Origin of the sequence: Selenomonas sp. WCT3 (assembly GCA_900100835.1) — a bacterium.
GTDB classification, from domain to species: Bacteria; Bacillota; Negativicutes; order Selenomonadales; family Selenomonadaceae; genus Selenomonas_A; species Selenomonas_A ruminantium_E.
The window spans coordinates 1-57671 of the sequence record FNCM01000009.1; the positions used below are offsets into that span (position 1 = coordinate 1).

Here is a 57671-nt window from a genome sequence, read left to right on the forward strand (position 1 = left end):
ATGCCTGTATGGTTCCACCTGTTCCCATACCGAACACAGTAGTTAAGCATACAGAGGCCGAAAGTACTTGTCTGGAGACGGACTGGGAGGATAGGTAATTGCCGGTTTTGATTCCTCGATAGCTCAGTCGGTAGAGCACCTGACTGTTAATCAGGCTGTCGCAGGTTCGAATCCTGCTCGAGGAGCCAATTTTGTTCATACCCTGGGGTGATTGGGGTATAGCCAAGTCGGTTAAGGCACGGGACTTTGACTCCCGCATCCGCTGGTTCGAGTCCAGCTACCCCAGCCAGATATGGTTCACTAGCTCAGTTGGTAGAGCACCTGACTTTTAATCAGGGTGTCCCGGGTTCGAATCCCGGGTGAGCCACCATTTTTTAACAATATCCACTTGATTGTTTTTGGCGCGTTGGTCAAGCGGTTAAGACACCGCCCTTTCACGGCGGCTTCATGGGTTCGAATCCCATACGCGTCACCATTTATCATGACTCACTAGCTCAACTGGCAGAGCAACTGACTCTTAATCAGTAGGTTCACGGTTCGATTCCGTGGTGGGTCACCATTTTATGGGCGATTAGCTCAGCTGGGAGAGCGCCTGCCTTACAAGCAGGATGTCAGCAGTTCGATCCTGTTATCGCCCACCATATTATGGCCCGGTAGTTTAGTTGGTTAGAATGCCGCCCTGTCACGGCGGAGGTCAGGGGTTCAAGTCCCCTTCGGGTCGCCATTTTGATTTTTAACGCCTTATGGCGTTATAAATATATATACAACTTGTTAAAATGCCTCTGTAGCTCAGTTGGTAGAGCAGGGGACTGAAAATCCCCGTGTCAGTGGTTCGATTCCGCTCGGAGGCACCATTTTATCAAGCTGGTGTAGCTCAATTGGTAGAGCAGCTGACTTGTAATCAGCAGGTTGGGGGTTCAATTCCTCTCGCCAGCTCCACTTGTTTTATTTGCGGGTGTAGCTCAATGGTAGAGCTCCAGCCTTCCAAGCTGATCACGTGGGTTCGATTCCCATCACCCGCTCCATTATTGATATGTTACTGCCGGGGTGGCGGAACTGGCAGACGCAACGGACTTAAAATCCGTCGGTTGGAAACAACCGTACCGGTTCGATTCCGGTCCTCGGCACCACCTTTTATGAAGGCGGTTAATTAAATAGTTATTATGCGGACGTGGCGGAATCGGCAGACGCGCTAGTTTCAGGTACTAGTGGTGGTGACATCGTGGAGGTTCAAGTCCTCTCGTCCGCACCATATATTTTTTTTGCTAAAATGCGGTTGTGGCGGAATTGGCAGACGCGCTACTTTGAGGGGGTAGTGTTCACAAGACGTATGGGTTCAAGTCCCATCAACCGCACCATATATTGAAATGCAGCCATCTGATAGATTTGTCAGGTGGTTTTTTAGTATCCTGAAGCAAAAAAGCTAAAAAATTTTGGCGAAAAGTGTTGACAATAAAATATATTTCCCTTATAATATTTTATGTTGATTCGGTACTTTTACCGAGTGACAATTGAATAGGCGGATGTGGCGGAATCGGCAGACGCGCTAGTTTCAGGTACTAGTGGTGGTGACATCGTGGAGGTTCAAGTCCTCTCATCCGCACCATGTTCTTGCGGTCGTGGCGGAATTGGCAGACGCGCTACTTTGAGGGGGTAGTGTTCACAAGACGTATGGGTTCAAGTCCCATCGACCGCACCATTGAAATTTTAGCTCAGACTTTTGTCTGGGCTTTTCTTGTATCGTAAGATCATACAAGGAGGTATCCATGAAATTTTTGCAGATGATAGGCATTTGCGGCTGCCTTCTGTTCGGGGAATTACTCCTGCCGCTTCGCGGTTTTGCTGCGGCGATAACACCGCAGGAGGCGGAGCTTTATTTTACCTCAAGTCTGGTGTCTATGGCGGCTTATAGCGAAGGGTTAAATATCATGACACGAGAATGGCTGCAGCAGAGCGGCTGGTACTTTGATTCACGGGAGAATCTTAATCGGGTGGCAGATGGCCGCTTCCATTTGGTGTCGCGGAATCTTAGGGGAAATCAGTCGGTATATTTTCTGGCGTTCCCCGGAACCGAACGCTTGAAAGATGCCGAAATTGATTTCCGGGTGAAGCGGGTGGTTTTTGGTGGAAAAACGCCTCAGGAATTTAAAGCTATGGCGGCCTTGGGAGACCATAATGGCGCGCAACCGTTGGTGCATCAAGGCTTTAATGACTACATCCAGGTAGCTCTTTTCCAGCAGCCGTTGGATGAATTTGGCAATCGCACGGCGGGGGAATTCCTGGCTCAGGAGCTGCGGCAAAATCCCAATGAAATCCTCTATTTGACCGGACATAGCCTAGGCGGTGCTTCTGCAACGCTGGCAGCTGCCCGTTTTGCTGATTTGGGCGTTCGCCCAGAACAATTGCAGGTAGTTACCTTCGGGGCACCAGCTGTGGGTAATGAGACCTTTGCCCGTTTGTATGAGCATAAGATGAATCTCACGCGTATTACCATGGCTGCCGACCCCGTCAAAAGTGTGCTGCAGTCGTTGACTGGTGGATTTGTCCAATTCGGGAAAAAGATAGTCTGGAAGAACAATAAGTTCGAGCGGTTTGCTCATGATATGGTTCTGTATCTTGACCAAAGCCTGCGGGCCTATCAGGACACCCATCCCGAGAATGAGTTGACTCCGGCAATGCTGCAGGGAACACCGGTGAAGCTCAGCGGTGGTGTTTATGTTGCGCCGTTTGAATTTAAGTTGGATAAGAAACTTCAACCAGATTTGCCCTATATGCGGCGTACCCTGCGGGAATCGTTGAAGCAGGATTACGCGCCGGTGATTCTGTCGGAGTCGAAGGAGAAGAAAAGCCTGGCTGAGCTTTGTGCGGAGCAGAAGCAGGCGGGCTGCCGTTATGTTTTGCTGGAACGATTTACCGGCAGCCGCATTCGCAAGGAGCACAATAATTTCCATATGATAATGGAGGAAGAGCTCTATGATACCGATGGAAATTTGCTGACCATGCAGACTACCAGTGCTTCAACGAAAAATCTCACCCCTATTGAAGCTATGGTGTATTTGCAGTTCCAGGCGAAAGAACAGCGGGATCAATTCTTGCAGTGAGGATGGAGTGCATCGAAATCCTTTGGTGATTTTTTTGTGGGTTATTTAACTGTGTACAGAATACATAAAAAACTCTGAAAACTTATTGACAATTTGCGATACTTCAGGTATAGTAAAGGTAAGCTAAGGGAAAGAAGTTCAGAGCTTTCCCAAAAGCAGCCGGCATGTCAATAAGCAAGGGGAGGAGATTCCGATGGGCTGGTAAGAACCCCATGGGAAAAAGTACATGGAAAAGATAACAAAACACAGGAAATAACCGCCAACTGGTGACGAGAAAGCCATTGGCGGTTGTTTTCTGTTATAGATTTCCTGTGTTGTATTTGAGAGGAGTTCCTAATGGAGAAAGCTAACGTTTATTTTACCGATTTTCGCGTGCAGGTAGGCACGAGCCTGCTGCAAAAGCTTAAAACGCTGTGCATTGCTGCCGGCATCAAAAAGATTGACATGGAGGGCAAATTCGTAGCCATCAAAATGCATTTTGGTGAGCTGGGGAATATGGCCTTCCTTCGCCCTCAGTATGCTAAGGTCATTGCTGACATCGTCAAGGAGCAGGGCGGTGTTCCCTTTCTGACCGATTGTAATACGCTTTATCCGGGCAGTCGCAAACATGCCTTGGAGCACTTGGATTGTGCGAATTTTAACGGATTTAATCCCACGACTACAGGCTGTCAAATCATTATCGGCGATGGCTTGAAGGGTACCGATGATATCGAAGTACCCGTTAAGAATGGTGAGTATGTGAAAGCCGCCAAAATTGGCCGTGCGATTATGGATGCGGATATTGTAATCAGCTTGTCCCATTTTAAAGGGCATGAGATGACAGGCTTTGGCGGTGCAATCAAGAATATTGGTATGGGCTGTGGAAGCCGGGCTGGCAAAATGGAACAGCACTCTTCGGGAAAATGTGTAGTGAATGAAGACCGCTGCCGTGGCTGCCGTAAGTGTGCGAAGGAATGCGGTTCCAATGCCATTACCTATGAAAACAATAAAGCTGTGATTCACGCGGATCTCTGCAAAGGCTGCGGCCGCTGCATTGGTGCCTGTGGCTTTTCGGCAATCCGCAACGAACAGTGGGATGCTGGCGACTTGTTGGATAAGAAGATGGCCGAGTATGCCCAGGCGGTGGTTCAGGACCGTCCTTGCTTCCATGTGAGCCTGGCTATGGATATTTCGCCCAATTGCGACTGCCATGGCGAGAATGATGCGCCGATTCTGCCAAACATTGGCATGTTTGCTTCCCTAGACCCGGTGGCCATTGACCAGGCCTGTGTGGATGCTTGCCAGAAAATGACAGCGATTGAAAACAGCCAGCTGGGGGATAATCTGAAAAAGCCGGATTGGCATCACCATCATGATGTGTTTATGGACAACAATCCGAATGTTCATTGGAAAGAAACCCTCGAGCACGCAGAGAAAATTGGCATGGGTACTCGGGAGTATGAGCTGGTAAAACTGAAATAAGCAAGCTGTGGGGAAACCGGCAGGATTTTAGTGGAAGTAGCGCGAATGGTATATAGGACAAACTAGAAAACGAAGGAATGTGTTGACATGATTGTACTATCGGAATTACTGGCAATCCTGCCGGAAAAACAGCAGGTCGAAATCAAAGATTATCAGGGCGAAATCGCCGCTGTACCGGAGAAGTATATGTGTCTGCCAGTAGGTGAGATGCATGCGCAGGATTCGGTGCTGGTGATTGAGATTGCCGATGTGGATAAGCTCTCGATTGAAGAAATGTGCGCCCTGTTATTCAAGGGCAAGGGAAAGGAATCCGAACTTTTCCGCCGCCGCTTTTCCGATGAAGAGTGAGGAAAAAGATTAAAACTGCATGAAATATGCCGCCTTTGTTAAGGCGGCATTATTTTTGCCTTAAAGTTTACATAAATCCCATTAATTTCTAATATTGCTGCTGGATAATGTAACAAAAGATAGATTCATTATTACAGCAAAGGAGGAATATATATGGGGATTAACGCAATCAGCGGAATCGGCGCGATGCAGTATGATAATCAATATTCGGATTCCTCCACGGGGAATAAAAGCAAGGAGTCACCTGGCGATTTCCGTGAAATTCTCGCGAAGGCAACGGCGCGGAATGAATCCGAGGAAAAGCAGGTGTCTGGCACGATTACCGTTACGAAGCTGCTCCCGGATGGCACCTTAGTTGTCCGGAGGATGCAGGGCGAGCGCATCCTTTCGGAACGAAAACTGAGTGGTGCAACGGTTCAGCAGCAGCAAAATTGGCAGGTGGCGGGAAATTCCTTTGCTCAGGCCTATCTGGCGGGCAATCGCGTTGCCGCTGGTTCCTTGTTTAGTGCAACGGTTTGATGAGTGGATTTGTCACGTTGGGAATGTAACCCAAGGGAACAAAAAAATATTTACGAGTGGTTAAAAGTGTACGAGTCTAGTAAGTTACTGGCTAGTGCACTTTTTTTTATGTGTAAATTTGTCTGTTTGAAGGTTACAGATTTACATAATGTCCTTGAAATTAAGACAATTTTAGAATAAAATAAGAAAATACTTATGATTTAAGGAGGAAAGGAAATGGGTATTAGACAAAAGTTTTTTGCACTGGCAGGTGTGGCCGGTGTAATCATGGCAATAGTATCTGGTGTGGGATACTATTTTGCCAGCAGTCATCTCAGCAGCAGCGTAGAACGGGAAATTGCATTTACCATGCAAGGTTCTGCGAACAAACTGGATGGTTGGCTGTTAGCCAAAAAGCAGGTGGCGGTTTCGGCAGCTGACCTGATGGCCAAACAGGATGATGGAACGAAATCCCCAGAACAGCTGCGGTCGTTGTTGGCCGTGGCTGGTGAAGATGCCAATGCCGTTTCGGATTTGGTGGTGGGCAACAGCGATGGTACTATTGTGGGGTATCGCGCTGGTAATCTGGCACCGAAACTCAATCCACTTACCATGCGGTTTTATAAGCTGCCTAAGGCGTCGGACCAGGTGGAATTTATGGATACTTATGTGGATCGGATTACGGGGAAATTGGTGGTTTCCATTGCCGCACCGTATCACAATGCCGCTGGCGAATATCGAGGGGCGATTTGTGAAGATATCTTCCTGGACATCCTCAGTGAAGAGGTTAAGGAGCTCAAGTTTCAGGGAGAAGGCACGGGTTACATCTTCGATAATGCGGGCAATGTCATAGCGACGGAAGACCAGGACGCTTTGAATAAGAATGCGGCTGATTTGCCGGAGTTCCAGCAGGAATATGAGCGTATGACGCAACAGGATACTGGATTTACTACGGTCAAGAAAAATGGGGTAGATATGGTCCTGGCTTACGCGAAAATTCCTAGCACCAATTGGATTGTGGGAATTCTCGTACCAGAGGATGTAATTTATAGCCAGCTTACGGCCTTGAAATGGACTTATGGCATTTTGACGCTGGTGGGCATTTTGCTGATTGTTTTTGCCTGCCTGCAGTTTGCAACGGGCATTACCCGCCGGATTTTAGAGCTCAAGGAACATGCCGCCGAATTAGCCGAAGGCAATTTGAGTGGCAAAGACCTTATGAATCTTGATGCCGATGAATTAGGCGACCTTGGCCGCGGGTTCAATGCCATGAAGGCCCACATCAAGAAGCTCATAACCCAGATGAGTGCAACTTCTGAGCAGGTGGCAGCTTCGAGTGAGGAACTGACGGCAAGTGCCCAGCAATCGGCAGATGCCTCGACCAATGTGGCGCAGACCGTATCGGAGGTTGCGGCTGGTGTATCCAAACAGACTGGTCATGTGGATAAAGCGGCTAAGAATGTTCAGGAAGTCGTCCTTCAGTTGGGCGGCGTTGTGGAACAGATCCAGCAGATTACGGAGATGACGGTGGCGGCGGCAAATGCTGCCAGCAATGGCCAGATTTTGATGGAGAAGGCTATAAGCCGCATGGAGCAGATAGAGTCGAGTGTGGGCGATTCAGCAGGAGTCGTGGCAAAGCTTGGCAAACATTCCCAGGAGATTGGTGCTATCATCGATACGATTTCCGGCATTGCGGAGCAGACGAATCTGTTGGCGCTTAATGCGGCTATTGAGGCAGCCCGGGCCGGCGAACAGGGCCGTGGGTTCTCGGTAGTGGCGGATGAAGTCCGCAAACTGGCAGAGCAGTCCCAGGCAGCTACAGAGGAAATCCGCCAGCGAATCGGCGCCGTTCAGAGCGGTACTGGCGAGGCGGTAAGCAGTATGCAGGCCGGTACCGATGAGGTTCAAGACGGGGTTCAAGCAATCCGCGCCGTCGGCGAGGAGTTCCATAGCATCATGCAGCGGGTTACGGCAATCAAGGAACGCATGGCAAAGATTGACGAGGCGGTACAGGTGGTATCGGCTGGTGGTTCGCAGATTGAAAGTGCTGTAAACAGCATCGATGAGGTAAGCCGCAAGACGGCAGAACAGACAGAGTCGATTTCGGCAGCTACTGAGGAACAGTCGGCTTCGACGCAGGAGATTGCAGCAGCTTCGCAGTCCCTGGCCAAGATGGCTTCTGAGCTTCAGGATATGGCAGCCAAATTCCGGGTATAATTCGGAATAAGGTAACGCGGTTCAGCTGTTGGGACGTGAATATTCATCCAGAAATGAGAAAGAGGTTTGCTTTTGCGGCAAACCTCTTTTGTGATATGATAGGGATAAAAACGAGCAGGAGGACGCAGAAATGAAAATAGCAGCAACGGATTATGATGGAACCCTATGCCCCATTGGAGAGTCTATTCCAGAGGAGAATATCCAGGCGATAAAAGCCTGGCAGGCGGCAGGCAACAAATTTGGCATTGCCACGGGACGAGGTCTTTCCCTTATTCGTGAGGCGGTGGAAAAATACGAGGATTTGAAGCTGGATTTCCTTGTCTGCAATAATGGTGCGGTATCGCTGGATGCCCAAGGGAATATGATGCACTGCCAGCCAATTGCGCCCGAGGTTTTGCGGGGCCTCTTTGGGATGGAGGTGGTGCAGGATGAGCGCTATTCCCTGTTGGTATTCACGGCCCATGAGGTGTATAGCATCCGTCCGAATCCGTTGATTCCCCTTGAACTGATTCCGCCGATTTCGGTAGAAGGGGCCCTGCAGCTTTCTGATGTGGTGCAAATCAGCATGAAGTTCACCACGCCGGAAGAAGCCCAGCAGGTATCGGAGGATATCCAGGCGAAGTACCCGACACTAGGGGGCAATATCAACCGCAGCTATCTCGATATCAACTATGTGGAGAGCGACAAGGGCTGGGGCTTGCAGAAGATGCTCGATTCCGGCGATTGGAAGGGAAAGGAACTGCTGGTTATTGGCGATGACAAGAATGATTTGCCGATGATTGAACGTTTTCATGGATTTACGGTGGCTACGGCAAAACCGTTTATGCAGGAAGCAGCAGCGAAGGTATACGATACCGTTGGGGCGATGTTGTTAGATAATATGTGAATCGCGGCAAAAAATTACAGTTTGCAGGGGAGTAGTACCGAGTTCGTGTTCGAGACAAATCGCCGGCGGCGGGGGCCCCAGTACCAACGCTCCACCGGTGACAACCCGCTACAAGAAATTTTTGCCTTTTAATTAAGAGTTGGAAAACAGTAAAACGCGCTTCGCTTGAACAAAACTGCTTTTCCAACGAGAACGCAGGCAAAAATTTCTTGCTTCACGCGGAACGTCAAGGCTACGCTTATGGTACTGGGGCCCCCGCCGCCTCGGTTAGAGTTGGCACTGCCCCTAGCGGCGGCGAAGAGCTGCTTCGAATGAGGCTCCGCTAACCTGCAAACTGTAATTTAAAAGGTCCGATGACTCTTGGAGGGGAGTCATCGGACCTTTTGTGTATGGGAAAGAGTTACTTAGGCTTCTTTTTTTTCACCGGGGATATCTTTGATGGCATCGGCACCGCGCTGGCCGGTACGGATGCGAACGGCATCGGAAAGTTCTGTAACGAAAATCTTGCCATCGCCAAAGCTGCCCGTGCGCAGGACTTTCTGAGCTGTATCGAGAACTTTCTCGACGGGAACTTCGCAGATTACGGTCTCAATCTTGATCTTTGGTACGAGATTGATATCGTATTTTTTGCCACGGTAAACTTCCTCGTGGCCTTTCTGCAAGCCACAGCCAAATACCTGGCTTACGGTCATGCCGAGTACGCCGATTTCGTTGAGGGCGCGCATGAGGTCATCGAGTTTACTGGAACGGGTGATGATTTCAATTTTTGTGATTTTCATGCGACCACCTTATCCTTTCTGCGCATTGATATTCATGACCGTGTTAGCAAGCATCTCGCTGGAGTCTTCAAAACTGCCCAGCATCGGGCTGCCAGCCAGTACGGAACGGGCATAGCCTCGTTCGCCATGTTCGACGATGTCGAGACCCGTGAGTTCTTCGGCTTCGGAAGCGCGGGTCTCCATCATAGCGCTGACAATCTTATAGAGCACGTAGGTGCCGGCAATCGCCAGTGCGTAAGCGACAACAATCGAAACAAGCTGAGCGGTGAAAAGATGGGTTTCGCCAAATAGCAGGCCGTTGGCACCGTCGGGATTGATTTCCGTGGTAGCCCAAAGCCCCGTGGCAACAGCACCCCAGGTGCCGCCGATGCCATGAACACCGAAGGCGTCAAGGGCATCATCATAACCGAGTTTTTCTTTGAGAACGGCAACGGCGAAGAAGCAAACAACGCCACCGACAAGACCGATGATAACCGAGGGAAGCGGTGCGACAAAGCCAGCTGCTGGCGTGATGGCAACGAGACCGGCGACACAGCCGGAAGCTGCACCGAGGATGGTGGGTTTGCCATTGAATTTCCATTCAGCCAGTACCCAGGAAACCGTAGCAGCGGCAGCAGCAGCCTGGGAGGTTACAAAGGCATTGGCAGCCAAAGCATTGGCGCCGAGAGCACTGCCGGCATTGAAGCCGAACCAGCCAAACCAGAGAAGGGTAGCACCAAGAACCGTCATCGGCAGGTTGTGGGGAATCATAGCCGTGTGGCCGTAGCCTTTACGTTTGCCCAGCAGGATGCAGAGGGTAAGTCCGGAAACACCAGAGAGGATGTGGATGACGAGACCGCCGGCAAAATCCAGCGCACCGAGTTCAGCCAGGAAGCCGCCGCCCCATACCCAATGAGCCATGGGGTTGTAAATGAAGATAGCCCAGAGCAGGATAAAGACAGCAAAAGCAGCGAATTTCATGCGCTCTGCAAAGGCACCGGTGATGAGGGCCGGGGTAATGACGGCAAACATGCACTGGAAAGCCACAAAGGCGAGCTCTGGAATTGTGCCGTTTTCGAGTACATTCAAGCCGACACCGGCCAAGCCGAGTTTATCGAGACTGCCGATGAAACCATTGATATCAGCGCCGAAGGTCAGGGTATAACCAATCAGCACCCATTCAACCGAAATCATGGCAACGATAAAGAAGCTCTGCATGATGGTGGTCAGTACATTCTTACTGCGAACCATGCCGCCGTAAAAGAATGCAAGTCCGGGAGTCATAATGAAGACCAGGGCCGCACTGATGAGGACCCAAGCCGTATCGCCCGTATCAATCATGGAAATCAAATCCTTTCGTTCAATAGATGGATAATAGCAGGAATAAAAAAAGCGTCCCACAGATTCTACGGGAATCCATGAGACGCCATTGTCTCTTTGCGGCATGTCAATCGGGAAATTGGCATGCCTATGATACTTGACAGACAATCAACCCTTCGGAGGACAGAAAAGCCCCAGAGAATCCGGTACCTGATTCTCTGGGGCTTCATTGCCTCTTGTTTGTTGATGGCTTTATTATAATCAGCAAATTTGGTCCTGTCAATAACGTGTGCTAATGTATACAAGAATACAGGGGAAGGAAAAAGCTGCTGGGGGAGCGAAGTATTCTAGGTGATTATAGGGAGACTGGTGCTAAGGGGGAGCGATAGTATGACAAAAGATGAGGCTGTATTTCGCATGACGGATATCCTGGCAAAGTTTGTCGCCTTTACAGGGAAGCGGCTGCCAGATGATGTTCGGGAAAAGATTGCCGAACTGGCTGGACAGGAAGAAGAGCCGCTGGCAAAAGCAATCTATCAGACCATGCTGAAGAATCAGGAACTGGCCCAGGAGCTCAACCGTCCCAGCTGCCAGGATACGGGAGCCATTCAATTCTTTCTAAAATGCGGAGCAAATTTTCCCTATATGGGGGAGCTGCCAAGTATCTTGCGGAAAAGCGTAATTCAGGCTACCAAGGATGCGCCGCTTCGCCATAATGCCGTGGAAACCTTTGACGAGTACAACACGGGGAAAAATGTGGCCCTGGGGATTCCTTCCTTGTTTTGGGATGTGCTTCCGGAGCGGGATGATTGCGAAATTTACACCTATATGGCTGGGGGCGGCTGCTCCCTGCCAGGACATGCCAAAGTATTGATGCCTGGGGAAGGGTACGAAGGAGTTACGCGGTTCGTTCTTGATGTCATGACCAGCTATGGGTTAAATGCCTGTCCACCGCTCTTGGTGGGCGTGGGGATCGGCACTTCGGTGGAGGTGGCAGCCCTGCATTCCAAGAAGGCCCTCATGCGTCCCATTGGTTCCCATAATCCCAATCCCCGGGCGGCGAAAATGGAACAGCTGCTGGAAGCTGGCATCAATAAGATTGGCCTTGGTCCCCAAGGCCTCAAGGGGAAGAATTCGGTGTTAGGGGTTCATATCGAAAACAGTGCCCGCCATCCGTCGGTCATCGGCGTAGCGGTCAATGTGGGCTGCTGGTCTCATCGCCGTGGACATATCGTATTCGATAGGGATTTGAACTATACTATTGATTCCCATTCGGAGGTGGATTTCTGATGGCAAAAAAAATACTTACGACGCCTATCAAAGCTGAGGATTTAGAAGATATCCAGGTGGGGGATGTCATTTATCTGACGGGGAAGCTCACCACCTGCCGGGATGTAGCCCATCGCCGTGTTATTGAAGAGAAGCGTCCACTGCCTGTGGATATTAAGGACGGCGCCATTTTGCATGCCGGCCCGATTATTCGCCCGCTAGGCGAGGATAAATATGAGATGGTCACGGTGGGGCCTACCACATCCATGCGAATGGAAAAATTTGAGGAAGCCTTCATCAAAGAGACCGGTGTCCGGCTGATTATCGGTAAAGGCGGCATGGGGGATGGAACGATGCGGGGCTGCCGGGATTACAAGGCGATCCATTGCGTATTCCCTGCCGGCTGTGCCGTGGTGGCGGCAACCTGTGTGGAAGAGATTATCGATGCCCAGTGGAAGGACTTGGGCATGCCGGAAACCCTGTGGACCAGTCAGGTAAAAGAGTTTGGGCCCCTCATTGTATCGATTGATACCCATGGCCGCAATATTTTTGAAGAGAACAAGGTTCTTTTCAACGAGCGGAAAGAAGAAGTCTATGAGGAAATCTGTAAGGAAGTCAAATTCATCAAATAGTTACGGGCGGATGACTTCGCCCCATTTGGCGGCCAGCATTTCCAGGCGCCAGCGGGCATTGGCCGGGCTGGTAGAGGGCAGGGCATAAAAGGCGATATCCCTGCGGGACAGCAGAGCTTTGTTATAGCGCTTAAAGGCCTGGGCCGATTTGCCGCCATTGAAGCAGATGGTTTTGATTTTTGGATACTTTGCCAGCAGGGCAGTGAAGTCATTGCACTGCTCATTTTTTATGGCGGAATCGAGACTGCCGTCGCGGTCACAGGTATCAAGGGAATCCCAAAGGGCAATGTGATGGCGCAATAGCATTTGCAACCGCTCTTCGTAGACCAGGGGGACGGCAGGTTCTTCTAGCAGCCGTGCCATCAGGGGCCAAAAGCGGTTTTGGGGATGGGCATAATATTGCTGCTGCTCTAGGGAGGTGACACCGGGCATAGAGCCAAGAATCAGGGTATGACAGGTATCATCGATGCTGGGGGGAAAGCCAATACAATTCATAAAATACCTCCTAGGTTTTTTCTTTATTTTAGCATATTGCAAAAAATAATCTTGACTGGTGGTTATTTTTTGCTATAATTAATTCAACAAATGAATTGTTGTTCATATATTGAAGGAAGATATGAGGTGAGACGGATGGATAAAAGGAAGCGCAATTTGGTGCGGATTATTGTGGCCACGGTGCTGCTAGTGGCGTTAGCCTATGCGCCCTTAGCCGGGAGCTGGCGATTTGCTGCCTATCTGGTGCCATATCTGGTGGTGGGCTATGATGTTCTGCTGAAAGCCGCCAAAGGCGTGAAGAACCGCAAGGCCTTTGATGAAAGCCTCTTGATGGCCATCGCTACTATTGGTGCAATGGCACTGGCTGTTTATGAGGATGGCGATTATACGGAAGGAATTGCCGTCATGCTGTTCTATCAGGTGGGCGAGTGGTTCCAAAGCTATGCGGTGGGCAGAAGCCGCCGGGATATCAGCAATCTCATGGATATCCGTCCGGATTATGCCAATATTGAGCAGCCCAACGGCCAGCTGGAACAAGTGCCGCCGGAGGAAGTGGCTGTAGGGACGGAAATCGTTGTACAACCTGGAGAAAAAATTCCCCTTGATGGAATCGTAACTGAGGGAAAATCGAGCCTGGATACTATTGCGCTGACTGGCGAAAGCCTGCCGCGGGAGGTGGACCCGGGAGACGAAGTGCTTAGCGGCTGCATCAATACGAATGGCCTGCTGCGGATTCGTACCACGAAGGAGTTCGAGGAATCTACGGCATCAAAAATCCTCGAATTGGTGGAAGATGCCAGCTCCAATAAGTCAAGGTCGGAGGCCTTTATTACGCGGTTTGCCCGGGTCTATACGCCGTTGGTGGTCTATGCGGCCATCGCCTTGGCCTTGGTGCCTCCTCTGTGGCAGCTCGTATGGGCCGGTGCGGAGCCACAGTGGGGCGTGTGGTTTTACCGTGCTTTGACCTTCCTGGTCATTAGCTGCCCCTGTGCTTTGGTTATCAGCATTCCTTTAAGCTTTTTTGCCGGCCTTGGCGGAGCCAGCCGACAGGGCGTACTGATTAAGGGGTCAAATTATTTGGAAGCCCTGGCGTCGGTGGATACGGTGGTATTTGATAAGACCGGCACCTTGACGAAAGGTGTCTTTGAAGTCACGGCGATTCATCCGGAAAAATTGGATGAACGGCAGCTGCTCCATCTGGCGGCTCATGTGGAACGTTTTTCCAACCATCCCATTGCGGCCTCCCTTAAGGCTGCTTATCGGGAGGAAGCCGATGATTGCGTGGTGGAAGATATGGAGGAGCTGGCCGGCTTTGGTGTTCGGGCCAAGGTCAATGGACATTCCCTTAGCGTTGGCAACAGCCGTCTGATGGAAGCGGAAGGTATCGCGTGGCGTGACTGCCAGCATAGCGGCACCATCCTTCATGTGGCTATGGATGGGGAATATGTTGGTCACATCGTGATTTCCGATGTGGTGAAAGAAACTTCCCAGCAGGCGGTGGCGGCTCTGCATGGCAACGGTGTGGCAAAAGTCTTTATGCTGACTGGTGATGTTTCCAAGGTGGCCGAGGAAGTGGCTGCGCAGCTGGGGATTGATGGTGTGTACAGCGAATTGCTGCCAGCGGATAAAGTGACCAAAGTGGAAGAGCTGTTGGCAGCCAAACAGCAGGCGGGAAGTCATGGTAAGCTAGCCTTTGTGGGAGATGGAATCAACGATGCACCGGTAATATCCCGGGCCGATGTGGGCATTGCCATGGGGGCTATGGGTTCAGATGCCGCCATTGAAGCTGCCGATGTGGTGCTAATGGATGACAATCCACTGCAATTAGCCAAGGCACAGCGCATTGCCCGCAAGACGATGGGGATTGTTCAGCAGAATATTTGGGGTTCAATCGGTGTCAAAGTCGTCGTGCTTATGCTTGGTGCCGTGGGCCTGGCCAATATGTGGGCGGCCATCTTTGCCGATGTGGGCGTTATGGTGCTGGCAGTGCTCAACGCCATGCGGGCGATGATGGTGCCGGGAGGAAAGTTGGATGAAGCCAATGGTAGAAAGGAAACTGAGATGAAAAAGTCATACAAAATCGATGTGGATTGCCCTAATTGTGCAAGTCTTATGGAGGAAGCGGCCAACAAGACCACCGGGGTTAAATCGGCAACCGTCAACTTCATGATGTTGAAGATGAAAGTCGAATTTGAAGAGGGCTATGACGCCGCTGCCGTCATGGAACAGGTTCGGCAAAATTGCAAACAGGTTGAAGATGATTGCGAAATATATCTTTAAGGCGGAGACAAGCGGGAATGGCAGCATTCCCGCTTTTTGTGTATAAGGAAGATTTTGTTTTTGGCAAAAAAGGAACAATGGCGTTATAATATAGAAGATTATATGGCAAGGGAAGTGCTGAGCAGATGAAGCGGAACAATCCCATAACGAAAATCCAGCAGCATATTGTTGAATTCTATCATAAAAATCCATTCCTCGAATATATTCATGCCGAGGCAGTGCCAATGGCAGACGGCGGAGTTCAGCTGGAACTGAAAGTGGAGGCTGAACACACCAATCTCTATGGCATCATTCATGGCGGGGCGTTGATGACCCTGGCGGATACTGCCATGGGGGCGGCTGCACTGGCGCGAAACAAAAAAGTCGTAACGATGAATCTCAGCATGGACTTCATGCATTCCGTACCGATGACCACCCGGATTATCGCTACGGGAACAGTCCTTCACGACGGCCGTCATACCATGACGCTGGAAAGTGAAATCCGTGATGAGGCGGGAAAACTGTTTGCCAAAGCCCATGGTACCTTTTATGTATTGGGGCGCTTTGTTGACGATTTTGCAGAATAACGCGTATAATTATTTACATAATTGCAGATTTGAACGTCTTTTTACTGGGAGGTTGTACAATGAGTGAGTTAACCTTAGCCAAGGCAAAAGAAATACTGGCCAAACATACGACGGAGGCCCATCTTTTCACCCATGCGGCAGCTGTCAGTGCAGCCATGGGGGCAATGGCCGATCATTTTGGTGCCGATAAAGAATATTGGGAAGCAATTGGGTATCTCCACGATGTGGATTATGAAGAATTCCCCGATGAACACTGCCATCATGTGCGTGAATTGCTGGCACCGGAAGGCGTGGACGAAGAAGTAATCCAGGCGATTATTTCCCATGGATGGGGCATTACCACCGATGAGAAAGAGCCCGTGACGGATATGGAAAAGAGCCTCTATACGGTGGATGAGCTCACGGGAATTGTCCAGGCCTATGCACTCATGCGCCCGGAAAAAATGGATGGGATGGAATTGAAATCCTTCAAGAAAAAATTCAAGGACAAGAAATTTGCCGCTAAATGCAGCCGGGATACCATCAAAAAAGGAATGGATATGCTTGGTATGGAACCGTCAGCGGTGATGCAATGCTGCATCGACGGCATGCAGGCACACAAGGAGGAGTTAGGCTTTTGATCGATGAACATGAATGGCGAAGCGTATTGCAGGTGGCAGAGGATGGGACATTTTCTGCCGCTGCCAAACACCTTTATGTTTCGCAGCCATCGCTGTCACAGTGCATAAAGAAAATAGAAGGGGAATTGGGCGAGGCCCTTTTTGATCGGAGCCAGACGCCTTTGCAGCTTACGCCTGCCGGGGAGATTTACGTGGAAAAGGCACGGCAGATTCAGCGGCTAAAGCAGGAATTGGTCAAGGGCACCGCGGATCTTTCGGAGCTTCGGACGGGAAATCTCTGCATCGGCAGCTCCCGGACGCGATCCTCTTGTTATTTGACCCAGCCACTTATCGATTTTCACCGGAATTATCCCGGGATTCGTTTGACGGTCCGTGAGCACAGCTTGCGGGAGCTCAAGGAAGATGTGTTGGCGGGGGCTGTGGATTTTGCACTGCTCTATGATCCGTTGCCCGATAAAAATTTTGCCTCGATACCGCTGTTGAGGGAAAGAACTCTGTTGGCGGTGCCGATGGACCACCCTTTGGCAGCCCGGTTTGGTGGCCGCCAGGTAACGCCTTATCCGACGATTTCCTTTGCCCGCCTGCACAAACAGCCCTTTATCAAATTGCAGGAAAGCCGGCGGATGGCTCATATCTATCGGCAACTTTGCCAGGAAACCCAGTGTGAACCCGATGTGGTCTTTGAAGCCAACAGCATCATCGATGCCGCCGAGCTTTGCATGGCAGGACTGGGCATTACCCTGGTTACGGATATGCTGGTGCGCGGCTGGCACTGGAAAGAATCCCCGTTCTTCTTTGAATTGGAAGAAAATGTGGAAGAACGTCAGCTGGTGGCAGCCTACGGCCGGGGACAGCATCTTTCCCAGGCGGCCAAGACTTTTATTTCCCTGTTGAAACGATAATAATAGGATGGAACGTAGGTGGAAAAACATTCCATGTACCCTAGAAAAAAGCGAGGATAATCGTATTCCAACGATTATCCTCGCTTTTTTCTAGGTATTTTGAAGGCCATTTTTGGTATTTGTCCTAATCGGTAGGTCAAGTATTTGTTTGATATTCGATTGGCAGATGGACAAGAATTAAGGGAAATGCTAATATAAGCAAAGTGTGTTATATAGGGAAATAAAATAGCCTTCCAGGAAGGAATGTGTGAAAAATGAATAAGAAAATGATTATGGGCGCAGTATGTGCGCTTGCTTGTGTTACGAATTTGGCTTTTTCTCAGCCTGCCGAAGCAGGCTTTTTATGGTTCGGAAATAGTGGTGTTATGTCCGCGTCTGAACAAGAACATTGGTCAAGAAGACTAAACAAACAAGAAACTGGCAAGGAAAAGCCTGAAATATCCGCAGAAGAGGATGAATATGGGTTATTACCTTATATTCAAAAAGCCCAGAAACGTGTTTGTGATGTAAATGGAATCCAAATTGTGACAAATAATTTTACAGATAGGGACGACTATAAGACGAAAGTTCACCCTGTCGGTTTGGTTGAGAATCAGATAGACGCATATGCTTCGGGGGGCGGTCATTATTATATTGGACTTGAAGGGTTGAGGGCAAGGAATTTATTGTCCTTTCATAATCAGTATGATTATATGGCTATTGAGCAAACGATTGCTCATGAAACGTCGCATTGCATTGATGGACATATGTTGAGAAGTGGTAAAGAATATCAAGATGAAGTCTTGGCTGAAGAAGGTAGTATTAAATACACCGACAATCTTCCTGAAGGTGGATGGGGGGGGTTAGTGGCCCATAACAACAATAATTGCTATCCTGAGATTGCCAAGAAGATACGTTGCTCTTTCGAAGCTCAGACAAAAAACAGAGTTGTTATCAAAAGCGCCGCAGATGTTCTTTATCGAGGAAAGGACAATGTTCTGTACCCGATTATCGAAGAACGCCGTGGAAATGAATCTCCCGCCAATGCTTATTTCGGTGGACAAATGGCATATTGCATGAGCAAGGACGCCTTATCCATGGGCAACATTCGTATTATCCGAAACCACCTGAAGAATGAAATCAATTACAAAGGAGACTATCTTCTGGTATGTGAGGACAGCAATCTTCCTAATGGATACCGTATTTTGACGGAATTGTACGGCGATGAGGCTACTCTTCAGGATAATTTAGATACCTTAAAAAGCAAGGTACGTAGTGGTATTCTCCCCTTGAAAAAAACAGGTATTCCAACATGGGTGTTGTGTGGATAAATAAGAACAACTCTGTTTGGAAGATGTGGCTTGCCTGCGCCATCGCCTATGATTTCGAAACAAATTGTGCCCAGAATATGGAAAAATAATTTTTTGTGACTACTAATCTTAGAAAGAGGTGTTGATAATGGCTGTTGTTCACCAAAAAGGTTCGCCGTTATTTGGCCAGGCCATAAATTATGGGCTGGGAGGCGTTGCTTGTCTCGTGACTAGCTTCTTTATGGTTTATTCTTCTATGGATTTCCTTCATGTTATTGGTATCGGAGTTTTTTTACTTAGTGGATATTTGTTTAGCCAGTGTTCCAGAAGATGCTCTGGTTCATGGGGCGAGCATAAGGCGTTATCCGCATTGTCCAAAGAGCTGCCTGACCAATACCATCTTTTCGTAAATGTAAGCGTTCATGAGAAAATGGAAAGCGATATGGTGGTCGTGGGCCCGAATGGTGTATTTCTTGTAGAGGTAAAGAGCTTCAATGGTACGCTGGAGGGCGGTGTAAACGATGGAAAATGGGTCCTTCATAAGGTGGGACGTAGGGGGGGCCGATATACCAAAACCATCAAGAATCCACTCGGACAGCTAAAACGAAACATCGCGATTCTGTCACAATATCTAAAGCTGGAACGGTGTTCTGCCTGGATTGATGGAGTAGTGTTATTTCCTAATGATGATACGGATTGGTTCGACGGAGTTCCCGACAAATGCTTCTGGGAAGCGAAGAGCGTGGCCAAACATATTCTTTGTTTTGAGCCACGTCGCCTGCTGTCGGAAAATCTTATGGGGAAAATCATCACCAGTCTGGAGAAATGCCAGAGCGGCTCTGCGATGACACTGGATGAATTTACGGATAAAAAGCAGGCATTACAAAAGGGGCGTGCGTAATGTTAAAAAAGTTGATGATTATGGTTCTATTTGGCTTATGGACTGTATCCTTAACAACACCTGTTGATGCTGGTGGTTTTATCAGTGGAAGAGATGGGAAAATGCTGACGCACCAGTTCAATTGGTATATCACAGTTTATAAGCTGAAGGATTCCCAGAAGGAAAAAATATACGAAGAAGTTTTGGAAGTACCTGTAATACAAGAGGATGGCAGTTATTTGTCCAGCTCCGATAAGATTAAGGTGTTGGAGCAGAGAACGAAAGACAATACCAACTTAATTACCCTGAGTCTCAAGGATATTGATGTGGATGGAAAATCCTATTCGGAGACATTTACTTTTGAAGACAAAGGGCAGTTTTTTCATAGAAAGGAAAACGAGGCGGGCAATATGCGGGTCAGTATGACGCGTGTTGTGAAAACCGTTAATAATCCCAGCACTTTATACTAAAAAGTTAATTGCGATTGAAAACCAATACCCCAAAAAGAAGCGTATCGTACTCCTTTTTTTGGGGTATTGGTTTTTTGAATAGGCGATATAAGCAACATGTATTTCCTCGATAGCTTTTTTTTATGTAAAATAACTCTAGTTAATAATTTGAGCAATTGTTGTGTATTGGGAAGTGTTTAGGAGGGAATACTATGTCGAAGGAGATTTCACGTCGTACCTTCATAAAGGGCGCGGCAGCAGCCGGTGTCGTTGTGGCTGCAGGTTCTTACTTCACCTGGAATGGTAACAATATTCCAGAAAAAGTCAAAAAGGGAGACGTTACCTATGATGTCCTGATCATTGGCAGCGGTGGCGCTGGTATGCGTGCAGCACTGGCAGCAGCTGAGAACAAGAATCTTAAGGTTGCTGTTATGACGAAGCTCGTACCGACGCGTTCGGCTTCGACGATGGCACAGGGCGGCATGAATGGTGTCACGGCCGTTACTGACACGGCAGATACGGTGGAGTCCCATGTGTTCGATACCATCAAGGGCGGCGACTATCTCTGCGACCAGGATGCGGTTGAATACTTCGCTGAGCGTGCAGGTGCCAACATCTATGAGATGGATTATATGGGGTATCCGTATAACCGTCAGAAGGATGGACACTTCCATCAGCGCAAGATGGGCGGCCATTCTCATGCGCGTGCTTCCTACTTCGAGGACCGTGCTGGCCATGCAATGGTTCACACGCTGTTTGAGCAGTGCCTGGACAAGGGCATTGATTTCATCTCGGAGTGCCAGATGCTTGAGATCAGCATGGGCGGTGAGAAGAATGACCAGCTCAACGGCGTTATCGCTATGGATATGCGTTCGGGGAATCTCATCGGTGTTCCGGCTAAGGCTGTTGTCATTGCGACGGGCGGTTATGGCCGTGTCTATTGGATCCGTACGTCTAATCCGTACAGCTCCACGGGCGATGGTATCGTTGCTGGCATGAATGCTGGTATCCCGTTCAAAGATCCGGAGATGGTACAGTTCCATCCGACGGGCCTTTCGGCTAACGGCGTCCTGCTGTCCGAGTCCAGCCGTGCCGAGGGTGCACAGCTCAAGAATAAGAATGGCGAGCGTTTTATGGCGAAATATGCACCGGAGAAGATGGAGCTGGCAACGCGTGATATTGTAGCGCGTGCTATTGCAACGGAGATCGAGGAAGGCCGTGGTATTGGCGAAGGCATCCATGCCGGCGTCTACATGGATTTCACGGTTATTCCGGCTGAGCGTATCCGCGAGCGTCTGGGTCAGGTTGCTGACCTTTCCAAACGCTTTGCTGGTGTCGATATCACGAAAGAGCCAGTTCCTATTGCACCGACCTGCCATTATTCCATGGGCGGTCTCGAGATGGCTGACTTCCATACGGGTGAGTCGCGCGTACCGGGCATCTATGTTGCCGGTGAGTGCAGCTGTGTATCCGTACATGGTGCCAACCGTCTGGGGGCAAACTCCCTGTCGGAGGTACTCGTCTTTGGTCATACGGCTGGCGATGGTGCAGCCGCTTACGCAAAAGAGCATAATTACGCTGGCAGCCAGGACAAACTTGCTCAGGATTGCCAGAAATGGAAAGATAAATTCGAAGAAGTCACGAACCGTCCGGAAGGCTGCGGCAAGACCGTACCGGAGATTCGTGATGCCATGGTCAATACGATGTGGTACAAGGCTGGCGTATACCGTCAGGAGGACCAGCTGAACCAGGCTACCCAGGAGCTCAAGGCTCTCGAGGAAGAGTACAAACACTGCTATGTCGGTGACTCCTCCCATGTCTACAACACGGCCTTTGAGCAGTATGTGGAGCTCGGCAACCTGCTGCAGATTTCCCATGCTATCGTACAGGGCGCATTGGCTCGTAAAGAGAGCCGCGGTGGTCATTCCCGTCGTGATTATCCGAAACGTGACGACAAGAACTTCCTCAAGCATACGCTTATCTTCAAAGACCAGAAGACGGGCGAATATCGTGCCGAGTATAAAGATGTCGTTATTACGAAATATCAGCCGAAAGAAAGGAAGTATTGATCATGGACGTAAAGCTTAGAATCCATCGCTTCGTTGAAGATAAAAAATGGGTGCAGGATTACACGCTCCCGGTTACGGTTGGCATGACGGTACTTGAGGCCCTGACGCAGATCAAAGAGCATCAGGATCCGACCCTTTCGTTTACCTGCTCCTGCCGTTCTTCCATCTGCGGCGCTTGTGCTGTCCGCGTAAATGGCAATGCCGAGCTCGCTTGTGAGATCCTCGTTGAGAACCTCATGAAACGCTATGATACGGATGAGCTCACCATTGAGCCGCTGGGCAATTTCCGCGTTATCCGCGATCTCATTGTGGATTGGGATCCGAAATATGCCCGCATCAAGAAAATCAAACCGACGGTTCATCCAAAAGATGAATTCTCGGCTGAGGAAGGCTGTAAGCAGTCTCCGGAAGATTTCAATAAATACAAGAAACTCGCCGGCTGCATCCTCTGCGGTTCCTGCGTATCTGAGTGCAACAAGAACGCACTGAATCAGGAAGACTTCCTTGACCCCTTCGTTTTTGTCAAGGCTGCCAAAATCACCCGTGATTCCCGCGATAAGGATCCGAAAGAGCACCTCAAGGCTGTTGTCGATGCTGGTCTCTGGCGTTGCTTCAACTGTCAGGAATGCACGGCAAAATGCCCGAAAGGCCTCGACCCGGCTGGTGCTATCGAGAAACTCAAAGAAGCTACCTTCAAGATGGGCCTCGATGACAACGTTGGTGCCCGCCATGCAAAAGCTATCTATGATGATATCAGCGAGTCTGGTACGCTGGATGAGTCGAAGCTCAACATTAAGTCCGAGGGCTTCTTCGCCGCCGGTCTGCGTGCGCCGATGGCTCTGCGCCTCATGCGCGTTGGCAAGATGAATCCGCTTGATAGCCATCCGGTCAACAAAGAAATCGATACGATCCGCAAAATCGTTAAGAACGCAGAAGCAGCATCGAAGGAGGAGAATTGATTATGAAATACGCATTATTCCCGGGCTGCGTCCTCGAAGGCGCTGCTGCTGAAGCTTATACGTCCCTGAAAAAAGTTTGCGAGAAGCTCGAGATTGAAATCGAAGAGATTCCAAACTGGACTTGCTGTGGTGCATCCCACGCTCAGGGCGTTGATGATTTGGCTGCCTTGGCCGTTAATGCTCGTAATATTTCCATTGCCGAGAATATGGGCTGCGATATCATGACGGTCTGCAATACTTGCACCCTGCAGCTTCGTACGGCTAAAGCTCGTCTGGACAAGGATGAGAAACTTCGTGAGAAGGTCAACAATATTCTCAAGGAGTCTGGTCATCCCTATGAGTATAAAGGCACGAGCCAGGTTACGCATTTCCTTTGGATTCTTGACGACCATCCGGAACTGCTGGATGGCAAGATTGTAAATCCGCTTAATGGTTATAAAGTTGCTGCTTACTATGGCTGCCATATCCTGCGTCCGCAGGAGGTCATGGACCATGGTGACGGCAAGCATCCGGAGTACATGGAACGCCTCGTTCGCAAGCTCGGTGCAGAGCCGGTTTGGTTCGATGCTAACCGCAAATGCTGCGGCTTCCATGCCCAGCTGGCTGCTGAGCATGATGTGCTCAAGGCTACGGGGCAGATTGTTGACAGTGCTGACCGCGCTGGCGCTGGTGCACTGGTTACGCCGTGCCCGCTCTGCCAGATGCAGCTCGATATGTACGAGCCGGAAGGCCGTGAGGCCGTTCACTCCCAGGCACAGGTTCCTATCCTGCACCTGCAGCAGCTCGTTGGTCTGGCTCTGGGCCTGACGAAAGAGGAAGTTGGCTTCAACCGCCACGTCTCTGCACAGGATAAGCTTAAACTGGGCTGATAAATACGCGTACCCTTTCCTAAAATTTAGATAAACACACACATCACAACACAAAGGTGACAGGCTCACAAAGAGTCTGTCACTTTTGTGTTATACTGAAGAAAAAATGCAGGGGGTATTGGGGATGGCAAAGGTTGTTATCATTGGAGCTGGGCCTGCCGGCGTATCGGCAGCTCTTTATGCACGCCGGGGAGGCGCTGAAGTAACGGTGGTTTCCAGTGGCAAGGATACCGGTAGTCTTACCAAAGCACACTTGATTGAAAATTACTATGGCTTGGCTGAACCGGTAAGCGGGGCTGAGCTTTTTCAGCGTGGCATCCAGGGGGCTAAGCGCATTGGGGTGGAGTTTCTTGAAGATGATGTGGTGGCGGTGACTTTTGCGGAGGATTTCCATGGGTTCCAGGTGGAAACCAAGCAAGAGAAATACGACGCGGACAGCGTCATCCTGGCTGCTGGGGCAGCTCATAAAACCCTGCCAGTTCCTGGTATCCGCGAATTTGAGGGCAAAGGCGTCAGCTATTGTGCCATTTGCGATGCCTTTTTCTATCGCCAGAAGAAAGTAGCTGTTATCGGTGCTGGCGAATATGCCCTCCATGAGGCTTCAGCTTTGCTTCCCCATGCGGCTCAGGTTACATTGCTGACCAATGGGGAAGAACCTGGCTGCAGCTTTCCGGAGTCAGTGGGCATCAAGACGGCGAAGCTTTCCGCGGTGGAAGGCAGCGGCCGGGTGCAGCAGGTGCGCTTTCAGGATGGTTCCGTCCTGCCTGTCGATGGCGTATTTTTAGCGGTGGGGGTTGCCGGTAGTACTGAACTAGCCCGAAAGATGGGGATCATGCTAGAAGGAAATGCCATTAAGGTGGATGAACATATGGCGACCAATATCCCTGGAATATTTGCCGCTGGTGATTGCACCAGCGGTTTACGGCAGGTGGCAAAAGCCGTCTATCAGGGGGCTGAGGCGGGGCTGGCTGCTTTACGTTTCCTGCGGGAGAAAGACGTGTAACCGGCATTAGACGAACCTTGCATGTTTATGGTAAAATCAATACTAGCTTTTGAATGAAATAACGAATCTTGGGTAATTCTGGAAATGAGGAACATGTAATGATTAAATTAATCTTGTCCGATATGGATGGAACGCTGCTGGATGAGGCGGGCCAATTACCGGCGGAATTTGATGCCATGATGGAAAAACTCCATGACCGCGGGGTTATGTTTGCGCCAGCCAGTGGCCGTCAATACTACTCGCTGGTGAACAGCTTTCCTAAGTATGCCGATACGTTCCTCTTTGTCAGCGACAATGGCACGATGGTCCGCCAGCATGGAGAGGAACTTTTCTCGGATGTCATCGAGCGGGATCGGGCAATGGAAATCGTCAACAGCGTAAACGACAAGCCGGACATCTACAATGTGTTTTGCGGCAAGAAAAAGGTCTATCTGCTCAAGGATAAGCAGCCGGAAAAATACATGGATGAGCTCATGAAATATTTTAGCGAAATCGAATTGGTCGACTGCTTTGAAGAAGTCGACGATGAACCCATCAAGATTTCTTTTTTCACGGCTGACGGGGATGCCGATACGAAGATTTTTCCGCTGCTCAAGCATTACGAAAGCTCAATGCAGGTGGTATTGGCAAGTGCCTATTGGGTGGATATTACTAACCTTGGAGCCAATAAAGGCATGGCCGTACGCAAGATTCAGGAACGTCTGGGCCTGGCGCCGGAAGAATGTGCAGCATTTGGCGACTATATGAACGACAAGGAGATGCTGGAGTCGGTTTATTACAGTTATGCCATGGCCAATGCGTATCCGGCCATCAAGGACGTTGCCCGTTTCACGGCCAAGAGCAATGCCGAAGCTGGTGTTATGGTCAAGATTCAGCAGCTGCTCGATGCGGGACTGTGCTGATAGCCGTCATGCGGAATTATCCTTAATGGTATTGTAAGAAAAATATAAGGAAAAACATCATTTTCATTTAAGGAAGCTCCAATTCAAGATTCCTATACTTTAAACGAAGAAGGGAAATACCCAAGATAAAATTTTGAGGTAAAGGAGTCATGAACATGAAGTTTGATAAAAAGAAAGTAACGGCATTGGCAATGGCTGGCATGATGGGATTTGGCATTGCTACAGTTTCTCTGTCGGGCGTTTCAGAGGCACATCGTCACCATGCTCAGCAGACGTTTGAAGACGGAACGAGCAATAAGTACAGCCATCGCATGAACGAAGAAGATATGACGCATAAGCAGAATGTCCGCGCGCTCAAATACCAGAAGCGCCATGGCCAGATTGGCGAGAAAGAGTACAACCGCCAGCTGCGTCAGGAGCAGGAACGCCATGATAAAATCATCGAGGGCATCAAGGATGAATATGAGGCGCATAATCCGCATAAAAGCAAATAATCCGGAATGCCGGTTTTGACCGTCAGGCAGAGGCCTGACGGCCTTTTCTTTATATTGCATATTGCCAGATGAAACGGTATAATCAATAATAGGAAACTATGGACAAGTATACGCTTTAGAACTTATTCCGTGAAACGAAAAGCAGGTGATACATAATGCCGATGAAAATAGATAATATGACGACAAAAGGGCCGTCGATTTCCGTGAGCCGCAGTAGCGAGGATGAGCGTGTCCGCGACATGGACACTGATTTTAGCACGGAACTTGCCAATCAGGAAGAAACGGTGACAATGGAACAGCTCGACAAGCTGCTCCGGCAGATTGATGAACAGGGGGCGCGGCTTTCCAAGACGCCGACCTATGATGAACTGAAGTCGTACCGCACGCTCATCAAGAACTTTGTCGGTGAGGCGGTCAATCATATGTATGAGCTTCACACGCAGGCCGGCTGGGACCGCATGGGCCGTCAGAAGGTGTATACCACCGTTCGCAAAATTGACAAACGGCTGGAGGAGATGGCAGAGAAAATTCGCCTGGGCCAGGCCAGCCAGCTCGATATTGTGGCCAGTCATGACGCCATCCGCGGGATGCTCGTGGACCTTTACATGTAATGGAACTCAATTGGAATAAGATTATCGGGCATGAGAAGCAAAAGCGTGAGCTGCGGACCATGCTGCAGGAAGGCCGTCTGCCCCATGCCCTGCTATTCACTGGTCCCGATGGTATCGGCAAGAAAATGCTAGGGCGGATGCTGGCAGCAGCCATTCTCTGCGGGGAGGAAGATGGCCCCTGCGGTCATTGTGAATCCTGCCAGTCGATGCGGCTTGCCAGTCATCCTGATTATTACGAGGTGCTGCCGGAAGTCCGGGGTAAGTCCGCCAAGGTTATTCGTATTGAACAGATTCGCGAGATGCAGACGGTGGCTTCCCGTTATCCGGTTATGGCTAAGAGCCGGGTGGTGCTCATCGATGAGGTGGAGTGCATGAATGAGGCGGCTGCCAACAGTCTGTTGAAGACGTTGGAGGAGCCGGAAGGACAGGTTACCTTCATTTTGGTCACCAGTGCCCGCAGTTCCCTATTGGATACCATTGTTTCCCGCTGTATGCCGGTAGCCTTTGGCATGCTTCCGGTGGAGGCGATGACGGCTGCCCTGCAGGAGCGCGGCGTTCCGGCAGAAGATGCAGCTGAGCTTTCCGCTTTGGCGGATGGGAGCCTTGGACGGGCGGTAACCCTCTTCGAAAATGGCGGATTGGCCCTTCGCAACGATGCCCTGTCCGTGCTGTCCCAGCTGGATGACATGGATATGGATAAACTTTGGCAGCTGGCCAAGGAAAAAGGCGATTTGGAACGGGAAAAACTCGTGGAGTGGTTCCTGTATTTTAATATGCTGCTTCGCGACATGCTGGTGCTTTATGAGGATGGGGCGAGCCCGCTCTTGTACCATCAGGATTGCCGCGTAAAGCTGGCTCAGCTTTTGCCGCAGTTTCCGGAGCATAAGATATTCGCGATGCTGCGGGAGGTTCGGGAAATGCAGCGCCGTTTGCAGGCAAATGTAAACCTGCGGTTGCAGATGGAAGGTTTTTTATTGCGTATACGCGATTTGACATAAAGGTTGTAGGAGGATAATTTTGCAGAAAATCATCGGAGTCCGCTTTAAAAAAGCGGGAAAGATATATTATTTCGGCCCGGGCAATCTGGAGATTGAGGCCGGGCAGCGCGTTATCGTCGAGACTGCCCGCGGTATGGAGTGCGGGCTGACGGTCCTTGGCCCTCGGGAGGTAGAGGACAGCGAAGTCATGCAGCCGTTGAAGATTGTCCATCGGATAGCCAATGCTTCCGACCTTCAGCGTCTGGAGGATAACAAGAAACGGGAGAAAGATGCTTTTGGCATTTGTGAGAAAAAGATTCAGGAACACAAACTGCCCATGAAGCTGGTCGAAGTGGAGTATACCTTCGACATGAACAAGATTATCTTCTACTTTACGGCCGATGGCCGCATCGACTTCCGCAACCTGGTCAAGGACTTGGCCTCGGTATTCCGTACCCGCATCGAACTTCGCCAGATTGGCGTTCGCGATGAGGCAAAACTCATGGGCGGAATTGGCTGCTGTGGCCGCCCCCTCTGCTGTGCGTCGTTCCTGGGGGACTTTGAGCCGGTTTCCATCCGCATGGCCAAAGAGCAGAATCTCTCCCTGAATCCCACCAAGATTTCGGGGATTTGCGGCCGCCTGATGTGCTGCCTCAAATATGAAAACGACTGTTACTGCGAGAATTGTCACAAGAAGCCTAAGAAGGTGCTGGCACCGACCCAGGGCAGCCGGGTGGTGTCCTTGGAAGGGGAAGGCAAGGTCATCTCCCTCAACCAGCAGCGCCGCACGGCGACTATCCTGCTGGATAACAGCCGCACGATTGTCGCTTCCTGGGAAGATGTCATCGAGAAGGATGATGACAGCGATATGATGGAGGGCTTCGAGGTTCCCCGTGAGGAAATCATCGCGGCACCGGAGATAGCGGAAGACAGCGGCAAGCAGCCGGAACAGCAGGAGCGTCCGCGCCGTGAACGCAACCGCCGTCCGCGGGAGAAACGCAAGGACGATGGCCGGCGGGACAACCGTGACGGCCGGGAAAACAAAGACCATCGCGGTGGCAATTCCCATAATCGCCGCCGTCCACGGGGAGAGCATGAGAAACAGAACCGGGAAGGCGGCAATCGCCAGCGCCGCGACCGCCGTCCACGGGGCAGCCGTGAGAAGGGCAATGGTGGCAATAACGGTGGAGGAAGAGAAAACAAAGAATGAGAGACGTCAGCCTGAAAGAAAATGAACGGCTTGACGATTTGATGAGGAGCGGGCGGCACATCATCCAGAATACGCAGGAATTTTGCTTTTCTCTGGATGCGGTGCTGCTCGCCCACTTTTTATCGTGGAAAAGCCGGCAGCGGGTTTTGGATTTGGGCACGGGGACAGGGGTGATTCCCCTGCTGATTGCCGATGAGGTAGCTCGGGTAGATGCCATTGAACTAAACGAAGTCATGGCGGATGTGGCGGCCCGCAACGTTTGGATGAATGAACTGGACGACAAGATTTTTGTAAAAGCTGGAGATTATCGTCAAATCCGGGAGCTTTATGCCCCGGAGTCTTTTGATGCGGTGGTGGCTAATCCCCCCTATCGGCCTGTGGCCCACGGCCAGGTCAATCAAATGTCAGGGGTGGCTAGAGCCCGCCATGAGTTTACGGCGACGTTGGATGATGTGGTTCGGGCGGCCCGCTTTGCCCTGCGTTTCGGGGGGCGCTTTGCCATGGTCCATCTGCCAGAACGGTTGGGGGAAATCATTGTGAGCCTTCACGAACACCAGATGGAGCCCAAGCGGCTGCAGATGGTTCAGCCCAAAGCTGGCAAGGCCCCCAATATGATGCTGATTGAAGCGGTGGTGGGGGCTGCCCCCGGGGGCCTCAAGGTACTGCCGCCCCTCATTGTCCATCAGGAAGATGGTAGTTATACCGCAGAAATCCTGCAGATTTACGGCATGGAGGAAGGGAACAAATGACAACGGAAGAGAAGAAGGGCACGCTGTATTTGTGTGCAACCCCAATCGGCAATCTGGAAGATATGACCTATCGCGCTGTGCGGATGCTGGGGGAAGTGGACTTGATTGCGGCCGAGGATACCCGACACACCCGGCAGCTGTTGACGCATTTTGACATTCATACGAAGCTGACCAGCTATCACGAACACAATAAATTTACCAAGGGGCCGGAACTTATCGAATACCTGCAGCAGGGCCATGACCTGGTCTGTGTCAGCGATGCAGGGCTGCCGGGGATTTGCGACCCCGGCAGCCATTTAGCGGAATTGGCGATTGCGGCGGGCATCCGTGTGTCACCGCTGCCGGGGTGCAACGCCGGCCTTTCGGCACTGATTTGTTCAGGCCTTGATACGACGCTGTTCACCTTTGTGGGCTTTTTGCCCAAGACGGCGAAAAAACAGCAGGAAACCCTGGCACGGGTCAAGGGCTATGAGGGAACCTTGATTTTTTATGAGGCCCCCCATCATTTGAAGGCAACCCTCAAGCAGCTTGAGGGTTGCTTGGGGAACCGCCGGGCGGTATTGGGCCGTGAGCTTACGAAGAAATTCGAGGAATTTCGCCGGGGCAGCCTGCAGGAGTTGTTGGCCTATTATCAGGAAAATGACCCGCGGGGTGAATATGTCATTTTGGTGGAAGGTGCCAGCGAGGAGTCGTGCTCAGTGGAAGAAGATACACTGCCCAAGGACCCAGTTCGCCTTTGTCAGCAGTTGATGGCTGACGGTTTGGATAAGAAGTCGGCCATGCGGGAAACGGCTAAGAAGTTGGGCCTCAGCCGGCGGGATGTTTATCAGGCGCTGCTGGCAGAGGACGCCGAATAAGCGGTAACAGGGATTTTGCCCAGATAGCTGACCGGACAATTTTGCCTTTGGCAAAATGGCCGCAATGGCGTTATAATAGAAAAGATAGACGAAAACCCGAATCATTAGCGGGTTATTATAAGGAGGATCATTTTCCATGACAGAGAAAAAACCATTTTACATTACGACACCGATTTATTATCCGAGTGCTAAGCTGCACATCGGTCATGCATACTGCACGACGATTGCGGATTCTATTGCTCGTTTTCACCGTTTGGCCGGTGAAGATGTGTTCTTTCTGACTGGTTCAGACGAACATGGTCAGAAAATCCAGGAGAAGGCCGAAGAGCAGGGAATCAAGCCCATCGAGTACACGAATAAAATCGTTGCCGGTTTCCAGAATCTCTGGAAACTCTTGAACATCAGCAACGATGATTTCATCCGCACGACCGAGAAACGTCATGAGAAAGTGGTTCAGGAAATCTTCCGCCGTATCTATGCCAAAGGCGATATCTACAAAGGCTCGTATAAAGGCCTTTACTGCACGCCTTGCGAGAGCTACTGGACGGAGCACCAGCTGGATGAAAACGGTTGCTGCCCGGACTGCCATCGCCCGGTTCAGGAAGTAGCCGAAGAAGCTTATTTCTTCAAGATGAGCAACTACCAGGATAAAATCCTGGATTACATCGAGAAGAATCCGGATTTCATCCAGCCGGCTTCCCGCCGCAATGAGATGATTAACTTCATCAAACAGGGATTGGAGGACCTCTGCATTTCGCGTACCTCCTTTGATTGGGGTATTCCGGTTCCCATCGATGAAAAACATGTTATCTATGTTTGGTTCGATGCGCTGACGAACTATCTTACGCCAATCGGCTTCCTCGATGACCCGGAGAAGTTTAACAAATTCTGGCCAGCAGACCTGCATCTGGTGGGCAAGGAAATCGTCCGTTTCCACACTATTATCTGGCCGTGCATCCTGATGGCACTGGATCTGCCACTGCCGAAGAAGGTTTATGGCCACGGCTGGTTGATTGTCGATGGCGACAAGATGTCCAAATCCAAGGGCAACGTAGTTGACCCGATTGGCCTTATCGATGAGTTTGGCGCCGATGCGATCCGTTACTTCCTGCTCCGGGAAATCAATTTGGGACAGGATGGCAACTTCTCCCGGGATGCCCTTATCCAGCGTATCAACAGTGATTTGGCCAATGACTTGGGCAATCTGCTGCACCGTACCCTTAACATGATCGGCAAGTTCCAGGATGGTGTGGTACTGGCGCCCCAGGGAGAGAGTGAAATCGATAAATCCCTGAAGGCTGATGCTGCAGAAACGGTTAAGTTCTTTGATGAGAACATGCAGAAGATGGAATTGTCCCTTACCATCAAGAAGGTTTGGGCCTTCATCAGCCGGGCCAACAAGTATATTGACGAAACGGCCCCCTGGGCTCTGGCCAAGGATGAAACGAAGAAACAGGAACTGGCAAATGTCATGTACAATCTGGTGGAATCCCTGCGCCATATCAGCGTGCTGATTGAGCCGTTTATGCCGGTTACCGCTGGGCGCATCTGGCAGCAGCTCAACCTGCCGCAGGCTTTTGCGACGGTACAGCTTGACGATATCCGCCAGTGGGGCGGCACGCCGGCTGACCTCAAGGTCGGTACGCCGGAGCAGCTCTTCCCGCGCATTGAAGTGGAGAAAGAGGAACAGCCGAAACAGGCCAAACAGCCAAAGCAGAAAAAAGAGAAGAAGGCAGAAAAGAAAGCCGATAACGGCGAAGTCACTTTTGATGAATTCAGCAAGGTGCAGCTTCGTGTCGTCAAGGTTTTGGAAGCTGAGCCAGTTCCGGAAACGGAGAAACTGCTGAAACTCAAGGTGGATTTGGGATCGGAACAGCGCGAACTGGTATCGGGCATTGCCAAACACTACGCACCAGCTGACCTCATCGGTAAAAATGTCGTCATGGTGGTAAACCTCAAGCCAGCGAAAATCCGTGGCGTTGTTTCCCATGGGATGATTCTGGCGGCATCGGCTGGGGATGACTTGAAAGTCCTGTCCGTGGATATGCCGGTAGGAGCTGTCGTAAAATGATGGAGCTGGTGGATACCCATACCCATCTAAACGATGCGAAATTTTCCGGTCATGAGCAGGAGGCAATTGAGCGGGCCAGAAAAAACGGTGTAACCCGTATCATCAATATGGGGGATACGCTGGAGTCCTCTGCCAAGGCGGTGGAATTGGCAGCGGCTTATGAGGGCGTTTATGCCGGTGTCGGCATCCATCCCGAGGAAGCCTTCCCGCTGACTAGCCGGGAAGATGAGAGGCTGGCGGCCTGGACCCAGCAGCCACGGGTGGTGGCTATTGGGGAAATCGGCTTGGATTATTACTGGGAAAAGGACCAGGAGAAACGCCAGCTGCAGCAGCAGGTGTTTATTCATCAGCTGGATTTGGCTCGTCAGCTGCATCTGCCGGTCTGTGTCCATGACCGGGATGCTCATGGAGATACTCTGGCCATCCTCAAACGGGAAGGAAAGGGTATTCGTGGTGTTATGCACTGTTTTTCGGGAAGCTGGGAAATGGCGCAGGAGCTTTTGAAGATGGGCTGGTACATCGGAGTGGATGGGCCGCTGACCTTCAAGAACGCCGCCAAGCTGCCGGAAATCGTGCAGAAATTCCCGTTAGAGCGCCTGCTGGTGGAGACGGATGCTCCCTATATGGCTCCGGTTCCCATGCGGGGCAAGCAAAACGAGCCGGCTTATGTCCGGTTTGTGGCTGAGAAAGTAGCCGAAATCAAGGGCATTTCGATGGAAATTGTGGCAAAACAAACCTCACAGAATGCGGAGGAATTATACGGGCTTTAAACCCTAAAAATCATGATTTTTTAGCAAAAGTGGTGGACGACCTCACGAAAGAGGCCTCCACCACTTTTCTATTCCCATTTTTCAGCTTGTTTTCAGCGTAAAGTGGGAGAATAGATACGTTGAATTTGACAAGTAAGTTTGCCACATGGTATACTTCTTGAAGTTCTTCACGCAAAATTTAAAGGGGGCTTTCAATGAGTTTAACGAAACTTATTACGTTCAACAAAAAAGAAAAGAAAATGGTGCTTTGCTTGATGCTGGCAGCCATGATGATGATGACAACGGGTTTTACCCGCAATACGATTCCTACGAATATTCACCAGGTATCCATCGAAGTCGATGGACGTACCATTACTACCAATACTACCCATACGAGCCCGGACTATATCCTTTCCCGGGCTGGCGTGAAACTTAGCGCCAATGATGAATTCCATATGGAAAAAATCAATGATAGAAATACGAAAATCACAGTTTACCGCGCGGTCCCGGTAACTGTATCGTACGAAGGTCAGAAAAAGGAAGTTATGACCAGTAAGCAGACCGTAGGAGACGCCCTGATCGAGTTGGGCTACAACCTGGAAGACGTTGATGCGGCTCCGGGGCTGGATACGAAAATTGAGGAGAACTTAGACATAGTTGTTAAAGACAATGCCGCTAAACTTCAGGCATTGGCTCTGAAGCGTGAAGAGATGATGAAACCAAAGGTACAGACGGAGAGCGGCTCCACGAGCTATCGCGCTGTCTATACGATGGAAGCAACGGCGTACCTGCCGACGGATGGCAGCCCGGAAGGCCTTACGGCCATGGGGATTCCTGCTACGCGCGGTGTCGTTGCCGTAGACCCGCGGGTGATTCCGCTGGGTTCCCGCGTGTATATCCCCGGTTATGGCATTGCCATTGCCGCTGATACGGGCGGCGCAATCCGTGGCGAGCGCATCGACCTTTGCATGGAAACTTATAGTGAGTGCATGAACTTTGGTCGCCGCGACGTACAGGTCTACGTGTTAGACTGATTGTCAATTCAAATAGAAGCCTTTCCGGATAAATCGGAAGGGCTTTTTTCTTGTCCACAGGAAAATGGCTTGGGCGTATTCCCATGAAGATGTATTAATTAATCTACTTTTGTAACATTTATTAACATTTTTTAAAAGAATTATGCTATAATTATTGTTAATTGATAGCAGTTGGTTATCCTGGCGGATTCAGCTGTTCAAACCACCGAAAGGACGCATGTTGATGGACCAAAGCAAGACCGTCGTCTTGACGAAAAGAATATTGAGGGAATACTACGAGTTTGGGAATATTGTCGACATCCAGAAATTATTTACCGAGGATGTCATTCTTTTTGGTATTCATTCTGAGACTTATGCGACGGGGAAGCTAAAGGCGGAACAACTCCTGCGGAAGATGCATCAGGACATTGATTCCTGTCGTGTTACGAAAATCAAATGTGTGGAAGCGGAAACTGAAGAGGGCCTGACTGTTCGGGCTAACGTGGTCTATTCGACCAATGAGCGTATGCGCAACATGCATCAGGTATTAGTAATCTACCGGGATACGGAAGTGGGGCGGCAGATTTGCGGGATGCATTTTCAGCGGGACATGCGCCAGGAATTGACTTATCAGGTGGTAAGCTCGCGGATCTTGAATCGCGGTGGGGAAAACGAATCCACCATGGAGGAAATCGTGGATATGGTTTCTTCCTATGTCAACTGTGCTTATGTCCAGTATCGTCCTGATAAAGGGCTGCCCCTTGACTACTACAGTGATGAGTTGTGGCGGATGTTAGGCTATGCCTCCAGCGCGGATTTTGGTGCCGGTTTGGAGGGGCAAATCCAGCGGATTATCCATGGGGATGATTTGGAGCCAAGCCGGGAAGAAATCAAGCGCCAGCTGCTTAAAACCGATACCTATCAAGTGGAATACCGTCTGTGCCGTCAGGATGGCAGTTATATCTGGTGCATGGAGTGTGGCCGCTATGTTTTCAACAAGCGGTCGGGGGTTGGAATATTCAATGCGGTTATTACCAATCTGTCTCCGTTGAAGCAGACCCATGCAACGTTTTTGTACAACCTTCGTCATGACCGTTTGACCGGGTTATATAATAAGAAGGCTTTTTGTCGGCGTACGGCGGAAATCCTTGATGAGAACCCCCATACTGAGTTTGAAATCATGCGCTTCAACATTGCCCGCTTCAAGGTCATCAATGACCTGTTTGGCGAGGAAATTGGCGATAAGCTTTTGAAATATGTGGCGCATTTCCTAAAGAGCATCCGCTTGGAGCCCTGTGCCTATGGCAGGCTTTATGCGGATAATTTCCTGCTCTGCTATCCGACGGAAAATAACGTGCGGGAGCATCTGATTCATTCGCTGCAAATGCTGGCCGAATCCTTTGCGCTCGATTATCGGATTGAATTTTATTTTGGCGTGTATACGGTAAGGGATCCGGAGCTTTCCATCACGACCATGCTGGATCGTGCCTCCATGGGGCTTTCCCGTGCCCAGCATAACGGCTTGGTGCTCTGCGGGGAATACGATGAGGATATGCGGGAATGCATTGTCAACGAGCAGGTCATTGTGAACAATATGCATGGCTCGCTGCAGCGGGGAGAATTTTTGGTTTATCTGCAGCCCAAATACGAGCTCATGAGTGAAAAAGTTGTAGGTGCCGAGGCTTTGGTGCGTTGGCTCCATCCTCAGCTGGGCTTTATTTCTCCGGCGAAATTCATTCCGGTGTTTGAGCAGAATGGTTTCATATATCAGTTGGATAAATACGTCTGGGAGCGGGCTTGCCAGCTTTTGCGGGAAGATATGGATAAAGGCCGTCCGATTCTGCCGATTTCCGTCAACGTATCCCGCATTGATTTGTACAGTCCGAATATCGTCCAGGTCTTTGAAAATCTCATTCGGAAATACCGGATTCCGCCGCGGTATCTGGAATTGGAGCTGACGGAAAGCGCCTATGTGGAAAATCCGCAACAGATTATCGAGATTGCCAAGCAGCTCCAGGGAAAAGGGTTCCCTATCCTGATGGATGACTTTGGCAGCGGGTATTCTTCGCTTAACATGCTCAAGGATATGCCCGTAGATATTTTGAAGATTGACCTGAAATTTTTGGCGGACAGCGATAAAGAGGATAATGGCCGTGGCGGCAATATCTTAAACTCGGTGGTTCGTATGGCCAAGTGGCTCCATATCCCGGTTATTGCCGAAGGGGTGGAGACCCAGCAGCAGGCCGATTTCCTGCGGACTATCGGCTGTGAATGCGTGCAGGGATTTTTCTATTCCAAGCCGGTGCCGGTGGATGTCTATGAGGGCTTGGTGGACCAGGGCTATAGCAATGACCCGGTTCTGGTGCCCTTGGGGACTGACGATACGGCGGATATGATGACCATGTCGGCCCAGCTGACGGTGCTGTTTAACAGCTCAGGGGGAGCTATCGGGCTTTATGAGCTGGTGGGCAGCAGTCTGGAAATCCTGCGTGTCAACGATGGCTATTTCAAGCTGTTCGGCGATCCGCGGGAGAAGGTTTACGGTCCAGACAATCAGATTATGGACCGGATTGTGGCGGAAGACCATGATACCTTCTGGCAGTTAATCAGTGAAGCGGCCAATAAGAAAACGGGCTGCGAGGGGGAGATTCGCCGTCGCTGCAGTGATGGCCGCATTGTCTGGATACGGATGCGGGCCAGCATCATTTGCGTTGAGAACATGCGGACTTTGCTCTATTTGGTTATGGAAGATATCACACCGCTGGCTAAGGAAAGAGCCCAGTTAAAAGAATTACGGGAACGGCTGCGGGCCATAAACCCGGAGGAAGTAGCAAAATTCGAGCGGGAATATAATCTGCGGAAATAAAGGGACTGAGAAATTGCAGGTTGTAGGTTAGCTGGGTTCGGATTCGAAGCAGCTCCTCGCCGCCGCTAGGGGCAGTACCAACACTACGCGGGAGATATTTTCCTAAACGAAATTTTTATCGTTAATTAAGCATCGGAAAAATCCAAAACGCGCTTCGCTTGGACGGTAGAATTTTTCCGACGAAAGGGGAAGATAAAAATTTCGTTCTTAACGGAAAATATCAAACGCTTCGTTTATGGCACTGCCCCTAGCGGCGGCTGACTTTTGGAACTAAAAGCCTTCCCCTCTGGGGAAGGTGCCCCGTCAGGGGCGGATGAGGTAGCACCTTAAGCTATTATGCTTATCGTAATGCGTATAAAGGGACCTCATCCGAGCGCTTCGCGCCCGCCGCCGGCGAGTTACTTCGAACACGAACGCACTAACCTACAAACTGCAATTTGTAATAAGTGTGTGGATCATGTAGCAGAAGCCCTCATAAGTTAGACGAATCAATCTAACTTATGAGGGCTTCTATATTTTATGTTAACGTAAAGGGATGTTTCACCGTCTCGGTGGCGTTAATTTTTGATGATGGTCATATCGTCATGGTCGGCTTCGGCTTTTTGGATCATGACTTTGAGGCGTTCGATATTTTTCTTGTGGCGGTTGATGGCAAAACCGATGCGGATGTGTTCTTCCTCGGTAAAATCCGGATTTTCGTAGGATTTTTCGATGCGCTTGAGCCGTTCTTCCACTTCGTGCAGTTCATCTTTCATGGGCTTTACATGTTCTAAAGCAAAGCCGTAAACGGCGCGGATCTGGTCTTCGACATATTTGGCGTAACCCGGTTCGCCGGATACGTCTTCCAAACGTTTGGCAATATGATAGATGATGTCAAACGGGCTTTCGCCACTGTGTATCATGTTGAGGATTTCCATTTTGACCTGTTGCTGCACCCCATGGGCCTGGGTGACGATTGGGTCAAGTTCCTGTTCATTTGTATTTTGAGTGGGGACGTTTTCCTGTCCAGCTTGTTCTTCAGCCATATTATAAGTCCTCCTTTGTAACACTTCGGTTATTATGATTAGTATAGCATAGTATAGCAAAAAAAGAAAAAAAACGTAAGTTTACACATTTACAGTGGACAAGTAATTTAAATGTTGCATTGTAAAGTACATTTATGCTATAATGCATTTATCGCTTTAGAAAGACAGGGCCTCATTCATGTTCGCTCGGTTTGGACATGGATTTTTTTGTGCCTTGTAATGTTCACTGCAAAAGGACAAACGGGTTCTTTTGTAAAAAGAAAAGGGTGTTAGTATGAATCAAATGTCTAAAGGAGAAATCTTGACCGTTGGGTTTATGATGTTCTCAATCTTCTTCGGTGCGGGAAATCTTATCTTTCCGCCAGCTTTGGGTCAGGCCGCTGGGGATCATGTGCTGACGGCAATGATTGGCTTTTTGGTAACGGGGGTAGGTTTGCCCTTGCTGGGAATCACGGCGATTGCCCTGCAGGGCGGGAAATATATTGAATTCATCCGCAAGATGACTTACCCGTGGATGGCGACGATGCTGCTGGTCATTCTTTACCTGACCATCGGACCCTTGTTCGCCATGCCGCGTACTGGTGCGGTTTCCTTTGAAATCGGCATCCGTCCCTTCCTGTCGGCTGACAATATGACGCTGGGGCAGGCGGTCTATACGGCAATTTTCTATGCTGCATCTTATTATCTGGCCCTGAATCCGAACAAGCTGATCGACCGGGTGGGCAAGATGCTGACGCCGGTTCTGCTGGTATTTTTGGTTATTCTGTTTGCCAAGGCGTTCGTGACGCCGTTGGGAGACATCCTCGATGCTACGGGGGCTTATATTGAAACGCCGTTTGTCCAAGGTTTCCAGGACGGCTATCAGACGATGGACCTTTTGGCTTCCCTGGCAATCGGTACGCTGGTTGTCAATGCTATCCGCATGCGCGGGGTTACTTCGAATCGCGCCATCAGCCAGGTTTGCTTGATTGCCGGACTGATTTCGGTAGTATTGATGTCCATGGTTTATGGCTCCCTTTCTTATATTGGTGCAACCAGCGCCAGTGTGTTGGGGCATTCGGAAAATGGCGGTCAGCTGCTGGCAGCTGCTATCTCGATTTTCTTTGGACCGGCGGGCAACTTGCTGGTGGCAGTCATCATTTCCTTGGCCTGCCTTACCACTTGCTGCGGCATAACTTCGGGTACGGCCTGGTTCTTTAATAAGCTCTTCAAGAATAAGATTTCCTATGAGCGCTTGCTGCTCTTCAGCATTTTGTTCAGTTTCGTCGCCTCCAATGTGGGGTTGACCCAGATTATCACGCTGACGATTCCATTCCTGGTGGGAATCTATCCGCTGGTTATCGTCTTCGTCCTGTTGTCGCTGTTTGACCGCTTCATTGATTGGCGTCGTAGTGTTTACCGTGGTGCCATGAACTTCACCATGGTATTTGCCATCATCGACGGCCTTAATGCGGCCAGCATTCAGCTGCCAGGGGTCAATGAATTCCTGACGGCGTATCTGCCCTTCTACAGCATTACCATGGGTTGGGTAATTCCGGCCTTGCTGGGGGCCTTCCTCGGTTTCGTCTATTCCTGTTTTCAGGAAAAGCCGGTTGATGTAAGTGTAGCAAGCTAATTGAATATAGAAATGCCTCTGCCTTGGCAGGGGCATTTTTTAGTACCTAAAGCTGTTATCCACAGAAACACTGTGGATGATTGCTGAAAAACTGTGGATAAGGTGTTAAAAAGAGGGAGAATTATCCACAACTATCCACAGAAAAGGCCGGTAACATTCGCTACCTGGTGGATAACTAGGTTTATGGTATAATTTTTGCCATGAGAAAGGCAGGGATTGTTATGAAGGTGGAATGGAAACGCCAGGAAGAACGGAAAACGGTACGGGAAATTGTAAAGATATATTGTCGTGGTCATCATCATGATCGGGAAGCTGGCCATGAATTGTGTCCGGATTGTGAAGCGATTGCCGCCTATGCCGATATCCGCATTACGAAATGTCCCCGTATGGCGGTGAAGACCTTTTGCAGTGTTTGTCCGATTCACTGTTATGCCAAGCCCCAGCGGGAATTGATTTTGACGATTATGCGTTACAGCGGCCCACGGATGCTTTGGCATCATCCGGTTATGGCGCTCCGTCATATCCTGATTCAATGGCGGACGCGGTATGGACTGCGAAAAAGCGAAAAATGATATGCCGCCGCTTTTCCGGTGAGAAAGTTCTTTCCGTATTTCCTTTTGGCAGGTATAATTATTAAGGAACTGATTCGGAAAAGGAAGGGGAATGTGCTTTGAAACCTTATGAAAATATTTTGCTGATAAGTGACCTGGATGGGACTTTGATTCCGCGCGGTGGCGTGATTTCGGAAGAAAATAAAGAAGCACTTCATCGGTTTGTGGAAGGGGGAGGCTGTTTTGCGATTGCTACGGGCCGCACCCCAGAGGCAGCGGCAGGTTATGTAAAAGATTTGCCCATCAATGCACCGAGTATTTTCTTTAATGGCTCGATGCTCTACGATTGGAATAAAAAGGAAATCCTGGCGACTTGCCCGTTGCGTTCGGCAGAGGATAAGACTGTTTGGCCGCGGTTTGCCGAGGCGGTGCGTGAGTCCTTTCCCCATGCTTGCATCGAGGTATATACGGCGGAGAATTGTCATATCATCAGCGATGAAAAATACGACGACCCCCGTCTTCCCTTTGAGTATTATAAATACGAGCACTGCAATTTGGATAAACTCCGGGATACGGAGAAAACGCCATGGCTTAAATTCTTTATTTGCGCGGAACCGGCTGTGCTTCATCGCGTAGAACGCTTGGAAAAGAAATTTGGTATCGATGCCTTAACCAATAGTTTTTATTCTGAGGTAAATTATTATGAATTTGTAGCCAAGGGTGTATCCAAGGGGACCATGGTGGAAAAAATCCGTCAGCTGCCGGAATGGAAAAATTATCGGATTATCGCCGCAGGAGATTATCTCAATGATAACGAAATGCTGGAACTAGCAGATGTTGGTGTTGCTTCAGGAAATGCCCATGATGCAACTAAGGCAGTGGCTAATCGTACGGGCTGTAGAGTGGAAGAACATTTGATGGCTTGGATTTTGGAGCATGTCGTAGAAGGCGGGGAGGCTTGAGCATGAAAAAGATTTATGTATTGGCAACCGGTGGTACGATTGCAGGCAGTGCAGAATCGGATACGGCTACTACTGGCTATCAGGCCGGGGCCATCGGCATCGATGCCCTGCTATCGGCTGTGCCGGAAATCCGCGAACTGGCGGAGGTTTCCGGCGAGCAGATTGCCGCCATTGACAGCAAGGATATGACCCAGCAAATCCAGCTTAAGCTGGCACGCCGCTGCAATGAACTGCTGGCCTTTGAAGGGATTGACGGTGTGGTTATCACCCATGGTACGGATACGATGGAGGAGACGGCGTATCTGCTGAGCCTTCTGACTTGCACCGATAAGCCCATTGTGCTGACAGGAGCAATGCGGCCGGCTACGGCCATCAGCGCGGATGGCCCGCTGAATCTGCTGGATGCCGTGCGGGTGGCCGTCAGCCCAGAGGCTCGTGACCGCGGTGTTTTGGTGGTGACCAATAATCAAATCGATGGGGCCCATGATGTTACTAAGTCCCATACCACGTCGGTTCAGACCTTCCAGTCGCCTAATGGCGGCTCCTTGGGCAGCGTGGACGATGGTGTGGTGAAATTTTTCCGCCGTAGTGAATTTACCCATCTTGCGGGGAGCTTAAAGCTTAGTGAAACCATTCAGGAGCTTCCCGATGTGCGGATCCTTTACGGCTATGCCGGGGATGACGGTCTCTTGGTGGAGGCGGCCGTAAAGGCTGGTGCCCGGGGCATTGTCTACGCTGGTATGGGAAATGGTAGTCTGCCAGCTCCGGTGGAAGAAAAGCTGGCCCAAGCGGTAAAAGATGGTGTGACGGTAGTTCGCAGCACCCGTGGTTATGCTGGGCAGGTAACTTATGCAGAACCGTCTTATGAAGCGGCGAAAATTCTTCGCAGTGAAAGTTTAAATCCCCAAAAAGCGCGGATTTTGTTGCAGCTGGCGTTGCAGCAAAAATTAGAAAGCGATGAAATACAAGAATGGTTTAATCGTTTTTAATGGTTTTTTAGCATTTGAAGGAAAAAATATTTTGTCATTTTAAAGATAATCTTGTATAATAAGGAAAGATAAAAGGTAATCGATTCTAGATTATTTAAAAGGAGAAATTCAAATGGCTAGAACTGCAAATTACGAAGAAAAGATCGCTAAGATCGAGGCAAAAATTGCTAAGAAACAGGCAGAACTCAAAAAACTGAAAGCAGAGCTTGCTGAGCTTAACGAGCAGAAAGCAAAAACTGATTATAAAGAACTGCTGGAGTTCATGAAGAAAGAAAACATGAGCCCGAGCGCTGTATTGGAAACGCTCAAAAAGTAAAAAGAAATTCCCGAGAACGATGCTGAGCCCTCGAAGATGGACCTGGCATCGTTTTTTTTATCAGCTAGGAGGTTTTATCCTATGGCGGAAAAAATTCATGTTTCAGAAGAAGAATTAAAGAAAATCGACCCGGAAAAATACGAGAAGAAATTTTCGGAAGAGGGATTTTGGAACAAGATAAAAAAGAATGCTGCGCAAATCGGTGTGAAGGTTCTTTACCAGGCATTGCAACTTTATTATGTGACGAAACAGCCCAATTGTCCCACCAAGGTAAAAGTGGGGATCTACGGGGCCTTGGGTTATTTGATTTCACCGATTGATGTGATTTCGGATTTTATTCCCTTGATGGGCTATACAGATGATGCGTCGGTTATTGCCGCTGCGATTGTATTGGCACAGCTCTATATCACCGATGAAGTTCGCCAGCAGGCAAAGGAAAAAATTCGGAATATCCTGGGGGATGAATACGCCGACGAATTATCGTGAGGAAGCGGCTTCAGATAGTTTTCAGTATCAACCAGTTTGTTTCAAGATTCCTTTTATATAATGAGTGTCGTAAAAGAAAGCCGAGAAAACCAGTATTAATGGTTTGGAGGTAGGAAAATGAAATACGACATGAAACAGAAGTTATCGAGATATTCTGCCCGTAAATTGCTTTGTGCAGGTTGGGCAGCCCGTACGCTGACGGCTACGGTAATGCTGATGATGGCGGTAGTAGCGCCTGTGAATGTTTCCCGCGGTTATGCAGCGGCAGCCAGTGACGAATCCTTGGCGGCGGTGGTGGAGCTGGCCGATTACAGCGATGAGCGCGCGGAGAAGACTGCGGCAAAGCGCCGGGAACGCCGCGAACAGGCAAATGTCTTGGCTGCACAGCTTTTGCTTAAGGCACGTGAGGCCGAGGACGGCATCACGGCTGCCATGCAGCAGCTGGAAACCGATGGGGCCTATCTGGAAGGGCTGGAAAACCGTTTCAAGCGTGCGGACAGCCTGTCAGGAAAAATCTTGGCTGATGCAGAAGGAAATCATGAGAGTCTGGATAAGGCTGCCGGAGCAATCAGTGATGTGCTTCGCTACACGCTGGTAGTCGATGAAAAGTCTTATGCGGCCCAGGTCCCAAGGGCATTGCACCAGTTGGAGGAGTCGGGATTTACCGTGCTCAAATTCCGCAACGCCTGGGGGGGCAAATTCTATCAGGGTATCAATGCGCAGCTTATGAGCCCGGAAGGAGTAAGAGTGGAGCTTCAGTTCCATACGGCCCAATCCTATGCGATAAAGCAGGTGTCCCATGAGGTCTATGAGATTCGCCGTAATCCTCGGGCTACGGATGAGGAGCGAGCTGAGGCAACCCGCATGAGCATTGTGTATAACAACCATGTCATCATGCCGGCTGGCGCTGACAAGGTGACTTGGGAGGGCAAAACAGGATTGGCAGCATGATTATCCACATCCTCCTGTGTATAAATCTGTCAAAGGGCTTTGGCATTGGCTTTATTGGTCAATGCCGAGGCTTTTTTTATTGCACTCAAGCAAAAAAATCAGTAGAATAGAGGCAGAGTATTGACAAAATCGTGAGGTTATCCACATCTTTATCCACAATCGTGTGGATAAAGAAAGATTTTTGGGGATAACAATATGTTTTATGTGGATTAGTGGATGAATTCGAGGAATGTATGGATAATCAGAAAAAAGTATTGAAATTGTTTGATTATATCCGGCAGGTATGCAGCTTACGTCAGCAATTGATTCGGAATATCAAGGAGCAGGAGTGGACGCTGTTTTTTGATGAGCTGCCGATAGACCCGAAACGCATCCATGTTTGGAAAAATTCCGGGGAAGAGGGCCATGAGGGCGTATTGCTGGAGGTTGCGAAGCCGGAATTTACCGCCTGCCCGGAAATGCCCTTTGATTTGGTCGGCTGGGTGCGCACGCCGGATTGGCGGAATTTTGAGACGGTGGACATCGAAGTCCGGGAAGAACGGATGCGCAAGGACCCACGGCTGGGGGAGATTACCGAGCGCTTTGTGGATTCCGGGGTGCGTATTGCGGCCTTTGAGGACTGGAAGCGCCGGCGTACCTTATGGCGGGCAGGGGAAATGGTCAAAAGCCGTACCCAGGCACTGTTTATGACCCTTTATGAATTATACGACCGTTGCCGCCAGGAACCGGAACAGCTGGAGCTCATGGTGGGGGACGGCATGTTTTACAGTGGGTTGGATGCTGCCATCCATCACCCCATTGTATTGAAACGGGTTCGCCTTCATTATGATAAGAAGGGAACCATGCAACTGTTGGACACGGATTATCCCACGGAACTTTATGGGGATATGTTTCAGGATATGCCGGGCATAGAAGGGGATGGAATTCGGGCTTTTTCGGGCAAGCTCGATGAAGCGGAGCTTCATCCGCTGGACGGGGAGCTGGTATCCTTCCTACAGGAGGCCGTTCCGGCGCTGACTCCGAATTGCCGTTTCGCTGAGAAGCGCTTTGACATCCTGCCTACGGATTGGTATTTGGTTTATCCCCGGCAGGTGATGTTCCTGCGCCGCCATAATGCCGGGCTGGAACGGGCAATCGCCGGGCTGATGGCCTATGTGGATAACCATGGGGAAGTGCCGACGGCGCTTTTGGAGATTGTGGACCCGGAGTATGGCAAGGCGCCGTCGGAGCCAATGACCGTAAGCCTTGAGGATATCCGTGGTGAGGCAGAAGATATTCTGCTGACGAAACAGGCAAATGCTGAACAGCTGGCAATCGCGCGGAAAATTGAGCAGGCACCAGCTGTGGTGGTTCAGGGGCCGCCGGGTACCGGCAAGACCCATACGATAGCCAATTTGTTAGGGCATTTTCTGGCCAAGGGACAGCGGGTTTTGGTGACCAGCGCTACGTCAAAGGCCTTGTCCGTGCTGAAGGAGAAATTGCCGGCCGGTATCCAGGACCTCTGTGTGTCGCTGCTGGAGGATTCTCGCCAGGATATGGAGCGTTCTGTCAGCGGAATCTGTGAGCGGCTGTCCCGTTCTTCGGCGGAAGAAATGTATCGGGCGGCGGAAACCTTGACTGCTGAACGCCATGAACTGCTGCAGCAGCTGGGCGAATTGCGCACGCGGCTGGAAAATATCCAGCGCATGGAGGCGCGGCGGGATTATTTCCTATTGGATGGAAAGGCTTGGTCGCTGTCGCGGATGGCAGCATTTTTGCATGACCATGAGGATTTAGCTGGGATTATTCCAGGCGAAATTGAGGAAGGGGCATCCCTGCCCCTGTCCGAGGCAGAGTTTTTGGAGCTTTATGGGTCAAATGCTGCCTTTGACGCACAGCTATTGGCAGAACTTGGCGAAAGTTTGCCGGACCGGTCGGAACTTTTGACGCCGGCCGAGGCAGCGGCGGCTTTAGGACAGGCAGTTGCCCGGCAACAGGAAAAAGCAGAATTGCTGGCAAGCTTTCCCGAAGTGGCATTAGATGGTGAAGGGCATGTCCTGCGAAAGGGCCGCCGGGTGACGGAGGAGCTTTCCCTGGATATGCTCCAGGAGACGAACGCCCTGTATCAGACCATTGACTTTTCTAGGTTCCGGCAGGAGTGGGCCCGTGAGGCGGTGTTAGCTGGCCAGCAGGGCGGTGCGCATCGCGAGGTCTGGGAGATGCTGGGCCGGGATATTGTCCGGGTTCAGCATCTCAAACAGCAGTCGATGACGCGGTTTTTTGGGCGGGAGTTTGACTACAAACTAGACCGGCCGCTGGATAAGGATTTGATTCAGCTGCTTTCTGAGTTGGCCGAAGCCTTTGATGCCGATGGGCATCTTTCCCTGTGGAATCGGCTGCGCCATAGTGATTGGAAGGCGGTACAGCAGGGCTTTTGCATCGATGGCAAGCCCCTGGCCAGCCGCAGCGATTGCCAGCTGGCCATGCAGTATGTTTCCCTGCATCAGGCCCGTGAGCTGGTGCGCCGCGAATGGTCCCAGCTGCTTGTGCCCTACGGCATGATTTCCTATGAAGAATTGGCTCAGAACGAAGATGATATTGATGACTTGGTAAGTGCCCGCTGGCAGGAGATACAGGAGCTTTTGGATTGGTATCCCAAGGTTTGGGATGAACTGATGCTCTGCTGGCGCCGGGCAGGGGTAATCGCTGATGCCATTTACGAGGGGGGCAGTTATCTGACGCCGCACCAGAAACTGCAGGAGCAGCTTTCCTGGTTGGAGGAGGATTTCCCCCGTTGGCAGAGACTCTTGGTGCTCTGTGAAGAAGAGGGCAGGGGAGAAGATCCTCTGGAAAAATCCCGGCTGGCAGTGGCTGCGGCGGATGGAACAGTGGCCAGAATGTTTGCCAAGGCGCTGCTGGAAGGAGACGCAGACCTTTATGCGGAAGCCTATGAGCGATTGGCTGCTGATGACAGGCTCAGGGAGAGTTATCTTCGCCGCCAGGAGCTCCTTGGACGGCTGGCGGTTGCCGCCCCCCTTTGGGCGCAGTATATCTGCGAGCAGGCTGAAGGCTTTGCAGGCTCTCTGCCGCCGGAAAATCTGTCCTTGGCCTGGCTTTATCTGCAGTTTAAGCAGGTACTTGATGAGGTGCCACAGGATGATATGCGGGAGCTTTCCCAGCAAATTCATGATTTAACGGCGCGTCTGCATCAGACTACTACCGAACTGGCAGAAAAATTGTCCTGGTATCATCTGCTCAAAGATGTATCGGGGAGCAATCTACAGTCCAGTCTGATTGGCTGGAGCAAGGCAGTGGCTAAGATTGGCCGGGGAAAGGGCAAGTATGCGCCCCGCCACATCCGTGAGGCCCGCCAATGCATGTTAGAGGCCCAGGCGGCAGTCCCCGCTTGGATTATGCCGCTTTCGCGGGTATGGCAGAACTTAAAGCCGGAAAGTGAGAAATTCGATATACTCCTGATTGATGAAGCCAGCCAGGCGGATATTACGGCGCTGCCGCTGCTTTATTTCGGCAAAAAAGTCATCATCGTGGGGGATGACAAACAGGTCAGCCCGTCGGCTGTAGGGGTTACCGCCGAAGATATCACCCGGCTGCAGACGGCATCTATCCAGGGCGTTATCAAGCATGCCTCCCTGTACACCATGGATACGTCCCTTTACGATATCGCCCAGATGAATTTTGAAGCGCGGATGCTCACCGAGCATTTCCGCTGTGTGCCGGAAATTATCGGTTACAGCAATCAACTGGTTTACGACGGGCGTATCCGTCCCCTGCGAGAAGCTGGCAGCAGCCCATTGATGCCACTGGTGGATGTGAAGGCCGATGGCTGGCGTGAGGGCACCCAGAAGCGCAATTACCGGGAAGCGGAGGAAATCGTGGCCGTCTTTGCCGCCTGCTTGGAGCAACCGGAATACCAAGGCAAAACCTTTGGGGCGATCTCTATGTTGGGGGATGAGCAGGCCAAAGTCATCCGGGAAATGGCGGTTCGGCGTCTGGGTATTACTGCGCTGGAAGATTGTCAGTTCCTCTGTGGCAATCCGGCCCGGTTCCAGGGGGATGAGCGGGATATTGTATTTCTTTCCCTGGTGGACAGCTGCGAAGATGGAAGTTCCCTGCGGCTGCTCTCAGAGGGGCACAATGGCAGTACCAGCAAGCGCTACAATGTAGCGGCCAGCCGTGCGCGGGACCAGCTTTGGATTTTCCATTCCATGGATGTGGAGGAGTTGAAACCGGGGGATATTCGCCGGGGGCTTATTGAATATGCCAATAATCCTGTCCGGGATACGGTGCAGAACGAAGCGGAGGAGTCCTCGCTGGCGGTGGCGGTGTATCGTGAACTAATACGCTGCGGCTATCATGTGGAGAAGAACTTTGCCGTTGGTGCCTATACGATTGATATGGTGGTTTTGGGGCAGGGCCAGAAGGTGGCCATTGACTGTGATGGCGAACATTGGGTGAGCAGTATCCAGCAGGCCGCAGAAGAACGTTGCCAGCAGGCAGTCCTTGAACGTTTGGGCTGGAATTTCCTGCGGGTTCGCGGCAGTCATTGGTACCGTGATCCTGAGGAAACATTCCGTCGTTTGATGGCTGGACTTGCCGTTCAAGGAATTGAGCCAGAGGTGGCTGACCAGGATGACCAGCTGTCAGGAAAACAGCGGGAAACGGTACTGGCAGCAGTCAGACAGCGGGCCGAGGAAATCCTGAACCAGTGGCGGGCCGAGGTGGATTCCTAAAAAAATAAAATTTTTTGCGTTTTTTTGTAAAAAAGGGTTTGACAAAGTATGGAGAAATGGCTATAATAGATTTTGTCAGTCAGCGAGACACAGAAAAGTTCTGAGTTAAGCGGTGACAAAATGCGGAAATAGCTCAGTGGTAGAGCACCACCTTGCCAAGGTGGGGGTCGCGAGTTCGAGCCTCGTTTTCCGCTCCATATTGCGGAAATAGCTCAGTGGTAGAGCACCACCTTGCCAAGGTGGGGGTCGCGAGTTCGAGCCTCGTTTTCCGCTCCATTCTTGATTAGTAGCTGAAAAGCTTCTATATACAATGGGCCTATAGCTCAGTTGGTTAGAGCAACCGGCTCATAACCGGTCGGTCCTTGGTTCGAGTCCAAGTGGGCCCACCAATTCCAACTTTATATTTTAACCAATGTTATGACTCAGTAGCTCAGCTGGATTAGAGTATTTGACTACGAATCAAAGGGTCGGGGGTTCGAGTCCCTCCTGGGTCACCATTGTGGGTAGGTGCCCGAGTGGTTAAAGGGAACAGACTGTAAATCTGTCATCTTCGGATTACGATGGTTCGAATCCATCCCTGCCCACCACCTTGAATGACAGCGTCGCTTAGGCGGCGCTTTTTTGTTGTCTAAACGGCAAAAAGATAGGCCCCCATGGAGTAAGTCCGTGGGGGCCTGTAGTTATTGGTCTGTTATTGGCCGTTTACTGGTCGATGGGGCAGGATGGCGCTTGCCCGCCGCGCTCTGCCGTGTGTTTGCCTTCGAACAGTGCCTGGCTTACCCGGCGCATGAGTTCATCTTCTTCGGCAGCGGCATTGAAGACTACCTGTTTATCTTCTGGCAGGGTCTCCCCTTTCAGTTCGGTGATAGCCAGCTGCAGGCGGTGTTCTTTATCGAGACGGAAGGAATAGGACAGGCGGGTGGCCAGCCATTCAGTAATCATCTCGATGTTCTGGAACGAGGCTACCTTGTTATAGTTTTTGTAGACCTCGGCGGCAATGGCGGCAGCTTTTTTTTTGTCATCAACAGCGCCGATGACAGAAAACGCTTGTTTATTGCCTTCGGTGACAAGTTTAGTAATGATATAAAGCATGGAGTAGTTCCTTTCTATTTTAATGTGAAAACATACAAGGATAATTGTAACAAAATCCAGCCACTTGTCAATTTTGGGCGGTTTTACAGGGAAACAGGCAACGCCTTTTCATTGTATGCAATAAATGGACATTTTGCAGGAATGTATGGAAAGGACTACAACATTACAGTTGTTGAATTATTTTTGTTTTATTTTCCATTGGAGGTAGACGCAATAAGCGGAATAATAACGGGACTTATGTCCTTTTGTGCTGATATGAAAGTATAAATGTACTGAAATTAAAGAAATATGGAAGGAGTAAGGTCCTAGGTAACAGTTTTTACACTTTGGGCAACTTTGCTGATGCTTTTATTTATGCTATAATGTCTCCTGGTAAAATACAATAAATGAGACCGATGGAGGAGATAACTCGTCGGTAAAAAAGTTAGGAGATTAATTATGGTTGAATCACATCCAGTAAACCGTAAGAAAGCATTTAACATGCTGTTCTTCATTGAGTTCTGGGAACGCTTTGGTTACTATGGTCTTCAGGCTGTATTGGCAGGCTTCTTTGTAAAAGCCCTGGGCATGGAAGACGCAGAATCCTTTGTTGTCTTTGGTGCATTCAGTGCAATGGTATATGGCTATGTATCCTTGGGCGGTTTCCTGGGAGATAAAATTCTGGGAACCCAGCGTACGATTACCCTTGGTGCAGTGGTGCTGATGATTGGCTATGCGATGATGGCGCTGGCTGGTGCCGACAAGACGATGGTATTTTTGGCATTGGGTGCTATTGCCTGCGGTAATGGTATCTTCAAGGCCAATCCATCTTCGCTGCTGTCGAAGCTCTATGAAGGCGATGAAAAAGATTTGGACAGTGCCTTCACGATGTATTATATGGCAGTTAACATCGGTTCCTTTATCTCGATGCTGCTGGTTCCGATCATTGGCGCCCAGTATGGTTTGTCTCTGGGCTTCATGATTTGTGCTATGGGTCTGATTCTGGCGGTCGGCGGATTCCTGGGCTTCCGCTATTTGGTTCGCGGCATCGATTCGCCGGCGGGGGCTGAGCCGCTGACGATGAAGGAAATCGTTTTGACCCTCATCGGTGTTGTGGTCATGACGGTATTCTCCAGCTGGCTGCTTTCCCACCTTTCCGTGGCCCATTGGCTGCTGTTTATCATCGGTGTTTTGGTCTATGGTGTATTCTTCAAGATGATTATCCAGGCCAAAGGTGCTGAGCGCAGTCACATGGCAGCAGCAATGATTTTGATTGTCGAGGCCATTATCTTCTTTACGCTGTATCAGCAGATGCCTACGTCCCTCAATTTCTTTGCTATCAAGAATGTGGAACATTCGGTTCTTGGTATTGCCATTCCGAATGCAGAAGTATTCCAGACCCTCAACCCGTTCTGGATTATGTTGGCAAGCCCGGTGCTGGCTTGGGCTTACTCCCACTTTGGCAGTGAGGGGAAAGACCTGTCGATGCCGGCCAAATTCGCCTTGGGCATGCTGCTGACGGCGGCGTCCTTCCTCGTCGTTGGTTTTTCGGCCAACTTTGCCAATGAGGCGGGGATCGTATCGGCTTGGTGGCTCATTGGTTCCTATTTCCTGTCTTCCATTGGCGAGCTGCTTATCAGCGGTTTGGGCCTGTCCATGATATCCAAGCTGGTGCCGCAGAAACTCATTGGTTTCCTCATGGGAGCCTGGTTCCTGACCACCTCTATTGCCGCAATCCTTGGCGGCTGGGTGGCAACCCTTACGACGGTATCGAAGGATGTTGTTGATCCGTTGCAGACGCTGCCGGTATACAGCGAGGTATTCACGCAGATTGGCCTGGTTACCTTGGGGGTAACCATTGTCATGGCGTTGACGGTTCCGATGCTCAATCGCCTCATCAATAAGAAAGATGAGGAAGCCTTCGAGGGTGAGCCAGAGGCTGCTGTTGCGGACAAATAAATTGAATACATAAACAAAAATGCGATGAAGTGTAGAAACTTCATCGCATTTTTTGTTGGGCGAGGTTTATTCGGCGCTGGCTGGTTCGCAGCCGGCGGTTTCCTGTTCCTTGTTCATGCGGCTGGAAAGATAGTTGGCAGCCAGGGAACCGGAGATGTTGTGCCATACGCTGAAGATGGCACCCGGGATAGCAGCGGCAGCACCAAAGTGCAGCATAGCAAGGGAGGTGGCAAGACCGGAGTTTTGCATGCCGACTTCAATGGAGATAGCCTTGGCCTTGGCGACGTTCATGTGAAGGGCCTTAGCGATAAGGAAACCGATGCTGTATCCCAGCAGATTGTGAAGCATGACGACGAGCATGATCAGCAGCCCCGTTTCGAGGATGCGTTGGGAGCTTACGGCTACGACACCGCCGACAATCAGCACGATGGCCACAACGGAAACCAGCGGCAGGAGCTTGACGATTTTCTGTACGGTTTCTTCAAAGAAACTGTTGATGAGAATGCCGAGGACAATCGGCAGGATGACCACCTGCACGATGGACATCATCATGGCGGCCAGGGAAATCTCGACCCATTCGCCGGCCAGCCACCAGGTAAGGAGTGGCGTGACGATCGGCGCAAGCACCGTGGTAGTCATCGTCATGGAGACGGAAAGGGCGACATCACCGCGGGCAAGATAGGTCATGACGTTGGAAGAGGTACCGCCCGGGCAGGTGCCGACGAGGATAACCCCTGCGGCCAGCTCCGGCGGCAGCCCAAATCCTTTGGCGAGCAGCCAGGCTAGTGCTGGCATGATGGTGAACTGGGCCAAGGCGCCGACAAAGACATCCTTGGGGCGCTGGAAAACGAGCTTGAAGTCGCGCAGGCGCAGGGTCATGCCCATGCCGAACATGACGATGCCGAGCAGGATGGTAATCTTCGGTGCAGCCCATTTGAATGTCCAGGGCTGGATGAGGGCGATGGCTGCCACGAGAATGACGAAAACAGCCATGTACTTGGAGATAAATGCACTAAGTCTTTCTAATGATTTCATATAAATGCCTTCCTTTCGTAGATTGTTTACAATGTTACAGTTATTTTTCATAAAAGTCAATATAAAATGGCGCAAAAACAGCTAGTAAAAACACAAAAACAGGGAATGTAACAGAATATAGTTTACATTATAAAGTAAAAACTGCAGTGATTTTTATATAAGTGTTGACAAAGAGGGATTATATGCTATTATATAGTGATAACATATATGACAAGTATGAATGGAGGGGCGACTATGCCGGAAGATGGATATCGAGATGAAATCAAACAGAAAATCACCGAGACGTTTTACTGGCTGCATCAGCACCCGGAATTGTCCTATGAAGAATATGAGACAACAAGCCGTTTGAAGGAAGCTCTGACTGCGGCAAAAATCAAGATTCTGGACCTTCCATTGGCAACGGGGCTGGTGGCAGAAGTCGGCCAAGGGGAACCGGTGATAGCCTTGCGGGCTGATATCGATGCCCTGCCGATTGCTGAGCAGACAGAATTATCCTATCAGTCCCAGCAGGAAGGGAAAATGCACGCCTGTGGACATGATTTTCATGCCGCCGCTGTTTTAGGCGCAGCTTGGTTGCTGAAAAAGCAGGAAGCAGAGCTTCCTGGAAAGGTGCTGCTTATCTTTCAGCCAGCAGAAGAAGCACCGGGCGGGGCAAAAAAGATTTTGGCAACAGGCGTGCTGGCTGGTGTTCAGGCGATTTTTGGCTTGCACACGTCACCACTGTTTCCGGTGGGAGAAGTTGGTCTGATGACAGGGCCGGTTATGGCAGCTGTTGACCAGTTTAATGTGGAATTCCAAGGCAGGGGAGCTCATGCGGCGCATCCGGAGCGGGGAAGCGACACGATACTCATGGGAGCGACCTTTGTTACCAGTTTGCAAAGCATCGTTAGCCGCAACGTGAGCCCGCTGGAGGCGGCGGTGGTTACCGTTACCCAGTTCCATGGCGGCAATACTTGGAATGTCATCCCGGGCAAGGTTCAGCTCGAGGGAACTGTCCGGACCCAGACGCCGGAGGCACGGGCCCTTATTCAGCAGCGTTTGCAGGAAATAGCCCAAGGGGTGGCGGCTTCCTTTGGTGGAACCGCCGAGGTTCAGTACACAGCTGGCCCGTCGGTCACCTATAATGACGCTCAGCTTTATGAATTCGCCCGGCAAACGGCAAGGGCGGCAGGCCTTATTGAGCGACAGGCACCGGCCTCCTTGGGCGGTGAGGATTTTGCCTATTATCTGGAAAAGATTCCGGGGATGTTCTCCCTTATTGGCACGGGCGTTGGCCCCGTCAATCATAACCCGAAGTTTATTGCCGATCCGCAGGCACTTTTCCCGGCCGCGGATTATATGGCTCGTTTAGCTCAGGATGCACTTAGGCAGCAGGTATGGCGGCGTTAAAAAGTATTTAGCGAAAATAATCTGTCGAAACGAGGCTCTTGCATTAATCCGTGCAAGAGCCTTGTTTTTGATGCAATAGGTGATGTGTTATTGCTATGTCTTGTTTTTTATTCTATATTTAAGAAGAAGTGGAAGTGATACGATATAAGAATATAGGTATATGTCGGTTCTTATGGGGGGCATATTATGTCAATGGTGATAAAGAACAATATGGCAGCTCAATTGGCGTTAGGTGAGCTCAACAAGAATAATAAGAATTTGTCGAAGAGCTTGGCAAAAGTATCTTCAGGGATGCGCTATACCAGTGCGCAGGATGGTGCGTCGGAGTATTCGATATCGGAAAAGATGCGTGTCCGGCTTCGGGGACTAAATCAGGATATTGTCAATTCACAGACAGGTGCTAATTTAGTTCGCACAGCAGAAGGTGGAATTCAGGAAATTATCGATAATTTACGGGAAATGAAAGCTCTGGCGATTAATGCTGCAAATGATCATAACACCGATGTGGATCGGCAAATTATCCAGAAGGAGCAGGATTCGCGGTTAGCGGTTATTAATGAAATCGCGGCGACGACGAATTATAATGGCCGGTTGTTGTTGAATGGCAATTTGCGCCAGCCTGTTGAAGATGGTATGGTGAACAATATTCCCGAACCGGATGGCCCGGTGGTAATGATGACTACTGGCGATTATACGATTTCGCAAGACGGCGTTTATATGATGCCGCAGAATTATAAAGGGCGAATCACAATCAATGCTGCCAATGTGAAAATTGTCCAGGAACATTCTACGGATGTTCATTATGGTGTGGCCATCGAATGTACGCAGCCGGGGGCCAATTTGTGGCTGGATGATGTAAAGATAACCAATGCAGGGGGAACAACCGAGCTGAGTGAAGCATATGGTCTTTATGATACAACTGGGCAAAAAAACAATAACATCGTGAAATTCACGGGAACAGGTAATCATCTAAGCATTCGCAATGAGGTAATCATATTTGGGGGCGATAATGGGGATGAAAAATACTCGATTCGTGATTATGTGGCGATTATACATGTGGGGGGCGGCTTGGCCATTCATGGAGTAGGTGAGGATAGTAAACTTACGGCAGTAATGAAAGATGGAGGAAGCGGAAGAAATACCCGGGCGGCTGCTATTGGAACAGATGCCCTTGAGTCTTCAAATGCGAATTTGGAGATTTCTGGATTGTCTTATCTGGAGGCATGGTCTGAATGGGGGGCGGCCATTGGTGCAGGGGTTGGCAGCAGTTTTGGCAATATAACGATAAAAAATGTAGATGAAATACGGGTGGGCACTTGCCATGGGGCTGGCGTGGGAGCTGGCATGGAGGCATCGTGCGGAAATATCGAGATTTCTGCGCATAAGATATATGGAAAAATAACAACTGATAGCAATGGGCGAGGCGCATCAATTGGGCACTCTACTTTGGATAGGGCAAGCTCGGGACGTGTTGCGATAACAGCAAATTATATTTTTTTGGCGACAAAGACTGCGACGGCATCGAAGGGGAATTTTTCTGCAGGGGCTGGTTCTGGGGCAACTATATGGACAGATGGCGGCGCTACTGTAAATGGGGAAGCATTTAATATCGATGGCAGGAGTTATTCGTCGCTGTATACGAATCGAAATGTTTACGAATATGATGATGGAACAGTAGATGAAAATGGAATTTATCATGGTGAGGAACGTGAGGAAGAATATCCGGGATTAATTATCCATACGGGAACTAAGGCCAACGAAAATCTTCGCATCTTTATCAATAGTATGGATACGGATACTATGGGGATTTCGGATATCCAGATGGACCCTTTTGAGAGAGCGTTGGAGGCGTTGTCAAAACTTGATGATGCCTTGGAGTATTCGCTTAATGAAAATACGCGGATGGGGGCATATCAGACCAGATTGTCTTTTGTTATTGATAACTTGACGGTGGCCAGTGAGAGCACGCAGGCGTCTGAGTCGGTAATCCGCGATGCCAATATGGCGAAGGAGATGACAATATATACTAAGAATAATGTCTTGAGCCAGTCGGCACAGGCAATGCTGGCGCAGGCCAATCAAAACAGCAGTAGTGTGTTGAGTTTGTTACAGGGATAATTAATGGAGCGATACACCAGCTGTTGTTACGTGCAGGTGTATTTGTCAATACTGTGAGACTTACTAATTGGGCTCGGACGAATACCTTTTAATCCTTCTATTTGTCGCTTAACGCCCCTGATGCTCCTAAAGCATCTGTTCCGTTGTTACATCCTTAGCCTGAACGTTCGCCTGCTGGATAAAGCTGATACGGCTGTTTTGGAATCTTGTTCATCGCAGTTCCTTAATGGAGGGCATTCTGCTATAATAAGGGCTGGAATCAATTGATACGGATTGAGGTGCGGGAATGGAGTTTTTGGATGTACAGACGCTGGGATTTCTGGTGTTTTTTGGTTTTATGGCCTCGTTTATCGATTCGGTGGTGGGCGGCGGCGGACTTATTTCGATTCCGGCGCTGATGTGGACAGGATTGCCGCCAGTAACCGTGCTGGGAACGAATAAGGCGGCTGCTGTCATGGGGGCCCTTACGAGTTTTGTGACCTTTGTGAAGTCGGGCAAGGTGGATATGTGGCTGATTAAGCGGCTGTTTCCTATTTCGCTGATTGGTTCGGGGATAGGTGTGCTGGCCGTTCGCATGATACCTTCGGATATTCTGCGGCCCCTGGTGGTGGTCATGCTGGTGGCGGTGCTCATCTACAGTATTGCCAAACGGGACTGGGGCCGGGAAAATCACTATGCAGGCATGTCCACGCGGCTGCTGATGCTTTCCTGTCTTGTGGCATTTTTATTTGGTTTTTACGATGGTTTTTTCGGCCCTGGGACGGGCTCGTTTTTGCTGTTTGCTTTTTTGCTGGTGGGCTTTGACTTTATCGGAGCGGCGGCCAATGCCCGGGCGCTGAATTTTGCCAGCAATATTTCGGCGGCGGTGCTTTTCACGTATTTTGGGTTAGTGGATTTTTCCTATGCGATTCCCATGGGCTTGTCGATGATTGTGGGGGCTTGGTGCGGCGCACGTATGGCGCTTTCCAGGGGAACGGGATATGTGCGGCCGCTGTTTATCGTTATGACAACCATTTTGATTGGCAAGCAGTTGTTGGATTTGTTCAAATAAGGGGCGATGGTTTTGGCCGGGATACCGGATTATATGACATATGATTACCTGCG

General features: G+C 50.1%; 49 protein-coding genes, 20 tRNA genes, 1 rRNA gene and 1 pseudogene (1 of these 71 running past the window's edge). 65 read left to right on the forward strand and 6 right to left on the reverse strand.

Going from position 1 to position 57671, the window contains the following annotated elements; genetic code table 11:
* The 22 genes from rrf to BLQ36_RS08885 all read left to right on the forward strand — a co-directional run.
* A 5S ribosomal RNA gene (rrf, locus tag BLQ36_RS08780) occupies positions 1-107 on the forward strand; the annotation flags it as partial.
* Positions 108-112: 5 nt separating this feature from the next.
* A tRNA-Asn gene (locus tag BLQ36_RS08785) sits at positions 113-188 on the forward strand.
* A 24-nt stretch (positions 189-212) separates the two neighbouring features.
* Positions 213-289: transfer RNA gene (locus BLQ36_RS08790), tRNA-Gln, on the forward strand.
* A 5-nt stretch (positions 290-294) separates the two neighbouring features.
* Positions 295-370 (forward strand) — tRNA-Lys (locus tag BLQ36_RS08795).
* Between the two features lie 30 nt (positions 371-400).
* Positions 401-475 (forward strand) — tRNA-Glu (locus BLQ36_RS08800).
* A gap of 8 nt (positions 476-483) precedes the next feature.
* A tRNA-Lys gene (locus BLQ36_RS08805) sits at positions 484-559 on the forward strand.
* Positions 560-565: 6 nt separating this feature from the next.
* A tRNA-Val gene (locus BLQ36_RS08810) sits at positions 566-641 on the forward strand.
* Between the two features lie 6 nt (positions 642-647).
* Positions 648-724 (forward strand) — tRNA-Asp (locus BLQ36_RS08815).
* A 54-nt stretch (positions 725-778) separates the two neighbouring features.
* Positions 779-854 (forward strand) — tRNA-Phe (locus tag BLQ36_RS08820).
* 9 nt (positions 855-863) lie between these two features.
* A tRNA-Thr gene (locus BLQ36_RS08825) sits at positions 864-939 on the forward strand.
* 12 nt (positions 940-951) lie between these two features.
* Positions 952-1025: transfer RNA gene (locus BLQ36_RS08830), tRNA-Gly, on the forward strand.
* A gap of 16 nt (positions 1026-1041) precedes the next feature.
* A tRNA-Leu gene (locus BLQ36_RS08835) sits at positions 1042-1130 on the forward strand.
* Between the two features lie 35 nt (positions 1131-1165).
* Positions 1166-1252: transfer RNA gene (locus tag BLQ36_RS08840), tRNA-Leu, on the forward strand.
* A 20-nt stretch (positions 1253-1272) separates the two neighbouring features.
* Positions 1273-1358 (forward strand) — tRNA-Leu (locus BLQ36_RS08845).
* A gap of 161 nt (positions 1359-1519) precedes the next feature.
* Positions 1520-1606: transfer RNA gene (locus tag BLQ36_RS08850), tRNA-Leu, on the forward strand.
* 7 nt (positions 1607-1613) lie between these two features.
* Positions 1614-1699 (forward strand) — tRNA-Leu (locus tag BLQ36_RS08855).
* Between the two features lie 67 nt (positions 1700-1766).
* Positions 1767-3101, forward strand: a complete 1335-nt coding sequence (locus BLQ36_RS08860) for a lipase family protein (protein ID WP_074515251.1) — start codon at positions 1767-1769, stop codon at positions 3099-3101.
* Between the two features lie 336 nt (positions 3102-3437).
* The gene (locus tag BLQ36_RS08865; protein WP_074515252.1) at positions 3438-4562 is read left to right on the forward strand and encodes a DUF362 domain-containing protein; all 1125 of its coding nucleotides are present in this window, start codon (positions 3438-3440) and stop codon (positions 4560-4562) included.
* Positions 4563-4649: 87 nt separating this feature from the next.
* Positions 4650-4910 (forward strand): hypothetical protein, encoded by a 261-nt coding sequence (locus BLQ36_RS08870; RefSeq protein ID WP_074515253.1) that lies wholly within the window; start codon positions 4650-4652, stop codon positions 4908-4910.
* 153 nt (positions 4911-5063) lie between these two features.
* The gene (locus BLQ36_RS08875) at positions 5064-5429 is read left to right on the forward strand and encodes a hypothetical protein (RefSeq protein ID WP_074515254.1); all 366 of its coding nucleotides are present in this window, start codon (positions 5064-5066) and stop codon (positions 5427-5429) included.
* Positions 5430-5645: 216 nt separating this feature from the next.
* Positions 5646-7625 carry a methyl-accepting chemotaxis protein gene (locus BLQ36_RS08880; RefSeq protein ID WP_074515255.1) on the forward strand — a complete coding sequence of 660 codons (1980 nt, stop codon included), beginning with the start codon at positions 5646-5648 and terminating at the stop codon, positions 7623-7625.
* A gap of 130 nt (positions 7626-7755) precedes the next feature.
* Positions 7756-8511, forward strand: coding sequence for an HAD hydrolase family protein (locus BLQ36_RS08885; RefSeq protein ID WP_074515256.1), 756 nt, complete (start codon positions 7756-7758; stop codon positions 8509-8511).
* A 404-nt stretch (positions 8512-8915) separates the two neighbouring features.
* Here BLQ36_RS08885 and BLQ36_RS08890 read toward each other — a convergent pair whose 3' ends face one another.
* Both BLQ36_RS08890 and BLQ36_RS08895 read right to left on the reverse strand, forming a co-directional pair.
* Complete coding sequence (locus tag BLQ36_RS08890; RefSeq protein WP_074515257.1) at positions 8916-9290, reverse strand: P-II family nitrogen regulator; 375 nt, start codon at positions 9288-9290, stop codon at positions 8916-8918.
* A gap of 9 nt (positions 9291-9299) precedes the next feature.
* Positions 9300-10670: an ammonium transporter gene (locus BLQ36_RS08895; protein WP_412582842.1), complete on the reverse strand. Its 1371-nt coding sequence runs from the start codon at positions 10668-10670 to the stop codon at positions 9300-9302.
* A 309-nt stretch (positions 10671-10979) separates the two neighbouring features.
* Here BLQ36_RS08895 and ttdA point away from each other — a divergent pair, with 309 nt between their 5' ends.
* Both ttdA and ttdB read left to right on the forward strand, forming a co-directional pair.
* The gene (gene ttdA / locus BLQ36_RS08900) at positions 10980-11879 is read left to right on the forward strand and encodes a L(+)-tartrate dehydratase subunit alpha (protein WP_074515259.1); all 900 of its coding nucleotides are present in this window, start codon (positions 10980-10982) and stop codon (positions 11877-11879) included.
* The gene (gene ttdB, locus BLQ36_RS08905; RefSeq protein WP_074515260.1) at positions 11879-12490 is read left to right on the forward strand and encodes a L(+)-tartrate dehydratase subunit beta; all 612 of its coding nucleotides are present in this window, start codon (positions 11879-11881) and stop codon (positions 12488-12490) included. The genes ttdA and ttdB overlap by 1 nt, the downstream gene beginning before the upstream one ends.
* Here the strand turns inward: ttdB and BLQ36_RS08910 are convergent, their stop codons facing one another.
* Positions 12491-12985: a DNA-deoxyinosine glycosylase gene (locus tag BLQ36_RS08910; protein WP_074515261.1), complete on the reverse strand. Its 495-nt coding sequence runs from the start codon at positions 12983-12985 to the stop codon at positions 12491-12493.
* A gap of 135 nt (positions 12986-13120) precedes the next feature.
* Between BLQ36_RS08910 and BLQ36_RS08915 the strand changes: the two genes are divergently transcribed.
* The 22 genes from BLQ36_RS08915 to BLQ36_RS09020 all read left to right on the forward strand — a co-directional run bounded on the left by BLQ36_RS08915 (position 13121) and on the right by BLQ36_RS09020 (position 37370).
* The gene (locus tag BLQ36_RS08915; RefSeq protein WP_081342295.1) at positions 13121-15265 is read left to right on the forward strand and encodes a heavy metal translocating P-type ATPase; all 2145 of its coding nucleotides are present in this window, start codon (positions 13121-13123) and stop codon (positions 15263-15265) included.
* A gap of 125 nt (positions 15266-15390) precedes the next feature.
* A complete protein-coding gene (locus tag BLQ36_RS08920) occupies positions 15391-15831 on the forward strand; it encodes a PaaI family thioesterase (RefSeq protein ID WP_074515263.1) in 441 nt (146 codons plus the stop codon).
* A gap of 59 nt (positions 15832-15890) precedes the next feature.
* Positions 15891-16451, forward strand: a complete 561-nt coding sequence (locus BLQ36_RS08925) for an HDIG domain-containing metalloprotein (protein ID WP_074515264.1) — start codon at positions 15891-15893, stop codon at positions 16449-16451.
* Positions 16448-17353, forward strand: a complete 906-nt coding sequence (locus BLQ36_RS08930; RefSeq protein ID WP_081342296.1) for a LysR family transcriptional regulator — start codon at positions 16448-16450, stop codon at positions 17351-17353. Before BLQ36_RS08925 ends, BLQ36_RS08930 begins: the two co-directional genes overlap by 4 nt.
* A gap of 254 nt (positions 17354-17607) precedes the next feature.
* Positions 17608-18663 (forward strand): hypothetical protein, encoded by a 1056-nt coding sequence (locus BLQ36_RS08935; protein ID WP_074515265.1) that lies wholly within the window; start codon positions 17608-17610, stop codon positions 18661-18663.
* Positions 18664-18790: 127 nt separating this feature from the next.
* Entirely contained in the window at positions 18791-19543 is a 753-nt protein-coding gene (locus BLQ36_RS08940) for a nuclease-related domain-containing protein (RefSeq protein ID WP_074515266.1), read from the forward strand.
* The gene (locus BLQ36_RS08945; RefSeq protein ID WP_074515267.1) at positions 19543-19992 is read left to right on the forward strand and encodes a hypothetical protein; all 450 of its coding nucleotides are present in this window, start codon (positions 19543-19545) and stop codon (positions 19990-19992) included. The genes BLQ36_RS08940 and BLQ36_RS08945 overlap by 1 nt, the downstream gene beginning before the upstream one ends.
* A 191-nt stretch (positions 19993-20183) precedes the next feature.
* Positions 20184-22040: an FAD-binding protein gene (locus BLQ36_RS08950; protein ID WP_074515268.1), complete on the forward strand. Its 1857-nt coding sequence runs from the start codon at positions 20184-20186 to the stop codon at positions 22038-22040.
* Between the two features lie 2 nt (positions 22041-22042).
* Positions 22043-22999, forward strand: coding sequence for a succinate dehydrogenase/fumarate reductase iron-sulfur subunit (locus tag BLQ36_RS08955; protein WP_074515269.1), 957 nt, complete (start codon positions 22043-22045; stop codon positions 22997-22999).
* Positions 23000-23001: 2 nt separating this feature from the next.
* Positions 23002-23868 carry a CoB--CoM heterodisulfide reductase iron-sulfur subunit B family protein gene (locus BLQ36_RS08960; RefSeq protein WP_074515270.1) on the forward strand — a complete coding sequence of 289 codons (867 nt, stop codon included), beginning with the start codon at positions 23002-23004 and terminating at the stop codon, positions 23866-23868.
* Between the two features lie 124 nt (positions 23869-23992).
* A complete protein-coding gene (locus BLQ36_RS08965) occupies positions 23993-24871 on the forward strand; it encodes an NAD(P)/FAD-dependent oxidoreductase (RefSeq protein WP_074515271.1) in 879 nt (292 codons plus the stop codon).
* Between the two features lie 98 nt (positions 24872-24969).
* Positions 24970-25773, forward strand: a complete 804-nt coding sequence (locus tag BLQ36_RS08970) for an HAD family hydrolase (RefSeq protein WP_074515272.1) — start codon at positions 24970-24972, stop codon at positions 25771-25773.
* A gap of 155 nt (positions 25774-25928) precedes the next feature.
* The gene (locus tag BLQ36_RS08975) at positions 25929-26267 is read left to right on the forward strand and encodes a hypothetical protein (RefSeq protein WP_074515273.1); all 339 of its coding nucleotides are present in this window, start codon (positions 25929-25931) and stop codon (positions 26265-26267) included.
* Between the two features lie 155 nt (positions 26268-26422).
* Positions 26423-26878, forward strand: coding sequence for a YaaR family protein (locus BLQ36_RS08980; protein ID WP_074515274.1), 456 nt, complete (start codon positions 26423-26425; stop codon positions 26876-26878).
* Positions 26878-27876 carry a DNA polymerase III subunit delta' gene (gene holB, locus BLQ36_RS08985; RefSeq protein ID WP_074515275.1) on the forward strand — a complete coding sequence of 333 codons (999 nt, stop codon included), beginning with the start codon at positions 26878-26880 and terminating at the stop codon, positions 27874-27876. The genes BLQ36_RS08980 and holB overlap by 1 nt, the downstream gene beginning before the upstream one ends.
* A 19-nt stretch (positions 27877-27895) precedes the next feature.
* Complete coding sequence (locus tag BLQ36_RS08990; RefSeq protein WP_074515276.1) at positions 27896-29065, forward strand: PSP1 domain-containing protein; 1170 nt, start codon at positions 27896-27898, stop codon at positions 29063-29065.
* Entirely contained in the window at positions 29062-29814 is a 753-nt protein-coding gene (locus tag BLQ36_RS08995; RefSeq protein ID WP_074515277.1) for a tRNA1(Val) (adenine(37)-N6)-methyltransferase, read from the forward strand. The genes BLQ36_RS08990 and BLQ36_RS08995 overlap by 4 nt, the downstream gene beginning before the upstream one ends.
* Positions 29811-30671 (forward strand): 16S rRNA (cytidine(1402)-2'-O)-methyltransferase, encoded by an 861-nt coding sequence (gene rsmI / locus BLQ36_RS09000; RefSeq protein WP_074515278.1) that lies wholly within the window; start codon positions 29811-29813, stop codon positions 30669-30671. The genes BLQ36_RS08995 and rsmI overlap by 4 nt, the downstream gene beginning before the upstream one ends.
* Before the next feature lie 136 nt (positions 30672-30807).
* A complete protein-coding gene (gene metG / locus BLQ36_RS09005; RefSeq protein ID WP_074515279.1) occupies positions 30808-32742 on the forward strand; it encodes a methionine--tRNA ligase in 1935 nt (644 codons plus the stop codon).
* A complete protein-coding gene (locus BLQ36_RS09010; RefSeq protein WP_074515343.1) occupies positions 32742-33512 on the forward strand; it encodes a TatD family hydrolase in 771 nt (256 codons plus the stop codon). The genes metG and BLQ36_RS09010 overlap by 1 nt, the downstream gene beginning before the upstream one ends.
* Before the next feature lie 194 nt (positions 33513-33706).
* Complete coding sequence (locus tag BLQ36_RS09015) at positions 33707-34525, forward strand: G5 and 3D domain-containing protein (RefSeq protein ID WP_074515280.1); 819 nt, start codon at positions 33707-33709, stop codon at positions 34523-34525.
* 223 nt (positions 34526-34748) lie between these two features.
* Positions 34749-37370, forward strand: a complete 2622-nt coding sequence (locus BLQ36_RS09020; RefSeq protein ID WP_074515281.1) for an EAL domain-containing protein — start codon at positions 34749-34751, stop codon at positions 37368-37370.
* A 557-nt stretch (positions 37371-37927) separates the two neighbouring features.
* Here BLQ36_RS09020 and BLQ36_RS09025 read toward each other — a convergent pair.
* Entirely contained in the window at positions 37928-38395 is a 468-nt protein-coding gene (locus BLQ36_RS09025) for a hypothetical protein (RefSeq protein ID WP_412582855.1), read from the reverse strand.
* Between the two features lie 274 nt (positions 38396-38669).
* Here BLQ36_RS09025 and brnQ point away from each other — a divergent pair, with 274 nt between their 5' ends.
* From brnQ to BLQ36_RS09090, 13 genes are all read left to right on the forward strand, one after another.
* A complete protein-coding gene (brnQ, locus tag BLQ36_RS09030) occupies positions 38670-40010 on the forward strand; it encodes a branched-chain amino acid transport system II carrier protein (RefSeq protein ID WP_074515282.1) in 1341 nt (446 codons plus the stop codon).
* A 221-nt stretch (positions 40011-40231) separates the two neighbouring features.
* Positions 40232-40582 carry a nitrous oxide-stimulated promoter family protein gene (locus BLQ36_RS09035; protein WP_074515283.1) on the forward strand — a complete coding sequence of 117 codons (351 nt, stop codon included), beginning with the start codon at positions 40232-40234 and terminating at the stop codon, positions 40580-40582.
* A 98-nt stretch (positions 40583-40680) separates the two neighbouring features.
* The gene (locus tag BLQ36_RS09040) at positions 40681-41523 is read left to right on the forward strand and encodes an HAD family hydrolase (RefSeq protein ID WP_074515284.1); all 843 of its coding nucleotides are present in this window, start codon (positions 40681-40683) and stop codon (positions 41521-41523) included.
* A gap of 2 nt (positions 41524-41525) precedes the next feature.
* Positions 41526-42512 (forward strand): asparaginase, encoded by a 987-nt coding sequence (locus BLQ36_RS09045; protein ID WP_074515285.1) that lies wholly within the window; start codon positions 41526-41528, stop codon positions 42510-42512.
* A 112-nt stretch (positions 42513-42624) separates the two neighbouring features.
* A complete protein-coding gene (locus BLQ36_RS09050; RefSeq protein ID WP_074515286.1) occupies positions 42625-42828 on the forward strand; it encodes a protein kinase in 204 nt (67 codons plus the stop codon).
* A gap of 81 nt (positions 42829-42909) precedes the next feature.
* Positions 42910-43314, forward strand: coding sequence for a YkvA family protein (locus tag BLQ36_RS09055; RefSeq protein ID WP_074515287.1), 405 nt, complete (start codon positions 42910-42912; stop codon positions 43312-43314).
* A gap of 117 nt (positions 43315-43431) precedes the next feature.
* Positions 43432-44265: a hypothetical protein gene (locus BLQ36_RS09060; protein WP_074515288.1), complete on the forward strand. Its 834-nt coding sequence runs from the start codon at positions 43432-43434 to the stop codon at positions 44263-44265.
* 233 nt (positions 44266-44498) lie between these two features.
* Positions 44499-48995 carry an AAA domain-containing protein gene (locus BLQ36_RS09065; protein ID WP_074515289.1) on the forward strand — a complete coding sequence of 1499 codons (4497 nt, stop codon included), beginning with the start codon at positions 44499-44501 and terminating at the stop codon, positions 48993-48995.
* Between the two features lie 122 nt (positions 48996-49117).
* Positions 49118-49192 (forward strand) — tRNA-Gly (locus BLQ36_RS09070).
* Between the two features lie 4 nt (positions 49193-49196).
* A tRNA-Gly gene (locus tag BLQ36_RS09075) sits at positions 49197-49271 on the forward strand.
* Positions 49272-49307: 36 nt separating this feature from the next.
* Positions 49308-49384 (forward strand) — tRNA-Ile (locus tag BLQ36_RS09080).
* Between the two features lie 30 nt (positions 49385-49414).
* Positions 49415-49492 (forward strand) — tRNA-Arg (locus tag BLQ36_RS09085).
* 4 nt (positions 49493-49496) lie between these two features.
* Positions 49497-49582, forward strand: a tRNA-Tyr gene (locus BLQ36_RS09090).
* A 115-nt stretch (positions 49583-49697) separates the two neighbouring features.
* On the opposite strand, the gene BLQ36_RS09095 is transcribed toward BLQ36_RS09090, so the two are convergent.
* Entirely contained in the window at positions 49698-50087 is a 390-nt protein-coding gene (locus tag BLQ36_RS09095; protein WP_074515290.1) for a hypothetical protein, read from the reverse strand.
* 438 nt (positions 50088-50525) lie between these two features.
* On the opposite strand from BLQ36_RS09095, the gene BLQ36_RS09100 reads away from it, so the two are divergent.
* Positions 50526-52025 (forward strand): oligopeptide:H+ symporter, encoded by a 1500-nt coding sequence (locus BLQ36_RS09100; protein ID WP_074515291.1) that lies wholly within the window; start codon positions 50526-50528, stop codon positions 52023-52025.
* A 66-nt stretch (positions 52026-52091) separates the two neighbouring features.
* On the opposite strand, the gene BLQ36_RS09105 is transcribed toward BLQ36_RS09100, so the two are convergent.
* The gene (locus BLQ36_RS09105; protein ID WP_074515292.1) at positions 52092-53060 is read right to left on the reverse strand and encodes a bile acid:sodium symporter family protein; all 969 of its coding nucleotides are present in this window, start codon (positions 53058-53060) and stop codon (positions 52092-52094) included.
* A gap of 234 nt (positions 53061-53294) precedes the next feature.
* Between BLQ36_RS09105 and BLQ36_RS09110 the strand changes: the two genes are divergently transcribed.
* The 5 genes and pseudogenes from BLQ36_RS09110 to BLQ36_RS09125 all read left to right on the forward strand — a co-directional run.
* Complete coding sequence (locus tag BLQ36_RS09110; protein ID WP_074515293.1) at positions 53295-54449, forward strand: amidohydrolase; 1155 nt, start codon at positions 53295-53297, stop codon at positions 54447-54449.
* A 210-nt stretch (positions 54450-54659) separates the two neighbouring features.
* Positions 54660-55046: pseudogene (locus BLQ36_RS13665) on the forward strand (flagellin); the annotation flags it as partial.
* 1224 nt (positions 55047-56270) lie between these two features.
* Entirely contained in the window at positions 56271-56567 is a 297-nt protein-coding gene (locus tag BLQ36_RS13670; protein ID WP_412582888.1) for a flagellin, read from the forward strand.
* 286 nt (positions 56568-56853) lie between these two features.
* Positions 56854-57618 (forward strand): TSUP family transporter, encoded by a 765-nt coding sequence (locus BLQ36_RS09120; RefSeq protein ID WP_074515295.1) that lies wholly within the window; start codon positions 56854-56856, stop codon positions 57616-57618.
* A 33-nt stretch (positions 57619-57651) separates the two neighbouring features.
* Positions 57652-57671, forward strand: partial view of a DUF3375 domain-containing protein gene (locus BLQ36_RS09125; RefSeq protein ID WP_180364855.1) — the beginning only. The gene runs 1420 nt beyond the window's last position; 20 of the gene's 1440 nt are visible here — the first part of the coding sequence; it begins with the start codon at positions 57652-57654; its stop codon lies beyond the right edge, outside the window.

Coding starts and splice junctions, on each gene's coding strand:
- BLQ36_RS08960 (WP_074515270.1), top strand. CDS start 23,002: ATGAAATACGCATTATTCCCGGGCTGCGTCCTCGAAGGCGCTGCTGCT.
- ttdA (WP_074515259.1), top strand. CDS start 10,980: ATGACAAAAGATGAGGCTGTATTTCGCATGACGGATATCCTGGCAAAG.
- BLQ36_RS08910 (WP_074515261.1), bottom strand. CDS start 12,985: ATGAATTGTATTGGCTTTCCCCCCAGCATCGATGATACCTGTCATACC.
- BLQ36_RS09010 (WP_074515343.1), top strand. CDS start 32,742: ATGGAGCTGGTGGATACCCATACCCATCTAAACGATGCGAAATTTTCC.
- BLQ36_RS09025 (WP_412582855.1), bottom strand. CDS start 38,395: ATGGCTGAAGAACAAGCTGGACAGGAAAACGTCCCCACTCAAAATACA.
- BLQ36_RS09120 (WP_074515295.1), top strand. CDS start 56,854: ATGGAGTTTTTGGATGTACAGACGCTGGGATTTCTGGTGTTTTTTGGT.
- BLQ36_RS08995 (WP_074515277.1), top strand. CDS start 29,062: ATGAGAGACGTCAGCCTGAAAGAAAATGAACGGCTTGACGATTTGATG.
- BLQ36_RS08875 (WP_074515254.1), top strand. CDS start 5,064: ATGGGGATTAACGCAATCAGCGGAATCGGCGCGATGCAGTATGATAAT.
- BLQ36_RS08940 (WP_074515266.1), top strand. CDS start 18,791: ATGGCTGTTGTTCACCAAAAAGGTTCGCCGTTATTTGGCCAGGCCATA.
- BLQ36_RS09100 (WP_074515291.1), top strand. CDS start 50,526: ATGGTTGAATCACATCCAGTAAACCGTAAGAAAGCATTTAACATGCTG.
- BLQ36_RS08945 (WP_074515267.1), top strand. CDS start 19,543: ATGTTAAAAAAGTTGATGATTATGGTTCTATTTGGCTTATGGACTGTA.
- BLQ36_RS08915 (WP_081342295.1), top strand. CDS start 13,121: ATGGATAAAAGGAAGCGCAATTTGGTGCGGATTATTGTGGCCACGGTG.
- ttdB (WP_074515260.1), top strand. CDS start 11,879: ATGGCAAAAAAAATACTTACGACGCCTATCAAAGCTGAGGATTTAGAA.
- BLQ36_RS08890 (WP_074515257.1), bottom strand. CDS start 9,290: ATGAAAATCACAAAAATTGAAATCATCACCCGTTCCAGTAAACTCGAT.
- brnQ (WP_074515282.1), top strand. CDS start 38,670: ATGAATCAAATGTCTAAAGGAGAAATCTTGACCGTTGGGTTTATGATG.
- BLQ36_RS08865 (WP_074515252.1), top strand. CDS start 3,438: ATGGAGAAAGCTAACGTTTATTTTACCGATTTTCGCGTGCAGGTAGGC.
- holB (WP_074515275.1), top strand. CDS start 26,878: ATGGAACTCAATTGGAATAAGATTATCGGGCATGAGAAGCAAAAGCGT.
- BLQ36_RS09015 (WP_074515280.1), top strand. CDS start 33,707: ATGAGTTTAACGAAACTTATTACGTTCAACAAAAAAGAAAAGAAAATG.
- BLQ36_RS08950 (WP_074515268.1), top strand. CDS start 20,184: ATGTCGAAGGAGATTTCACGTCGTACCTTCATAAAGGGCGCGGCAGCA.
- BLQ36_RS09045 (WP_074515285.1), top strand. CDS start 41,526: ATGAAAAAGATTTATGTATTGGCAACCGGTGGTACGATTGCAGGCAGT.
- BLQ36_RS08925 (WP_074515264.1), top strand. CDS start 15,891: ATGAGTGAGTTAACCTTAGCCAAGGCAAAAGAAATACTGGCCAAACAT.
- BLQ36_RS09060 (WP_074515288.1), top strand. CDS start 43,432: ATGAAATACGACATGAAACAGAAGTTATCGAGATATTCTGCCCGTAAA.
- BLQ36_RS08860 (WP_074515251.1), top strand. CDS start 1,767: ATGAAATTTTTGCAGATGATAGGCATTTGCGGCTGCCTTCTGTTCGGG.
- BLQ36_RS09105 (WP_074515292.1), bottom strand. CDS start 53,060: ATGAAATCATTAGAAAGACTTAGTGCATTTATCTCCAAGTACATGGCT.
- BLQ36_RS08970 (WP_074515272.1), top strand. CDS start 24,970: ATGATTAAATTAATCTTGTCCGATATGGATGGAACGCTGCTGGATGAG.
- BLQ36_RS08975 (WP_074515273.1), top strand. CDS start 25,929: ATGAAGTTTGATAAAAAGAAAGTAACGGCATTGGCAATGGCTGGCATG.
- BLQ36_RS09055 (WP_074515287.1), top strand. CDS start 42,910: ATGGCGGAAAAAATTCATGTTTCAGAAGAAGAATTAAAGAAAATCGAC.
- metG (WP_074515279.1), top strand. CDS start 30,808: ATGACAGAGAAAAAACCATTTTACATTACGACACCGATTTATTATCCG.
- rsmI (WP_074515278.1), top strand. CDS start 29,811: ATGACAACGGAAGAGAAGAAGGGCACGCTGTATTTGTGTGCAACCCCA.
- BLQ36_RS08880 (WP_074515255.1), top strand. CDS start 5,646: ATGGGTATTAGACAAAAGTTTTTTGCACTGGCAGGTGTGGCCGGTGTA.
- BLQ36_RS09095 (WP_074515290.1), bottom strand. CDS start 50,087: ATGCTTTATATCATTACTAAACTTGTCACCGAAGGCAATAAACAAGCG.
- BLQ36_RS09035 (WP_074515283.1), top strand. CDS start 40,232: ATGAAGGTGGAATGGAAACGCCAGGAAGAACGGAAAACGGTACGGGAA.
- BLQ36_RS09050 (WP_074515286.1), top strand. CDS start 42,625: ATGGCTAGAACTGCAAATTACGAAGAAAAGATCGCTAAGATCGAGGCA.
- BLQ36_RS08885 (WP_074515256.1), top strand. CDS start 7,756: ATGAAAATAGCAGCAACGGATTATGATGGAACCCTATGCCCCATTGGA.
- BLQ36_RS09065 (WP_074515289.1), top strand. CDS start 44,499: ATGGATAATCAGAAAAAAGTATTGAAATTGTTTGATTATATCCGGCAG.
- BLQ36_RS08920 (WP_074515263.1), top strand. CDS start 15,391: ATGAAGCGGAACAATCCCATAACGAAAATCCAGCAGCATATTGTTGAA.
- BLQ36_RS09110 (WP_074515293.1), top strand. CDS start 53,295: ATGCCGGAAGATGGATATCGAGATGAAATCAAACAGAAAATCACCGAG.
- BLQ36_RS08955 (WP_074515269.1), top strand. CDS start 22,043: ATGGACGTAAAGCTTAGAATCCATCGCTTCGTTGAAGATAAAAAATGG.
- BLQ36_RS13670 (WP_412582888.1), top strand. CDS start 56,271: ATGGACCCTTTTGAGAGAGCGTTGGAGGCGTTGTCAAAACTTGATGAT.
- BLQ36_RS08980 (WP_074515274.1), top strand. CDS start 26,423: ATGCCGATGAAAATAGATAATATGACGACAAAAGGGCCGTCGATTTCC.
- BLQ36_RS08965 (WP_074515271.1), top strand. CDS start 23,993: ATGGCAAAGGTTGTTATCATTGGAGCTGGGCCTGCCGGCGTATCGGCA.
- BLQ36_RS08935 (WP_074515265.1), top strand. CDS start 17,608: ATGAATAAGAAAATGATTATGGGCGCAGTATGTGCGCTTGCTTGTGTT.
- BLQ36_RS09020 (WP_074515281.1), top strand. CDS start 34,749: ATGGACCAAAGCAAGACCGTCGTCTTGACGAAAAGAATATTGAGGGAA.
- BLQ36_RS08870 (WP_074515253.1), top strand. CDS start 4,650: ATGATTGTACTATCGGAATTACTGGCAATCCTGCCGGAAAAACAGCAG.